We start from the raw sequence: 51,473 nt of genomic DNA on the forward strand, positions 1-51,473 counted from the left end.
TCGCGCACTTGCAGGGCCTCGCTCAGGGCAAGGCGAGTGTCTTCGATTTGATGCAGCGCGCTCATGGGGGGGCTCCTTAGGGTGTTATTGCTCGGCGGAGGCGATGGCATCCCAGCCGCTTTTGACAGTGATCATCAATTGCGCGACTTCGTCGATAATAGCCGGATCACTGTGCAAGTTGGCCTGCATCAGGCGTGTGGTCATGTAGGCATATAACTCATCCAGGCGATCCAGTTCTTCGGGGTTTTCCGCCTTTTCCCGGTCCAACCCTTCACGCAAGCCACCAATAATGTCGATAGCCTTACCCAGCAAGATACCCTTTTGAGCAACGTCTCCACGACTGATTGCACCCTTTGCCTGAGCCATGCGGTCAAGCCCGCCCTCCATCAGCATTTGCACCAAACGATGAGGGGTTGCCTCGGAAATTTGGGCATGGGAATTGACCTTCTGGTACTGGCGAAGGGCTCTCATCGGGTGCATGGGAAATCCTCAGTGAACTTGGTGCAACAGTGGCAGCATACCTAGGTAATCGGCACTGCCCCGGCTTTCTTTAGGGTGATCAATCGTCGCTATTGGACTTGTTCAGTGCGTTGAGTGTAGCCATCACGCTGTCACTACTGGCTTTGAGCTGGGCAACTAGCGTATCCATAGCATTGTACTTTTTGGTCAAGGTTTCGGTCAGCGATTCGATGCGGCGATCGAGTGCCTCCTGGGAGGACTCGAGCTCCTTAAGCTGCGCAGTCAGGCTGGTCTGCCGCGAGGCAAGGATGCCCCCCGTCTTGGCATAGCCCTCAGTCGCCGAGGTCATACGGGTCAACAAGCCTTCTTTGCCAGTGAACAGGTCACTGATATCGGCGGCATGGGTTTTTACCGCGTCGTTCCATTTAGTCTCATTCAGCTCCAGCAGCCCGGTTTTCTGGACTGTATTTATACCCAGTTGAGACAAGGTCTTCAAACCGCCCTCACCCACCGAACGTGTCAGCTCGCTGCGGATCGAGTTGACCATCGAACGCATCGTGGCATCCCCAGTCAGTGCGGCGCCGGTGGTGCTACTGCCATCAGCGCCCGCCGTTACCTTTGTTACGCTGTTGATAGACGTCATCAGCGCATTGTAGGCAGTGATGAACGACTGCACGGAGGTCTTGAGGGTATCGGTGTTATTGCTGACCGAGAGCGAAACCTTACCCTCTTTGACCAGCTCGATATTCACACCACTTACTGCATCAGTCACCGAGTTGGAGGCTGATTCAAGCTCAAGACCATCGAGCTTGTACTTGGCATTCTGTGGAACGGCAATGGTCTTGGTATCGACTGCCAAGTCAGAGCCACCACCCAATGTCAGTTCGGTACCCGCCCCCATCTTGGTCGAAGAAAACACCAGACGCGAACCACTGGCATCGGTCACGATGTTGGCAGTGACACCCTTGGACTGCAACTGGCTATTGATACTATCCCGCGTCTGCTGCAACGTTGCCCCGTCCGCAATGTTGACGCTATAGGTGGTATCGCCCTGACCGATAGTCAGGGTCTGCGCCTGGCCGCTACTGTTGATCACCGCAGATGCGCCACTGTATACCTTGGTGGAAATCTTAGAAGCGGTAGCCAACTGGGTCACTTCTAACGAGTACGTTCCTGTCGACACACCATCGGCGATGGTGATATTGGCCACCGCCTTGTCAGAAGACGTCGCGCTCAGGCCGTTGAAGCTTGTAGCGGTATTGAGCTTGGCAATCGCGGACCGATAAGTGTCGAGTGCACTTTTGACAGTGCCAATGGCCGACAAGGACGTAGTCGCCTTCTGAGTCTGGGTATTGATCTGCGCCTGCTTAGGTGCTTTTTCGGCAGCCGTGAGGGCCGCGACGATTTCATCGATCTTAAGGCCAGAACCCAGGCCGGTAATGGTTGCACTCGCCATCTTTAACTTTCCTTTTCGGTGACCGTCGAACATTCGACGAAAACGCGTCCGTGCGGCTTTACAACAAAAGCCGTGCCAACTCAGGCCTGGGTGTCGAACAACAGGCTGCCGGCATCCTTGAGGTTTTCCGCCAGTTTCAGCGCCACTTCCGAAGGCAGCTGGCGGATGACTTCGCCACTTTGACGGGCTATGACTTTGACCACCACCAGACCGGAGGCTTCATCGATCGAAAAGTCAAGTTGTCGCTCTGAAGCCTTTACGAAGTCCTGGATCGCATTTACAGCGGTTTCCAGCTCTTTTCGCGCTACAGGCTTAGATTCTTTGGCGACAGGCTCGTCAGCTGCCTGTTCGCTTGCTTGCCGCTTGCTCGTCGACGTGTCGGGCGCAGCGGAGGCGGGATAGGACAGGCCCAGTTTCACGCTCATATCCATTTCTTACACCTCTTTTCTTGGAAAGACGAAAGGGTACGTCGCCGTACCCTTCGTCAAACTACTCAGCTTTTGAAATTAGCCCAGCAGTTTCAGTACCGACGACGGCAGCTGGTTGGCCTGAGACAGGATCGCAGTGGAAGCCTGTTGCAGGGTTTGCTGCTTGGTCAGCTCGGCGGTTTCCGAAGCGAAGTCGGCGTCCTGCACACGGCTGCGGGCCGCAGTGGAGTTTTCCGAGATGCTTTGCAGGTTAGAAACGGTGCTGTTGAAACGGTTTTGCACCGCACCCAGCTGGGCGCGCTGGCTGTCTACCTGCTGAATGGCCGAGTCCAGTGCCTGTACAGCCTGCTGCGACGAGTCAGCAGTCAGGATGCTCAGGTCGGACATGGTGGTATTCTGAGCGGCTGCTGTGGTGGAGCCCGCAGTCAGACCCAGCATGGTCAGGCCGGTACCGGCGCTGCCTTCAGAGATCTTGATGTCCTTGTCAGAGAACAGGGAGATCTTGTCGGCACCGGCTGTGGTCACTTTGGAAGCAGTGACACCGGTGCTGGCGCTGTTGATCGACGAAATGATTTCGTCCATGGTGGAGCCTTGGTTGAACTTGACTTCAACGCCGTTGATGTTCAATGAGGTGTTGGCGGTCAGCTTAGTTTCGGTGGTGCCGCCCGACAGACCCAGAGCTGCGAGGGTACCTGGACCGTCAGTACCTGCCCCATCGGCCAGAGTGATAGCCTTGCCAGTAGCTTTACCAGTTCCATCAACCGAGTCCAGCTGCAGACGACCATCACTGGTCAGGCTGGCAGAAACACCGGTGTTTGCGGTTTGTGCGTTGATTTTCGAAACAACGCTCGTAGCGCCACCGAGCGGATCCTGAGCAGCCAAGGCAATCGATACACCGTTGATGCTGATTTCAGCATCGTTATTCAGCTTGGCATTTTTCGCTGCGGTAACTTCGGTACCCGAGATACCAGCAATCACGCCTGCCGCCGAAGCAGAAGCAGTGAATGCCTTCTTCGAAGTCAGTTGCAAATCGCCATTGGAGTCTTTGACTGCAGTTACGCCGGTATCCGAAGTCTTGGCATTGATTGCTGCAACAGCACCGTCGATATCAGTGCCGTTGGCCAGCGCGATATCAGTACCATTCAGAGTCAGCGTCTGATCAGCGGTAGTAGTGGTGTATGCACCACCAACTTGGTAGTTCAGCGAACCAGTAACCGAAGCCTTCATCTGGGTAGCGACACCAGCAACGTTGGCCTCGCTGTAGGTACCTTTCAGACCGGTAGCGCTCAGGTTGCTCATGCCGAACGAGATGGTTTCGTTAGCGTTGGCGCCAACCTGGAACGAAGTGCTGCCGAACGAGCCGTCCAGGAGGTTACGGCCACCAAAGGTGGTGGTGCTGGCGATACGGTTCAGTTCGCCGGTCAGGGCAGTGAATTCTTGCTGCAGGGAAGCACGGTCGTCATCGCTGTTCGAGCCGTTGGCGGATTGCAGGGCCAGTTCGCGCATACGCTGCAAGATGTTGGTGGATTCCTGCATCGCGCCTTCAGCGGTCTGGGCGATGGAGATACCGTCGTTGGCGTTTTTCACGCCGACGGCCAGGCCTTTGACCTGGCTGGTCAGACGGTTGGCGATCTGCAGGCCAGCGGCGTCGTCTTTGGCGCTGTTGATTTTCAGGCCAGAGGACAGGCGGGACATGGAGGTGCCCAGCGCGTCGGAAGCACGGTTCAGGTTCTTCTGAACGCCCAAGGAGGTGATGTTAGTGTTAACGGTCAAAGCCATGACGAATTCCTCGTTGTATGGATACTGCGGCTTCCGGCCCTGGCGACAGCCGGGTGTGGCCTAGAGAACCTTCGTAATGGTTATCGTCGGGTGTGCGGGTTGCTTGAGGGTTTTTTCAAAAAAAAAATACTGGCATGGGGCCAGCCCTGAGAAATCAAGGGGTTAAGGGCGGTTTATTGGCGTCAAAAACTGTTCAGAATGGGCTGAATGCCTCATCCCGTCTGTAGACCGGCGAAGCCGGTGCCATAGACCGAGTTGCCTTCTTCGCGGGTGAACCCGCTCCTACAATGGACTGCGTCAGGCATACATTTATTTTCGGCAGAAAAAAAGCGCCGGGCGGTGGCCGCCGGGCGCTTTTAGGGGCTGACTGGGATCAGTCGCGGTACAGGATGGCCGAGCCCCACGACAGGCCCACGCCAAAGCCACTGATCGCCACGCGCTTCCAGCTGCCATCGAGCATGTGCTTCTGCAGCAGCAGCGGAACACTGGAGGACACCGTATTGCCGGTTTCCAGCATGTCCTTGACGAACTTCTCCGGGTGTTGCTCTTCAAAGCGTCGCGCCACGGCGTCGACAATCGCCGCACTGCCCTGGTGGATGCAGAAGGCGTCGATATCCGACGACTTCAGGCCGCTGGCATCCAGCAGCTCGTGCAGGTGCGCTGGCACCTTGATCAGGGCGAAGTTGAATACCTGGCGGCCGTTCATGAAGAACTTGCCGTCGCTGACTTTCAGGTGCTCAGCCCCGGAACCGTCAGTGCCGAAACGCGCCTGGCCCAGGTTCCATACCGCGTTTTCACCCATCCAGGTGGCCGTGGCGGCGTCGCCGAACAGCATGGTGGTGTTACGGTCTTCCGGGTCGACGATCTTCGAATACGGGTCGGCGGTGATCAGCAGGCCATTCTTCAGGCCTGCCGCTTCCATGAAGCCTTTGATCGCATACAGGCCATACACATAGCCGGAGCAGCCCAGTGACACGTCGAACGCCGCCACGCGGGTAGACAGGCCAAGTTTGCTCTGGACGATGGCTGCGGTGTGCGGCAGGCCTTCTTCGTCGCCGTTCTGGGTGACCACGATCAACGCATCGATCGATTGCGGATCAAGGTCGGGGTTGCTGGCGAACAGTGCCTGGGCGGCCTCTACGCACAAGTCGGAGGTTTCTTGCTCTTCGGCCTTGCGCGGCAAGAACGACGCACCGATCTTGCCGAACATGAACTCTTCGTCCTTGCCGAACTTCGCACCCTGAACGTAGTTGTCCAGGCCAGCGGTGGGCACGTAACTCGCAATGCTTTTGATGCCAATCATTCTGGCTTCCCAATGAAAACAGCCAAAGACCACCACTCGATGAATTGAGGGCGCCAAATACCGGAGCGACCACCGCCAGGGGTTGTAGCCAGGGCTCGCCTGCGCACCGGTAACAAAATGCTGCAACAGCTGCTGCATAGAATACAGGGAAGATGAGCGTTTTGACTCATTGGTCACATTGAAATGCTACGAAAGCCGTGGCGAGGGTGTGGGGACTGGGGAATTTGCGGAATGACCGGGCGGGCACTGGACCCCGAATGATCAGCTTCGCAGCAGATATCGATGGGGCCGCTTCGCGACGCAAGGCCGCTCCCACGAATACGCAACCTTCAGGAGAAAGGACGACCTGGACTGCCCCCAAGAAGCTGGACACCAATCCAACCCTTGGGAGCAGTCCAAATACGCCGCCCTCAGGAGAGAGGAGGACCTGTGGGAGCGGCCTTGTGTCGCGATAGGGCTGCGCAGCAGCCCCAGGATCAGGCAGGCAGATTAGATCTTGTCGAACAGGCTTAGCTGAGAAATGCGCGCAAACGCCGACTGCGAAGCCTCAAGCATGGCCTGCTGCAGGGTCAGCTGAATGGTGGCCGAGGCCATGTCAGTATCGCCAATGGCACTTTGTGTGCTTTGGTTGGCCAGCCCCAGGCTTTCGTTTTCCTGCGCCTGAATATCCAGCGAGTTGCCCCGCGCACCGATCGAACCACGGGTAATGTCGATACGATCCCGGGCACTGGCCAGGTTGGAAATCGCCGAGTCGGTGGCGGTTTTCAGTGCAGCCTGCGCCTCGGGTGTGTCCAGTGGCTTTTCCAGAGCGCTGCGTAGCTGGCCCAGGGTATCCAGTACGTTCTGCGTGCGATGGGTATTGGCATTGACCGAGAACTGGTCGCCTTGCTTCGGCGCGCTGTCGAACTGGTAGGTAACGCCTGCCACCGTCACTGCGTTGCCCGCCCCTACTGTACCCGAGCCAATCGGCTTGCTTTCGGCACTGTACGGCTGCGCATACAACGAATACTCGGTGTCGCTGGTGAAGCGGATCACCGCGCCGTTGCTTGGGAAGGTGCTACGGTAAGCTTCCGGGTCGGTGACGCTGGTGCCGGTCACCTGCGCCGTCGACGGGTTACCCGCGCTACGCGTCGCCGTAAGGGTATCGGGCTTGGCTTCGAGGGTGAACACATGGCCGGCAACGACGGCGTCAGCATCGTCACCTTCCGCCAGGTTCAGGTTGATCTCGAAGTCGACACCGCGCAGCGAGATCATCTTGCCGCCTTCGGTATTGACGTCGAACTTGCCCTTGCCGGCGGTTTCATTGGTGATGTCATTGCCGGCGGCATCCCTCACGCTGTACTCGGTGGCACTGGTGAAGGTGACAGAATACGGCTGACCAGCGGCAAACTGATTGCCGTAGGTGGTGGCCGAGGTCAACAGGCCGCCAGACAGTAATACCTTACCGTCATCCGGCGACGGTGCTACCAGGCTCGACTGGGTGCGGCTGTTGTTGGTGGCCTGGTCGAAAATGCTGTAGCCGGTGTCGTTGGTCGCCAGGCGCAAGGTGTCGGACACCTGCAGGCTCAGCTGGGTCTGGTCGCCCTGGTAGCTGTAGGTGCCGTCGGCGTTGCGCACATAGGGCGGGGTCGACGACTTGGAGCCGCCAAACATGTAGTCGCCGTTGGCATCGCGCGAGTTCAGCAGACCGAACACGTTGGCTTCGATTTCCTTGATCTCGCTGGCGATCGAGGTACGGTCGGCATCGCTCAGGCCCCCGTTACCCGCCTGGATCGCCAGCTCGCTGGCACGCTGCAGGGCATCGTTGATGGTCGATAGCACGCTCTCTTCCTGCAGCAGGGCGTTCTTGACCGTGGTCATGTTTCCGCTGTACTGCTCCAACAAGGCGCTCTGTTGCTGCAGCACCAGCAAGCGCGCAGCGCCGACCGGGTCGTCACCGGCCGACTGGATGCGCGATTTGGAGGTGACCTGTTCGGTAATCTTGGCCAAGTTGGAGTAGTTCTGGGAGTAGCTAGTGGCGCTGGTCTCATAGAACTGAGCAGTTGAAATACGCACGGTCCGCTACTCCTTACAGGGCGTTGATCAGGGTGGAGAAGGTTTCTTGCGCCGCCTTGATGATCTGCGACGACGCTGTGTAGTAGTGCTGGAACTTCACCAGGCTGGCCGCTTCGTCATCGAGGTTGACGCCCGACACCGCGCTGCGGCTCTCGGTCGCAGACTTGAGCACTGCCTGGGTCGCCGTGGTGTCAATGGTGGCCTGGCTGGCCTTGGCCCCTACCCGCTCGACCAGCGAGGCGTAGGCCGAGGTGAAGCTGGTACCGGTGCCGGAATTGGTGCCCACGGTCGACTTGGTCTGCAGGTCCAGCAGCGCGTTGGCATTGCGGTTGTCCGCCTTGCCGTCGGCATTGAACGACAGGGTAAAGCTGTCATTGGCCGCAGGGCTGCCACCGATTGTGGTCTCGACGGCAAAGGTACGCGGGTTACCGCTACCATCCAGAATCGGGTCGCCGGCCGCATCCAGCATCGGCACGGCGATGGACAACTTGTTGTCCTGCCCAGGCACCACGCTGCCGGTACCAATCTGGGTACCCTTGGCGTCGAACAGCTTGTAGCCCTGGGAGCCACCGCTGGCAGCGTCGAACACCACGCGCACCGGCATCGAATCGCGAATCGACTGCTGGATCAGCGCGGTATCGGCACCGCCATAGATATCCAGCGATTCGCCCAGCGTAGGTTGGGTGATGGTGCCGGTACCGCTGTTGCCACTGCCTGCCGCAGCACTGATCGGCCCGGCGAAGGCCAGCTTGTTGGCATCGGTCAAGGTCGTGGTAATGCTCCCGGCAGCTGCACGGGTGGGGATGACCTTGAAGCTGTCGCCGGCCGCCAGGCCGCCGCCTTTCAACGCCAGGCTGAATCCATCGATCACCGGTGCCGGGTCGGTATTCAGGTCGAAGCTGCCCATGTCGGTGCCGTCCGAGCGACGCACACTGTACTGGTTGGCGCTGGTGAACTTCACCTCGTAGTCGTAGGTGGTCAACGCACCGCTGTTGGCGATGGTGACATCCAGATTGCCGGAGCCTGCACTGTTGTTCGACGAGGCCAGGCTGCGCTGGGCAATGGCGGTGGCGCTGTTGATGCTGGAGAACAGCGAGCTGCCGAACTGGCCGTTGGCATCCAGGCCCTGCCCCAGCTGGCTATTGATGCTGTCGGCGACGACCAGGGCAACGCGACCAAGCTCGTTCATCGACGGCGTCAGCACGTCCTGGCGATAACGCAACAGGCCGCCAATGGCGCCACCGGACACCACCGAGGTCACGTCTGAGCTGAACGAGTCATAGTTGATGCGCAGGGCAACCTGGCTCTTGTCGGCCACACCCGGCTCCACCGACAAGGTGTTGGCCTTGGTTCCGGTGACCAGCGATTGGCCACTGCCCAGGTACACGTCGTAGTTGCCATCACGCTCCTGCACCGTCACCCCTACCAGCTCGTTGAGCTGGCGCACGGCTTCGCTGCGCGCATCCAGCAGGCTGTTGGGGCTGTTGCCGGAGGCGCTGGCCGCGGTGATCTGCTTGTTGTACTCGGCAATGTTGGCGGTGAGCTTGTTCACCTGGCCGGCCATGGTGTCGAGCTGGGAGTTGATCGTGGCGTTCTGCTGGGTCAGCTGGGTGCTCACCGCGTTAAAACGGTTGCTCAGGGTTTGCGCCTGGGTCAGCAGCAACTGACGCGAGGCAACGTCACCCGGTTTCGCCGCTGCAGTCTGCAGCGCCGAGAAGAAGGCGGTAAGGACCGAGCTGATGCCGGTGTCACGGTCGGCCAGCAGTTTGTCGACGCTGGTGATCTGATCCTGGAACGTCACCGAGTCTGCCTGCAACGAGGTGGCCGTCTGCAACTGGTTGTCCAGGTAGGAGCTGTAGATGCGACGCACATCCGCCAGCGTGGTGCCGGTACCCAGGAACCCTGCGCCTATGTTGTGCGAAGGCCCCGCCGCCTGAACCGTCTGCTGGCGCGAGTAGCCACTGGTCGCGGCGTTGGCGATGTTGTTACTGGTTACCGACAAGGCCGCCTGGCTGGCACTCAGGCCACTCAGGCCGATGGAAATCAGGCTCGACATGATTTAGTCCTTTTATAAGTTCGTGGTTCTGCCAGCCATGGCGTATTGCGGGGTTGACTGCATTTGCTGGGCGATGCTGATGATTTTCTTCGCATAGCCCGGGTCGGTCGCATAACCTGCTTTTTGCAGCTCTCTTGCAAACTGCTCAGGGTTATCGGCCGCATCCAGCGCACCTTGATAGCGAGCATTGCTCTGCAGCAAGGTAACGAGATCGTGGAAGCTGTCCTGGTAGGAGTCGTAGCTGCGGAACGCCGCGGTTTCCTTGACGAACTGGCCATCGCGGAATTCGCTGGTGATCGCCCGCGCCTGCTCGCCTTGCCAGTTGCCGGTGGCTTTGATGCCGAACAGGTTGTGGCTGCTGCTGCCGTCGCTGTTGCGCATCACCGACTTGCCCCAACCGGTTTCCAGCGCGGCCTGGGCCACCAGGTAGCGTGGGTCGACACCAATGCGCCGGGCGGCCTGCTCGGCCATTGGCAGCATGGTGGCGACGAAGGCGTCGCTGTCGGTGAAAGCCTTGTTCGGCGCCAGCGGTGGCTGGGCCACGGCACGGCCGACAATGCGCAGGCCGTTGTCCGGCACGGCGAAGGCCTTGGCTACTGCCTGACCGTCACGGGCAGGCACGGCGGCGTTATTGGCAGTTTCCGCCGACGGCACGATACCGGCCAACAGGCGGTCGGTGAGTTTGCTTGGCAGGGCCAGGCGCCGCGCGTTGAGTGCAGCAACGTCGTTGCGCGTAGCGGACGAGGCCATGGCATGCGCTGGCTCCGCCACCTTGTTGCCCCACAATGCCGGGCCACCGCTATCGACGCGCGGGAACGGGCTGGTATTGATCGACGCACTGCGGCCCTTGGTCAGCTGGCGCACCAGCACGTCCTGCAAGCCGATGCCGCCACCTTCGCGGGACATGCTCACGGCCAACTGCTGGTCGTACATGTCGCGGTACTGCTTGACCGTTTCGGTGTTCATCGGGTTGTCGTCGGCCAGCACGTCACTGGCCTTGCGCGAGGCCTTGAGCATTTCGCTGATGAACAGCGACTCGAATTCCTGGGCCACCTTGCGCACATTGGCTTCGCTGTCGCGATCGCCGTGCTTGAGGGCACTCAGACGGTTGAGGTCGGTGTAGGCGCCGCTGTCGGCACTACCGGATACCTGGCTTTTGATATTCATCCGCGCCGTCCTCAGATCACGATCAGGTCGGCCTGCAAGGCGCCGGCCTGTTTCAAGGCTTCGAGGATCGCCATCAGGTCGCCGGGCGCTGCGCCCACCTGGTTCACCGCGCGGACGATTTCATCCAGCGTGGTGCCTGGGCCGAACTTGAACATCGGCTTGGCTTCCTGCTCGGCATTGACCCGCGAGCGTGGCACCACGGCAGTCTGGCCATTGGAGAAGGCCCCCGGCTGGCTGACGATCGGGTCTTCGGTGATGGTCACGGTCAGGCTGCCGTGGGTAACCGCCGCCGGCGACACCTTGACGTTCTGGCCGATGACGATAGTGCCGGTACGCGAGTTGATGATGACCTTGGCCACCGCCTGGCCCGGGTCGATTTCGAGGTTTTCGAGGATCGACAGATAATCCACGCGCTGGCTTGGGTCCATCGGCGCGCTGACCCTTACCGAACCACCATCAACGGCCTGGGCCACGCCAGGGCCGAGCAGGTCGTTGACCTTGTCCACGATGCGCTTGGCGGTCGTGAAGTCGGGGCGATTGAGGTTCAGGGTCAGGGTATTGCCCTGGTTGAAGCCGCTCGGTACCGCACGCTCGACACTGGCACCACCCGGGATACGGCCAGCCGACGGCACGTTGACAGTGATCTTCGAGCCGTCACGGCCCTCGGCGTCAAAGCCACCCACGACCAGGTTGCCCTGGGCAATGGCGTAAACGTTGCCGTCGATACCCTTGAGCGGGGTCATCAACAGGCTGCCGCCGCGCAGGCTCTTCGAGTTACCGATCGACGACACGGTGATGTCCACCACCTGGCCCGGCTTGGCGAACGGTGGCAGGTCGGCATGCACCGACACTGCGGCAACGTTCTTCAGCTGCACGTTGCCGGAACCGGCCGGCACCTTGATGCCGAATTGCGACAGCATGTTGTTGAAGGTTTGCAGGGTGAACGGCGTCTGGGTGGTCTGGTCACCCGTGCCATTGAGGCCTACCACCAGGCCGTAACCAATCAACTGGTTGGAACGTACGCCAGAGATGCTGGCAATGTCCTTCAGGCGCTCGGCCTGGGCAGCGAAGGCGCAGGACAAAAGCAGGGTTGTGGCAATCAGCTGCCTCACGTTGAACATGGTCATCCGTACTCAGAAAGGCCAAAGCGGGCTGATGAAGAAGCGGTCCAGCCACCCGGGCTGGCTGGCATCGGCGAACGAACCGGTACCGGAGTAGGTGATGCGCGCGTCGGCCACACGGGTGGACGGCACGGTGTTGTCGGTGGCGATATCGTCAGCGCGAACCATGCCGGCAATGCGCACCAGCTCTTCGCCGGTGTTCAGGGTCAGCCACTTCTCGCCGCGCACGGCGATGATGCCGTTGGGCAGTACCTCGGCCACGGTGACGGTGATCGAACCGGTCAGCGTGTTGCCCTGGGTGGCCTTGCTGTCGCCCTTGGTCGCGCGATCGCCGCTATAACCGGCCTCCAGCGAAAGGTCACCGCCACCGAACGGATTATTGGTGTTGGGCGTGCTACCAAACAGCGAAGTCAGGCCGATGTCGGTCTTGCTGGTCTTGGCGATCTGCGAGCCCGCGTTCTTGCTGGCGGACGTGCGCTCATTGAGCGTGATGGTGATGATGTCACCCACCCGGAACGCCTTGCGGTCGCTGTACAGGTTCTGCTCGAAACCGGCCTGGTAGATCGAACCGTTGTTGGCCGCTGCCGGCAACGGGGTGCGCGGCAACACCGGCGCATAGTACGGGTCGTTGGGCTTGGGCGTCGGTGCGACGCAACCTGCCAGCAACACCGCCCCCCCCAGGGCGAAAACGGACAACAGACGATTCATGACACTTACCTCACGGGCGCAGCTGAGTGACAGGGCTTAGAGCTGTTGAGTAACGAACGACAGCATCTGGTCGGCCGTGGAAATGACTTTGGAGTTCATCTCGTAGGCACGCTGAGTGGTGATCATGCTCACCAGCTCTTCCACGGTACTGACGTTGGAGTTCTCCAGCGTCTGCTGCAAGGTGGTGCCAAAACCGTTCAGGCCTGGGGTGCCGACCTGAGGCGCGCCACTGGCGGCGGTCTCGAGGAACAGGTTGTCGCCGATCGCCTGCAAGCCAGCCGGGTTGATGAAGTCGGCGGTCTGGATGTTGCCGATCACCTGTGCAGCCGGGTTGCCGGCGGTGGTGATCGACACGGTGCCGTCCTGGCCAACGGTGAAGGTCTGGGCGTCGTTAGGCACGACAATGGCAGGCTCCAGGGCGTAGCCGTTGTTAGTGACGATCTGGCCGTCGGAGTTCAGGTGGAAGGTACCGTCACGGGTATACGACACGGTGCCGTCCGGCTGCAGGATCTGGAAGAAACCGCGGCCGTTGACTGCCATGTCCAACGGGTTGTCGGTGGTTTGCAGGCTGCCGGCAACGAAGCTTTTCTGGGTGCCCACGATACGCACACCGGTACCGACCTGCAGGCCCGAGGGCAGCTCGCTGTCCTGGGTCGACTGGGCACCAGGCTGGCGCTTGATCTGGTAGAGCAGGTCTGCGAATTCGGCGCGATCACGCTTGAAGCCGGTGGTCGAGACGTTGGCCAGGTTGTTGGAAATGACCGTCAGGTTGGTGTCCTGAGCGGACAGGCCGGTTTTAGCGACCCAAAGAGCCGGAAGCATGTGAGTTCTCCTCGTGCGCCTGTTTTACGGCACCCGTTCAAAAGTGATTAGCCGATTTGCAAAACCCGAGCCATGGCTTCGTCGCCTTCCTTGGCCGTATTCATCATCTTGACGTGCAGTTCGAACTGGCGGGACAGCGCCAGCACCGAGGTCATTTCCTCGACAGCGTTGACATTGCTGCCTTCCAGGAAGCCAGCCACCACCCGCACGTTGACGTCGGCATCGGCCGGCTGGCCGGAAGTGGTATGGATCAGACCGTCCAGGCCCTTCGTCAGGCCTTTGGTGTCCGGGTTGACCAGTTTGATGCGGTCGACCTCGGCCATCACCCGCGGGTCTTCACCCATGGAGCGGATGCTGATGGTGCCGTCGGCACCCACTTCCACTTTCTGCTCCGGCGGGATGGCGATCGGGCCACCGTTGCCGATCACCGGCATGCCATTGCCGGCACGCAGCACACCGAGGGCATCGATGTTCAGGCTACCGGTACGCACATAGGCTTCGCTGCCGTCCGGCGCCTGCACGGCGATAAAGCCTTTGCCGGTCACCGCCACGTCAAGGTCGCGGCCAGTTTCGACCAACGGGCCTTCACTGAAGTCGGTGGCCGGGCGCTCGGTCATGGCGAATGCACGCGCCGGAAAGCTGTCACCGAACACCGGCATCGAGCGGGCCTGCTCCAGGTCGCGCTGAAAACCGTTGGTGGAAATGTTCGCCAGGTTGTTGGCGTGGGCCTTCTGCGCCAGCGCGTTCTGGCTGGCGCCGGTCATGGCCACATAAAGCAACTTGTCCACAGTTTCTCCTCTGCGCGTAGCTGCCGCGCTGTCACTGGGCAGGTTCCAAGCAATAATTGAACCAAGTCTGAAACACCCGGTTTACGGGGCTTTCAGCGCGGCAAGGGGCAATAACCGTCAGTTTGTCGGCGGATGTTTGCCGCCTGCGGCAAGGGCTTGCTCAATGGGCGCGGCAGGCGGCGTTGTTGTAGGGGCCAGAGTGGCGCACCCAGCCTTTGCCCGGGTTGTGGGCCGAACACAGGTAGCGGCCGGTGACCAGGCTTTGCCATTGATAGAACGGGGCGGGGGCAGCGGGGGCAGGCAGAACCAGCACCAGCAAGGGGAACAAGGCCAGTAACGACAGCCGCTTCATTCGCGTGAACCTTCACATTCTTGGGGCCGCTTTGCGGCCCCAATTACAAACACCAAAGCCAATACAATCATCAGGTCATCTGAATGATGGTCTGCATGATGGTGCTTTCAGTGGAAATGGTCTTGGCATTGGCCTGGTAGTTGCTCTGCGCCTTGATCAGGTTTACCAGCTCGCCGGTCAGGTCGACGTTGGAGTCCTCCAGGGCACCACCGGAAATCTGGCCGAGGGTACCGGTGTCCGGAGCGCCGATCACCGGCACGCCCGAGGCATAGGACTCTTTCCAGTTGGTACCGCCAATCGGCGTCAGGCCCTGCAGGTTGGCGAAGTTGGCAATCGCCACCTGGCCGATCACCTTGTCCTTGCCGTTGGTGAAGCTGGCAAACAGGTAGCCGTTCTGGTCGATGCTCAGCCCCGACAGCTCACCGGTGGCGAAGCCATCCTGGGTTTTGGCGATTTCTGCGGACGACGCGTTGTATTGGGTGGCACCCAGCATGTCCAGCTTCACACCGTCCGCGTTGGCGATGGCGCCATTGGCCGACCACTCTCCAGCGGCGTTTTTCTGCGCCGGGATCCAGTCGTTGAGCTGGAAGATCTTGTCTTCGCCAATGCTCAGGCCGCCCGCGACGTCACCCGCAGTCATTGCATCCTTGTCCAGCGTACCATCGGACTTGAACGGCACGGCGTTGACCAGCGGCGTGGTGGAGGCCGGATTGGCCGGGTTGCGGCCATCGATAGTGGTGTGCATGGACCAGGTATTGGTCGCGTCGTCCTTGATGAAGTACTGGTTCATCTGGTGTTCATTACCCTGGCTGTCGAACACCGGGGTATTGAACGTGAAGTTGTAGGAACTGGCATTGGTGGGATCGAAGGGCGTCACCGACGGGGAGGTCGCAGCCGAGTTCAGGTTGATCTTCTCGGTGATGAGGCTGGTCGGCTTCGGCGTCAGGTTGGAAGTATCGATCTGCAGGTCAGTCAGGATGCCCTGGATGATCTTGCCGTCCTCGCCGACCGCATAACCCTGCAGGTTGGCACCCGAAGCATTCACCACATAACCGGCCTTGTCGCTGTAGAAAGCGCCCGCACGGGTGTAGATCTTCGAGCCGTTGTCGTTCAGGGCAAAGAAGCCGTTGCCATCGATAGCCATGTCCAGCGCCTGGCCGGTGGCGTTGATATTGCCTGGCGTGAACAGCTGCGACACCGCGGCAGTCTTTACCCCGGTGCCGATCACGGTCTTGCCCGCGCTGGTGCCGCGAATGGAGTTGGAGTACTGGTCGGCGAACTCGGCACGCGACGACTTGAAGCCGGTGGTGGCAACGTTGGCAATGTTGTTGCCGGTAACGTTCAGGGCCTTGTTTGCTGCATAGAGGCCGCTAAGGCCGATATTGAAAGACATGTGTAACTCCTGTCGTTTTGCTCAGGCCCTAGATGCCGATGCTTTGGATTTTGGAAAGCGCAACACTGCCCAGCCCGGCCAGGTTGAGCGTCATCTCCGAACCGTTGCTACCCATGGTCACACTGGTAACCGAGGCCGGCAGGTTGGTGGTCATGGCCGTGGCCTTGCCATCGATCGAGGCGGTGGCCTTGAAGGTGTAGGTCCCGGCGGCCGCGACTTCACCGTCATCGTTCAGGCCATCCCAGGTAAAGTCGATGCTGCCAGACTTCTGGGTACCGAGTTCGATGGTGCGCACCAGCTTGTCGTCCTTGTCGTAGATCCCCACCGAGGTGGAGGTACTGGACGACGTCAGGTTGACCGAGCCCTTCATGTCCTTGCTGGTATCGACCACAGCCTTGTCGGTCTGGACAATGACATTGCGCCCGACCAGCGAGGAGGCCTGCAAGGCCTGGGAAGATTGCAGCCCGGCCGCGATGTAGGTCACAGCGTCGTTCAGCGACTGCATGCTTTCCAGGCTGCTGAACTGCGCCAACTGGGCCACGAACTCGCCGTTTTCCTGCGGGTCGAGCGGGTTCTGGTTCTGCATCTGGGTGACCAGCAACTGCAGGAACGCGTCCTTGCCCAGCGCGCTGCCGGCGGCGCCGGTAGAGCTGTCAGTCTTGGACGTCTGCTTCTGCAGCGAGGTCAGGTATGCGCTGCCGACGTCTGTAGTGGAATTGGTGGTGGTCATGTCGGCTTCCTATCACTGCCCCAGGGTCAGCACTTTCTGCATCATGTTCTTGGCCGTGTTCATCAGTTCAGCGTTGGTCTGAAACGCGCGGCTGGCGGAGATCATGTCAGCCATCTCCTCGACCACATTGACGTTCGGGTAGTAGACGTAGCCGTCCTTGTTCGCCGCCGGGTGGTTCGGCTCGTAGCGTGCTTCAAGGGTGCTCTGGTCTTCGACGATGCCTTTTACCTGCACGCCCTGCCCTGCCTCGCCCTGGTCTTCGAACAGCGACTGGCTGCTACCGGCCTGCGCATTCTGGAAGGTGGTGGCGAACACCGGGTGGCGGGCGCGGTACGTCTGGTCGATGCTCGAAGACACGGTCTCGGCGTTGGCGATGTTGGACGCCACGGTGTTCAGACGCGTGTTCTGTGCGCTCATGCCGCTACCGGCAATGTTGAAGACACTGGAAAGGGACATGGTCATTCTCCCCGCAGGGCGGAAACCAGCCCTTTGAATTTACTGTTGAGCAAGGTGAAGCTGGCCTGGAAGCCAATCGCGTTTTCCGTGTAGTTCGATTGCTCGATCTGCGCATCCACGGTGTTCTGGTCGATCGACGGCTGCAGCGGCGTGCGGTACTTGAGGGTTTCATCGGCCATGGCCAGGCCCTCAGCTTCGATGTGCCGGCTGTTGGTCCGGTCAAGGTTGAAGCGGCCGCCGCTCTGCTGCTTGTCGCTTTCGGCTGCGAGCACCGAGGCGAAGTCCATGTCACGGGCCTTGTAGTTGGGCGTGTCGGCGTTGGCGATGTTGTTGGCCAGCACTTCAGCGCGCTGGGCGCGGAAGCCCAGTGCCTTTTCGTGAATACCAAGCGCCTTGTCGAAGCTGATGCTCATGTCAGGGAAACCTTCAGAGGTTGACCGGAATTTCGTTGAGCAAGGTATAGCAAGGGCTGTGCCAACCACTGAAAAGCCCGTATTTATGTGGTTTTGCGGCGCGGTACTGTCAGATTGATGCCAGAAAAGCGGCAAAGGCCTTCCGCCTGAGGTGACAAAAGCGGCAATTGATGGGCGGCAAAAGCGGCAAAACAAAAAATTGACGTCAGTGTTTTCCTGGGCCGGCCTCTTCGCGGGTAAACCCGCTCCTACGGGGAGCTCGGCAGGAACAGCGGATAGGCATACAAAAAGGCCGGCATCTCTCGATACCGGCCTTCGTGCTTACTTGGCCTGGTAGATGATCCCCGGGCTGCACTGCACCATCTGGTAATGGTCCGGCAAGCCGTTCAGCGCTTCCGAGGCGCCGAGGAACAGGTAGCCACCGGGCTTGAGGGTACTGTGAATGCGCAGCAGGATGTCCTTCTTCACCTGCGCCGAGAAATAGATCAGCACATTGCGACAAAACACGATGTCGAACTTGCCCAGACTGGCATAGCTGTCGAGCAGGTTGAACGAGCGGAACTCGACACGGCTGCGAATCGCCGGCTTGACCGCCCAACGCCCCGGCCCCTTTGGATCGAAGTAGCGCTGCAGGCGTTCCTGGGACAGGCCGCGGGCAATCGCCAGGCTGTCGTATTCGCCGGTCTTGCAGTTGGTCAGCATGGTGCCGGAGAGATCGGTGGCGACGATCTGCGCCCCCATCTTCAACTGGCCGAGGTTGCTGCGCTCGAACTCGTCGATCGCCATTGAAATGGAATACGGCTCCTGCCCCGACGAACAGGCCGCCGACCACATGCGCAGGCGCTGGCCGGGGTTGTTGCGGATGAACTCGGGGATCACCTTGTTCTTCAACACCTCGAACGGGTAGGTGTCGCGAAACCACAGGGTCTCGTTGGTGGTCATGGCATCGACCACCTGCTCGCGCAAACCGCCGCGCGGCTGGGCCTGAATGCGCTGCACCAGCTCACCCAGGCTCTTGATGCCCTGTTGTTCCATCAGCTTGTTGAGACGGCTGGAAACCAGGTACTGCTTATTCTCGCCCAGCAGGATGCCACAGGCTTTCTCCAGGAAGACCCGGAACTGTTCGAAATCCAAATTACCCGTAGACACTACTGCCGCCTCTTTTCAATCACTGGTGCCGGAGGGCATGCCCCCGGCTGCTTCAATGCGCTGCCTTGATCCGGTCGACCACCCGCTGGGCCAGGTCGTCCGGCTTGAACTTGGCCAGGAAGTCATCGGCACCGACCTTCTTGACCATTGCCTGGTTGAACACCCCGGAAAGCGAAGTATGCAGGCAGATGTGCAATTTTTGCATGCGCGGATCGCTGCGAATCTCTGCGGTTAGCGTATAACCGTCCATTTCCGGCATTTCAATGTCCGAGATCATCATCAGGAACTCTTCTTCCGGCTTTTTGCCCTCATCCACCAGCTGACGCAGGTAGTTCAGCGCCTGACGGCCATCATTAAGCGCCACTACCTCGACCCCTACGGTCTGCAGGCAACGGCTGACCTGCTTGCGCGCAACCGACGAATCGTCGACGGTCAGGACCCGCATCAACACCGCCTTGTCCTGCACTTCGGCATCTATCACACCGGCCGATACCGACTCGGACGACGGCGACACTTCGGCCAGCACCTTCTCCACGTCGATGATCTCGACCATGCGGTTGTCCACCCGGGTGACAGCGGTCAGGTAGTGATCACGGCCGGTACCCTTGGGTGGCGGATGGATCTCTTCCCAGTTCATGTTGACGATGCGCTCCACCGAATGCACCAGGAAGCCTTGGGTCTTGGTGTTGTACTCGGTGATGATCACGAAGCTGTTGCGTGTGTCTTCCTGCAACGGCCGCAACCCGGTGGCCATCGACAAGTCGAGGATCGGGATGGTCGCCCCGCGAATATTGGCAACGCCACGCACCACAGGGTGCGCCTTGGGCAGCAGGGTCAGCGCAGGGCATTGCAGTACTTCCCTGACCTTGAACACATTGATGCCGTAAAGCTGTTCGCCATTGAGGCGGAACAGCAGCAATTCCAGGCGATTCTGCCCCACCAGCTGCGTGCGCTGGTTGACCGAATCCATAACACCCGCCATGCCAGACTCCTTAACGTTTCAGCCTTTCGTTGCAACTCAGGTAGCGAGTCGGCACGGGCTTTGCTTTTTTGAGTGTCATGCACACGAAAACGACATTTTCCCGACGATTGACACGCCTGCTGACTGGCCCGCTGGCCACGCTGTGCCTGCTGATGCCCGGCGTTCGCACGGTGGCGAACGCGTTCACCTTGCCTGAACAGCTTATCGGTGTCACCCAAGGGTTTCTTGAATTCACCGTTGAAGATTATCTGTCCACCACCCAGACTGCCGGCCGCTATGAAATCCAGGTCAACCCGCTGGACCCACGCCTGCGCATGCCGTTGTGCAGCCAGCAGCTGGACGCCTCACTGGAAAGCCCGGCCCAGCCGCTGGGCCGTGTGACGGTACGGATACGCTGCAACGGCGCAGCACCGTGGACGGTATTCGTGCCGGCCACCGTGCGACTTTTCCGCGACGTGGTGGTGGTGACCCGCCCGCTCAAGCGCGACAACACGGTCGGCGAAGGTGACGTGGCCCTGCGCGAGCGCGATGTCGGTACCCTGGGCCAGGGCTTTCTGACCGAGCTGGACCAGGCGGTGGGCATGAAGATGCTGCGCCCCACGGTGATCGACCAGGTGCTCACCCCGCAACATCTGGAACAGGCCGAGGTGGTGCGCAAGGGTGACCAGGTGGTGATCATTGCCCGCAGTGGCAGCCTGAGTGTGCGCATGCCGGGCGAAGCCCTGAGCAAGGGCGGCCTGAGCGAGCAGATTCGGGTACGCAACCTCAATTCCAAACGCGTGGTCAAGGCCAGGGTGACCGGCCCGGGCCAGGTCGAGGTCAGTATGTAGGCTAGCCACCAGATTGCGCTGGCAGTGAGGAACCGCTTTTCCTAAACTGTGTCAGAAACGGGTTCGCGGGCTTGCCGACAGGCGGCAATGCATTTGTGCCTAAAGTTTATATCGGGTTGGCCGAAAACAAGGCAAGCGTCCAAATACCCAGAGGTTTCTGATCATGGTCATCGACTTCAGTCGTTTGAATAACTCTCCGTCCGTCACGGGCGGCGTGCGCGGCAACACCGCGTCCGGCAGCGCCGAAAAACCGGCAGCCAGCCAGGAAGCGGTGAAAGACACCAGCGCCAGCGGAGAGGCGGTACACCTCAGCCAAGAGGCACAGCAGTTGCAGAAGATCAGCGACAAGCTGCGCGACGAGCCCGTGGTCAACAGCGCCCGTGTGGCCCAGTTGAAGCAGGCGATCGCCGACGGCAGCTACCAGGTCGATGCCGGCCGGGTCGCCAGCAAACTGCTTGATTTCGAAGCCCAGCGCTGACCGTACGGCGCGCTGACTTCACGGACGCCAGAAAAGCCAAGAGTTAGCCATGCACGACACCACCTTGCTGCAACTGATCGAAGATGACATTGCCCCGATGCAGGAATTGCTCGACCTTCTGCACAAGGAAGCAATCGCCCTGCATGGCCGCGACATGCCGCTGCTGGAGCAAATCCTGGCGCGCAAGCAGTCGTTGATCATCTTGCTCGAGCAGCATGGCCAGCGCCGCAGCCAATTGCTCGGCAGCCTGGGCCTGAGTGCCGACCGCACCGGTGTGCAGGCTGTAGCTGCGCAGTCACCCCATGGTGATGTGATGCTGCAGCGGCTCGACATGTTGTCGCAACTGATGGACGACTGCCAGCAGGTCAACCAGACCAATGGCCGGATCATCCAGGTGCAGCAACACGTCACCAACAACCAGATCCGCATCCTTCAGGGCGGCGATTCGCCTTCGCTCTACGATAGCCGTGGCAGCACCTCGCCGCTGGCCAAGCCGCGCGCGCTCAGCCAAGTGTGATTTTTCTATCAAGGCACAGAACATAGTGGCAAAATGCCGTTACTTGCGTGTGTCGCTTTTGCCTGGAGAACAATAAGCTGTGTTCAATGAATCCGATGCCCCGCAACCACCCAAGGTGTTGAGCACCCCCTTGGAGATTGCGGCCAACTTGCGGCAGCTGCAGGAAAGCCACGACCCCCTGATCATCACCTTCCACGACCGCAGCCATCGCTTCCAGAGCTATGTGGTGCACGTGGACCGCGAAAGCAACACCCTGGCACTGGATGAGATGATCCCCCGTGACGGCGAGAAATTCATCGAGAACGGCGAGCACTTCCGTGTCGAAGGCTTCCACGATGGTGTACGCATCGCCTGGGAATGCGATCACGCGCTGAAAATCAGCGAAGTCGACGGCCACCGCTGCTACAGCGGCCCCCTGCCGCAAGAGGTGACCTACCACCAGCGCCGCAACGCCTTCCGCGCCGCGCTGAAGCTATCGCAGCTGGTCGACATCATCCTTGACGGTGCTCACCTCAAGGGCAACGGCGCCATGCGAGGCAAGCTGCTGGATATCTCGGCCACCGGCTGCAAACTGCGCTTCGAAGGCAATGTCGAAGACCGCTTGCAACTGGGCCAGGTGTATGAGCGTTTCAAGGCGGGCAACCCACTGGGCCTGGTGGACACCATGGTCGAGCTGCGTCATCTGCACTATGAAGAGCGCATCAACACCACCTTTGCCGGCGTGCGTTTCCACAACCTGAGCGGGCAGGCGCAGCGCAAGATCGAGAGTTTCGTGTACCAGCTGCAGCGTGAGGCGCGGCGGTTCGACAAGGACGATTATTGATCGTCGGTCGGTAAAACAGAAAACGCCACCTGCTGAGGTGGCGTTTTCATTTGTGTTTCTGCTGGGCTGGCCGCTTCGCGGGTAAACCCGCTCCTACACCGACTTGCTGACCTCTTCAGGCGCCTGTTGCTGCGCGCCCTTCTCTTCATCCTCGGTGTCTTCAGCCGCCACCGGCGCCTGCATCACGTCCTGCACCGTCTGCTCATCCACTCGCGGGTCCAGCGCCGCCGACAATGGCGAACCGGCCGCCGGCATCGCCACGTGGCCCAGCGGTGCGTCCTGCACCTGATGCAGGCCGGTAACCGCTTTCGGCCGAATACGCCAGACCAGCACCAGGGCAAAGAATACGAAGAAGGCATACAGCATCTGCGCGCCCAGCACTTTCATCAGAACGCCTGCCGCCAGCGGGCCGACGCATGCACCCACACCGTAGGTCACCAACAGCATCGCCGTCAGCGATACCCGGCGCTCGCTTTCCACGTGGTCATTGGAAAAGGCAACCGCCAGCGGGTACAGGCAGAACTGCAGCAGCGAGATCAGGAAGCCGATACCGAACAGCAACTCCAGCGGCACACTGGGCAGTATTGCCAATGGCGCAGCCGCCAGCGCCAGCCCCACTGCCACACTCCGAATCAGCACCGCCCGATCATAACGGTCAGACAACCAGCCCAGCGGCCACTGCACCAGCAGGCCGGCAAAAATGCAGCTACCCATGAACAGACCGATCTGCTCGGTACTCATCCCCTGGCTTGACGCATACAAAGGCGCCAGACCGTAGAACGAGCCGACAATCAGCCCCGAGCCCAAAACCGTACTGAGCGACTGCGGCACGCGCTTGATGAAGAACTTCGGCTCCATCGGTGCCGGGCGCAAGGGCGCCGGGTGAATACGCCGGGTCATCGCCACGGGCACCAGGCACAGGGCAAAGCACATCGCCACCAGCATCAGCAACTCAGGGCCGAGCTGCGGGTGCACCACCAGAATCAACTGGCCAAGCACCAGCCCCAGGTACGAGGCAATCATGTAGCCGCTGAACACCGCGCCCCGGTGCTTCACATCGGCCTGCTCATTGAGCCAGCTCTCGATGACCATGTATTGGCACATCATCCCCAGGCCGACGATCACGCGCAGCCCGACCCAGGCCGGTAGCCAGCTGGTCAGGCCATGGCCGAGCACCGCAGCGCCGACGATACCGGCACAGGTGGCATAGGCGCGTATGTGCCCTACCCGTCCGATCAGCCGGTGGCCAACCTTGCCGCCAACCGCCAGACCAAAGTAGTTGGCCGCCATCAACGCCCCCACCCACAGGCTGTCGACATGGTCGGCAGCCAGGCGCAGGGCCAGGTAGGTGCTGAGCAGGCCCGAGCCGATCAACATCATCAGCGCGGCGAAATACAACGACTGAAACGGCTTCCATACATTTCGCATACGTCCCGTGGAGCTCCCTGGTCAGGTGGCAGTTTTGGGTGCTAGCAGCATAAAGGCAAAAACCGCCTGGCGCAGGCCCCCGACAGCTAATTGGCACTGCGGGGGCGTGCCCGGTGCAGGTTGTGTCGCGCTCAGGCCTGTGCCGCCAGGACCCGACGCTCCCACGGTGTGATCTCGTCGAAGAAATCGCTCAGCTCAAGGGTCTTGCTGGCAATGTAGCCTTCGATGAACTCGCTGCCGATCAGTTCCCGCGCCAGCGTGCTGCGCTTGAGCCTTTCAAGGGCCGCATGCAGCGTGCACGGCGGGCTCAGGTGCTCGGGCACTTCGAATTCGCCCTGGATGGCCGGCGATGGCTGCAAGCGCTGCTCGATGCCATGCAGCCCGGCGGCCAGGCTGGCTGCAATGGCCAGGTAGGGGTTGGCATCGGCGCCAGGCAGGCGGTTTTCCACCCGTCGCGCGACCGGCGCACTGGCCGGAATGCGCAAGCCAGCGGCGCGATTGTCCTCGGACCAGCACGCATTGTTCGGCGAGGCATAGGGGTGGCACAGGCGCTGGTAGGAGTTGACGTTGGGTGCGAACAGGGCGGTGAAGTCGGCCATGCACGCCTGCAACCCGCCGATGAAATGGTGGAAGGTTTCTGTCGGCAGGCCTTGCTCGTCACTGAATACGTTACGGCCGCTGCCGGCCTCGACCAGGCTCTGGTGAATGTGCATGGAACTGCCGGGCGTACGCGCCAGCGGCTTGGCCATGCAGACCACGGTCAGCCCGTGCTTGAGCGCCACTTCCTTGAGCAGGTGCTTGAACAGGAAGGTCTGGTCGGCCAACAGCAGCGGGTCGCCGTGCAGCAGGTTGATCTCGAACTGGCTGACACCCATTTCGTGCATGAAGGTGTCACGTGGCAGGCCGAGCGCGGCCATGCAGTGGTACACCTCCTTGAAGAACGGGCGCAGGCCGTTGTTGGAACTGACACTGAACGCCGAATGGCCCAGCTCGCGGCGGCCATCGCTGCCTAGGGGCGGCAGGAACGGTTGCTGCGGGTCGGTGTTGGGGGCAAAGACGAAGAACTCCAGCTCGGTTGCCACTACCGGCGCCAGGCCCAGTGCCGCATAGCGGGCTATCACGGCCTTCAACTGGCCCCGGGTGGACAGTGCCGAGGGCCGGCCATCCAGCTCGTTGGCATCACAGATGGCCAAGGCGCGGCCGTCATCGCTCCAGGGCAGGCGGTGGACCTGACTGGGTTCGGCCACCAGTGCCAGGTCGCCGTCATCACTGCCGTAGAATTTCGCCGCTGGGTAGCCACCCATGATGCACTGCAGCAGCACACCCCGGGCCATCTGCAGGCGACGGCCTTCGAGGAAGCCTTCGGCGGTCATCACCTTGCCGCGCGGGACGCCGTTGAGGTCGGGGGTGACGCATTCGATTTCATCGATGCCCTGGAGCTGAGCGGTGCTCATGACGCTTGTCCTTGTTGTTGTAGGCTGACAACAACATAGGCTGCGGGTGTTTAAAATATCAAGCAGCCTATTGGGTGGCTGTGCCGGCCTCTTCGCGGGTGAACCCGCGCCTACAGGTGGATGCGATCCTTGTGCCGGCGCCGCCCCCCCTACTCCCGCAAGGTCATGCCATTGGCCGGCAACGGCAACGCCGTCTTGTAGCGCACCTGCTTCAGGGCAAAACTCGAGCGAATATTGGCTACCCCTGGCAAGCGCGTCAGGTAATCGAGAAACCGCTCCAGCGCCTGGATGCTCGGCAGCAGCACCCGCAGCAGGTAATCCGGATCGCCGGTCATCAGGTAGCACTCCATCACCTCAGGCCGCTCGGCGATCTCTTCTTCAAAGCGATGCAACGACTGCTCCACCTGTTTTTCCAGGCTGACATGGATAAACACATTCACATCCAGCCCCAGCACCTCAGGCGACAGCAAGGTCACCTGCTGGCGGATCACCCCCAGCTCTTCCATGGCCCGCACCCGGTTGAAACAAGGCGTGGGCGACAGGTTCACCGAGCGTGCCAGCTCGGCATTGGTGATGCGGGCGTTCTCTTGCAGGCTGTTGAGAATGCCGATATCAGTACGATCGAGTTTGCGCATAAGACAAAATCACCGGTTTTTTGTGTTTATGCGGAATGTTTATCTGTCCCGCTCAGCAAAGGCAATCAACTTGAGAGAAAAATTCTCCTGCCGGGCCACTAAGATGTAGGTGACGCTGACTTACCAGTCACAAGCCGGTACTCAGCGGCGGCCGCTTCAGAGCTCACAAAAACAAATACCCGAGCGAGCGTAAAAAGCATGAACGAGTACGCCCCCCTGCGTTTGCATGTGCCCGAGCCCACCGGCCGGCCAGGCTGCCAGACCGATTTTTCCTACCTGCGCCTCAACGATGCAGGTCAAGCCCGTAAACCCGCTATCGATGTCGATGCTGCCGACACTGCCGACCTGTCCTACAGCCTGGTCCGCGTGCTCGACGAGCAAGGCGATGCGCAAGGCCCCTGGGCCGAAGACATCGACCCGCAGATCCTTCGTCAAGGCATGCGCGCCATGCTCAAGACGCGGATCTTCGACAGCCGCATGGTGGTTGCCCAGCGCCAGAAGAAGATGTCCTTCTACATGCAAAGCCTGGGCGAAGAAGCCATCGGCAGCGGCCAGGCGCTGGCGCTGAACCGCACCGACATGTGCTTCCCGACCTACCGCCAGCAAAGCATCCTGATGGCCCGCGACGTGTCGCTGGTCGAGATGATCTGCCAACTGCTGTCCAACGAGCGCGACCCCCTCAAGGGCCGCCAGTTGCCGATCATGTACTCGGTGCGCGAAGCCGGCTTCTTCACCATCAGCGGCAACCTGGCGACCCAGTTCGTACAGGCGGTCGGCTGGGCCATGGCATCGGCGATCAAGGGCGATACCAAGATCGCCTCGGCATGGATTGGTGACGGCGCTACTGCCGAGTCGGACTTCCACACCGCCCTCACCTTTGCCCACGTATACCGCGCCCCGGTCATCCTCAACGTGGTCAACAACCAGTGGGCCATTTCCACCTTCCAGGCCATCGCCGGTGGCGAGTCGACCACCTTTGCCGGCCGTGGCGTGGGTTGCGGTATTGCTTCGCTGCGGGTTGACGGCAACGACTTCGTCGCCGTGTACGCTGCCTCGCGCTGGGCGGCCGAGCGCGCCCGCCGCGGCCTGGGCCCAAGCCTGATCGAGTGGGTCACCTACCGTGCCGGCCCGCACTCGACGTCGGACGACCCCTCCAAGTACCGCCCTGCCGACGACTGGAGCCACTTCCCGCTGGGTGACCCGATCGCCCGCCTGAAGCAGCACCTGATCAAGATCGGCCACTGGTCCGAGGAAGAACACCAGGCCGTCACGGCCGAGCTCGAAGCTGCGGTGATTGCCGCACAGAAAGAAGCCGAGCAGTACGGCACCCTGGCCAACGGGCACATCCCGAGCGCCGCCTCGATGTTCGAGGATGTGTACAAGGAAATGCCCGAACACCTGCGCCGTCAACGCCAGGAACTGGGGGTTTGAGATGAACGACCACAACAACAGCATCAACCCGGAAACCGCCATGGCCACCACTACCATGACCATGATCCAGGCCCTGCGCTCGGCCATGGATGTCATGCTTGAGCGCGACGACAATGTGGTGGTGTACGGCCAGGACGTCGGTTACTTCGGCGGCGTGTTCCGCTGCACCGAAGGCCTGCAGAACAAGTACGGCAAATCGCGCGTGTTCGACGCGCCCATCTCCGAGAGCGGCATCGTCGGTACCGCCGTGGGCATGGGTGCCTATGGCCTGCGCCCGGTGGTGGAGATCCAGTTCGCCGACTACTTCTACCCGGCCTCCGACCAGATCGTCTCCGAGCTGGCCCGCCTGCGTTACCGTTCGGCCGGCGAGTTCATTGCCCCGCTGACCCTGCGCATGCCTTGCGGCGGCGGCATCTATGGCGGCCAGACTCACAGCCAGAGCCCGGAAGCGATGTTCACCCAGGTCTGCGGCCTGCGCACCGTGATGCCGTCCAACCCTTATGACGCCAAAGGCCTGCTGATTGCCTCGATCGAATGCGACGACCCGGTAATCTTCCTGGAGCCCAAACGCCTGTACAACGGCCCGTTCGATGGCCACCACGACCGCCCGGTAACACCGTGGTCGAAGCACCCGCACAGCGCCGTGCCCGACGGTTATTACACCGTACCGCTGGACAAGGCCGCCATTACCCGCCCTGGCAATGACGTGACCGTGCTGACCTACGGCACCACGGTGTACGTGGCCCAGGTGGCCGCCGAAGAAAGCGGCGTCGATGCCGAAGTGATCGACCTGCGCAGCCTGTGGCCGCTGGACCTGGACACTATCGTCGAGTCGGTGAAAAAGACCGGCCGTTGCGTGGTGGTGCACGAGGCCACCCGCACCTGCGGCTTCGGTGCCGAGCTGGTGTCGCTGGTGCAGGAGCACTGCTTCCACCACCTGGAGGCGCCGATCGAACGCGTCACCGGCTGGGACACCCCCTACCCTCACGCACAGGAATGGGCTTACTTCCCAGGCCCTTCGCGGGTAGGTGCGGCACTGAAAAAGGTCATGGAGGTCTGAATGGGCACGCACGTCATCAAGATGCCGGACATTGGCGAAGGCATCGCGCAGGTCGAGTTGGTGGAATGGTTCGTCAAGGTCGGCGACATCATCGCCGAGGACCAGGTGGTGGCCGACGTCATGACCGACAAGGCCACCGTGGAAATCCCCTCGCCGGTCAGCGGCAAGGTGTTGGCCCTGGGTGGCCAGCCCGGGGAAGTGATGGCGGTCGGTAGCGAACTGATCCGCATTGAAGTGGAAGGCAGCGGCAACCATGTGGATGTGCCTCAGCCAAAACCGGTAGAGGCCCCGGCTGCCCCCGTTGCAGCCAAGCCGGAACCGCAGAAAGACGTAAAACCCGCCGTGTACCAGGCGCCCGCCAACCACGAAGCTGCGCCCATCGTGCCGCGCCAGCCGGGCGACAAGCCGCTGGCCTCGCCTGCCGTGCGCAAACGCGCCCTGGACGCCGGTATCGAACTGCGTTATGTGCATGGTAGCGGCCCGGCCGGGCGTATTCTGCACGAAGACCTCGATGCCTTCATGAGCAAGCCGCAAAGCAATGCCGGGCAAGCACCTGATGGTTATGCCAAGCGCACCGACAGCGAGCAGGTGCCAGTGATCGGCCTGCGCCGCAAGATCGCCCAGCGCATGCAGGACGCCAAACGCCGGGTCGCGCACTTCAGTTATGTCGAGGAAATCGACGTCACCGCCCTGGAGGCCCTGCGCCAGCAACTCAACAGCAAGCACGGCGACAGCCGTGGCAAGCTGACCTTGCTGCCATTCCTGGTACGCGCCCTGGTCGTGGCGCTGCGTGACTTCCCGCAGATCAACGCGACCTACGATGACGAAGCGCAGATCATCACCCGCCATGGCGCGGTGCATGTGGGCATTGCCACCCAAGGTGACAACGGCCTGATGGTGCCCGTGCTGCGCCACGCCGAAGCGGGCAGCCTGTGGGCCAATGCCGGCGAGATTTCGCGCCTGGCCAACGCTGCACGTAACAACAAGGCCAGCCGTGAGGAGCTGTCCGGCTCGACCATCACCCTGACCAGCCTTGGCGCCCTGGGTGGCATTGTCAGCACGCCGGTGGTCAACACCCCGGAAGTGGCAATCGTCGGGGTCAACCGCATGGTCGAACGGCCAGTGGTGATCGACGGCCAGATCGTCGTGCGCAAGATGATGAACCTGTCCAGCTCGTTCGACCACCGCGTGGTCGATGGCATGGATGCCGCCCTGTTCATCCAGGCCGTACGTGGCCTGCTCGAACAACCCGCCTGCCTGTTCGTGGAGTGAGCATGCAACAGATTATCCAGACTACCCTGTTGATCATCGGCGGCGGCCCTGGCGGCTATGTAGCAGCCATCCGCGCCGGGCAACTGGGCATTCCTACCGTACTGGTGGAAGGCCAGGCACTGGGCGGCACCTGCCTGAACATCGGCTGCATCCCGTCCAAGGCGCTGATCCACGTGGCCGAGCAGTTTCACCAGGCCTCGCGCTTTACCGAACCCTCGCCGCTGGGCATCAGCGTGGCTTCGCCGCGCCTGGACATCGGCCAGAGCGTCACCTGGAAGGACGGCATTGTCGACCGCCTGACCACAGGTGTTGCCGCTCTGCTGAAAAAGCACGGGGTGAAAGTGGTGCATGGTTGGGCCAAGGTACTGGACGGCAAGCAGGTCGAGGTCGATGGCCAGCGTATCCAGTGCGAGCATCTGTTGCTGGCGACCGGTTCCAGCAGTGTCGAACTGCCTATGCTGCCGCTGGGTGGCCCGGTGATTTCCTCGACCGAAGCCCTGGCGCCGAAAGCCCTGCCGCAACACCTGGTAGTGGTCGGCGGTGGCTATATCGGCCTGGAGCTGGGCATTGCCTATCGCAAGCTGGGTGCACAGGTGAGTGTGGTGGAAGCGCGTGAGCGCATCCTGCCGACCTACGACAGCGAATTGACCGCCCCGGTGGCCGAGTCGCTGAAGAAACTGGGCATAGCGTTGCACCTGGGCCACAGCGTCGAGGGCTACGAAAATGGCTGCCTGCTGGCCAGCGACGGCAAGGGTGGGCAACTGCGCCTGGAGGCCGACCAGGTACTGGTGGCCGTGGGACGCCGGCCACGCACCAAGGGCTTCAACCTGGAATGCCTGGACCTGAAGATGAACGGCGCCGCCATTGCCATCGACGAGCGCTGTCACACCAGCATGCACAACGTCTGGGCCATCGGCGACGTCGCTGGCGAACCGATGCTGGCGCACCGGGCCATGGCCCAGGGCGAGATGGTCGCCGAAATCATCGCCGGCAAGGCCCGACGCTTCGAGCCGGCAGCGATTGCCGCCGTGTGCTTTACCGACCCGGAAGTGGTGGTGGTCGGCAAGACCCCGGAACAAGCCAGCCAGCAGGGCCTGGACTGCATCGTCGCGCAGTTCCCGTTTGCCGCCAATGGCCGGGCCATGAGCCTGGAATCGAAAAGCGGTTTCGTGCGGGTGGTGGCGCGCCGTGACAACCACCTGATCGTGGGTTGGCAGGCGGTTGGCGTGGCGGTCTCCGAGCTATCCACCGCGTTTGCCCAATCGCTGGAGATGGGCGCGTGCCTGGAAGATGTGGCCGGTACCATTCATGCCCACCCAACGCTCGGTGAAGCGGTACAGGAAGCCGCACTGCGCGCCCTGGGCCACGCCTTGCATATCTGACACTGAAGCGGCCGAGGCCGATTTGGCCCGCTGCGCCGAGAGGCGCTGCGGGTCTTTTTTCATTCAGGCCATCTAAGCCTCCAGAGAACCCTAAGCCTCCAGAGAACCGCACACTCTTTGAGGGGCTAGCTACTCGGCAATTGCGTTCTTGCCTGTCCCCTTGGCCCTGTAGAGCGCCTTGTCGGCACGCGCCAGCAGCGCGTGCTGGTCCTCCCCTTCCCGCCATTGCACCACGCCATAGCTCATGGTCAGCCGGCAGTCACCCACCGGCTCCACCTGCTCCAGCACCTGACGCAAGCGCGCTGCCACATCCAGCGCCTCCCCCAGCGCGGTCTGCGGCAGCACGATGACGAACTCGTCACCGCCCCAGCGCGCCAGCAGGTCCAGTTCGCGCAAGCAGGTGCGCAGGCTTTCGGCCACCCGGACCAGCGCCGCATCGCCACGGGCGTGACCGTAGCGGTCGTTGATCGGCTTGAAATCATCCATGTCCATGGCAATCAGCGACAACGGCTGGCGGAAGCGCTGGGCGCGCTGGCACTCCAGCTGCAACGCGCTCTCCAGCCGGTAACGGTTGGCGACACGGGTCAACGCATCGCGTTCGGCCAATTCACGGTTCTCGTCCAGTTGCCGCTGCAACTGCTGGTTCACCCAGGACAACTCACGGGTGCGTTCGGCCACCTGAAACTCCAGCGACTGGTTCTTCTGTTCCAGTTGAGACACCAAACGCTTGCCAGCGTCGATATTGCGATGCGCACCCAGCATGCGTGCCACGGAACCGTCCTCGTTATGCGCGATGATGTAGCCGCTGTCTTCGATCCAGATGTAGCTGCCGTCCTGACAACGGCAACGGTATTCAATGCGGTAGCGCTCGTTGCGATGATTGATGTAGGCCTCGAAATGGGCCATTACCCGTGGATAGTCTTCGGGATGGATCACGCTTTCCCAGGTAAATACCGAGTTGGCCATGGAGTGGCTGGCATAACCCAGCATGCTGTACCAGCCCGGGTTGCGATAGACGTAACCCGTATTGGCATTCCAGTCCCAGATGCCATCGCTGATCAAATCGAACAAGGTGTGCAATTGCTGTTCACTGAAGCCGGCAGGTACCGGCCTGGTGTCTTGACTCATGGACGCTCTCCCTGATGCCCAGCAACTGCGCTCCGATCAAGGGGCTGCCGACAGTGGTGTTGATTGCCGCGAGCGGCAAGATGATGCCTATCACGGGCAAGCATATGCCCACCCGCGTGCAACCGAAATAGCGCCAACGCCCTGATTTCGACCGGCACAGCGCTGGCATGGCTTTTGCGCTTGGTAGCTGCCAACGAGATTTCCAAGGAGGAAACATGATAATCGCCCCTAACGGCGTCAGCTGGCAGCCCACGCTCCACCAGCCTCGGTACACCAGCGATGAGCAGACAGTGGCCCAGATTGCACCGCTGCGCACGCCCATAACCACCGCCAACACGGCGAGCCAACAACAGAGCGGGGGCAGTACAGCTCAGCAAAACGCTGAGGATGCTCGTGCAGAAGCCTTTGCCAAATTCAAGGTGATGCTGCAAAACCTGGGTTCTGCGACCACCGAGACGATCATCGGAGAACCCCTGCCGCCCAAGACTGCCCGGCAGGAATTTCACGACTTCATGTCCAAGTCGCCCGGCGAGATGATCAAGGAAAAACTGCTGCGTGAAATCGGCTTGACCGAAGAAGAGTACGACGCCCTGCCGCCCGAAATGAAAGCAAAGGTCGACGAGTTGATCGCCCAGCGCATGAAAGAAGACATCGAGCGCAAGATCGAGGAGAAAGCGCAAGAGCAGGTCGCCAAGGTGGACGGCGGCCTGGATGAAGAGCAACAAGCAGCACGCCCGGTATGAGGGTGTGGCAGCGGCCGGTAAGAATAGCGCCGCGGTTCGTCCAAGGCGTCCCAGCCTGATCGTTGTCCGGTGGCGTCGACGTTCAGGTGGTGCATGGCTTCGTCAACTGCAACGCTACCGGCGCCATCACCGGTCTCAGGAAAAATCGGCAGGATGTTGTGCAGAGAATTCGTTTGAGGTCCTTGGCCTTATTGTCCAGGGTGGCAGGCTGGTAGCTATTTGCCACGCGTGGACGCAGGCGCATGACGATGCCTGCGTAGGGGAACGATGTCGGATCCCCCCTAAAATAAGAGAGGACAAGGAAATGCAATCACACGGTTTGAAGCAAAGCCTCAAGCAGCGGCATATCACCATGATCGCGCTGGGTGGGGTGATCGGTGCAGGGCTGTTCATGGGCTCGGGCTCACTGATCGCATCGGCAGGGCCCGCGGCCATACTGTCGTATTTCATTGGTGGCCTGGTGGTCACCCTGGTCATGTTCATGCTGGGCGAAATGGCCTGCCGCAACCCGGATGCAGGGTCGTTCTCGACCTACGCCAACACCTACCTCGGCGACTGGGCTGGGTTTGCGGTCGGCTGGCTGTACTGGTTCAAGTCGATGATGACCATCACCCTGGAAGCGGTACTGCTGGGCGCCATCCTGCATGACTTCCTGCCCTGGCTACCGATCTGGGCAGGCGCCTTCCTGATGCTGGTGACACTCATGGCCAGCAACGCCTACTCGGTGCGTTCGTTTGCCGAAGTAGAGTATTGGCTGGCCGCGATGAAGGTCGCCACCATCCTTATCTTCATGCTGCTGGGCGTCTCGATCCTGCTCGGCCTGCACAGTGATATTCCCGCCCCAGGCCTGATCAACCTCACCGCCCATGACGGCTTCATGCCCAACGGCCTGTCACCGGTGATGGCCGGCGTTATCGTGGTGATTTTCTCCCTGGGCGGCAGCGAAATTGCCGCTGTGGCCGCGGGTGAATCAGAGAACCCCCGACAGAACGTGATCCGCGCGATCAAGAGCGTGATCCTGCGGGTGATGCTGTTCTATGTAGGTTCCGTGTCGATCCTGATCCTTTGCCTGCCCTGGACCGACAAGGCCAACCTGGCCTCGCCCTATGTTTCACTGTTCAGCCTGGCCGGGTTCGGTGGTGCGGCAGTGGCCATGAAACTGGTGCTGTTCGTCTCGTTCATGTCGGTGATGAACTCGTTCATGTTCTCCAACTCACGCATGCTGTTCTCGCTGAGCCAGCGCGGTCACGCGCCCAAGCTCTTCTCGCGCACCAGTGCCAAGGGCGTACCGATCAATGCACTGCTGCTGAGCCTGTCGATCTGCACGATGATCCTGACCGTGCACTTTGTCAGTGGCGGCGACCTGTTCATGACCTTGGCCAAGAGTACCGGCAGCCTGGTCATGGTCGTATGGATCTTCATCATCATCGCCCACGTGGCCATGCGCATCAAAACCCGCCACGAAGCGGTCGCCCCAAACGCCTTCCGTGCCTGGCTGTTCCCCTACACCAATATCATTGCGCTGTTCGCCTTGCTGGCAGTCATCGGCACCCAGGCGTTCGACCCGGCATCGCGTTTCCAATTCTGGTTCACGGTGCTGACGGTACTGCTGGTGGTGGCGGGGTACTTCCTGATGCGCCAGCGGCTGGCGTCAAGCGCGGTGTTAGCCCACGAACGTGATGCATGACAGCGCTGGCCACGCGCAGGTGCTGTCAACAGCAGCATGGCGGCAACGAAGACGACGGAGACAAGATGGGAATGACGAGAATGGCGTCCCAGGCAGGAATTGAACCTGCAACCTTCCCCTTAGGAGGGGGATGCTCTATCCAATTGAGCTACTGAGACGCTACGACCGGCAGCGAGCGCTGCACAGCGGGATGGCCAGCATGTTAACCAGCATGCTGGCGTTTGTCATGCCTGAACTGGGCTTTTTCGCGTAATCCTTTTCTGCGCTGCTATCCCCGCGGTAGTACGCCCTGATCGCGAAGCAGCGAAACGAATGCGGCGACCGCCGCCTCCAGTGTGGAAGAATTATCCAGCACATGCACCGACGGGTCGGCTGCAGCTTGCAAGCGTGCGCTGCGCGCCAGGCGCTGTTCCACTTCTTCTGCGCTTTCCCGCCCCCGGGCCAGCAAGCGCTGGCGCAGCACCTCAGGCTTGACCTCGACCAACACGGCCAACAAATCCGGATAGCGCTGACGGGCCTCTGGCAGATAAGCCCGCGAGCCATTCACCAGCACTGCCCTCCCCGCCGCCAACCACTGGTCCACCTGCCGGGGTATGCCATAGTCCAGGCCATTGGCCCGCCAGTGCATGGCAAACGCACCCTGCGCACGCAAGGTATCAAAATGCTCAGGCGTGACCCCTTGGGCAGCTTCGCCCTTGGCTTCGGCCGAACGGGTGATGACCCGGCGGGCAATTTCTACCCCGGCGGCGGCCAGTTGCTCACGCGACGCGTCGATCAGGGAATCTTTCCCGGAACCCGACGGCCCAACCAGAAATATCAACCGGCCCGTCCCTGATCGGCGGTCGCTTGCGTCATGTTGCATAGCCACTATGCTCTATGGAGGGAACCGGCGCATTCTAGGGCTTTTCTGGGCATTTTTCTGCGTTTTACCGATTGTTGACGGCAAAAGACTGACGGCCAGGCTAGCCAGAGCATGTAAAACTTTTCAAACCAGTGCTCATTTCTGATAATTGGTACTGGCATAAAGCCTTTATCCGGATCACTATTTGTCACATAATTGACGCCAAGCAAACGGCGACCATGAGGCAAGATGAGCATCCATTTTTCACTGGCGGTTGAACATTTTGTCGTCGCCACGGTCGTACTTCCATCCCGTGCGGCCAATTTGAGAACCGCTTCCCCTGAACCAAACTCTGGTCAATTTATATGCGCCCAATGAAACAGGCTATTTATTCGAGCCGCACTGCTGACAAGTTCGTCGTCCGCCTGCCTGACGGAATGCGTGAGCGCATTGCCGAGGTAGCACGCAACCACCACCGCAGCATGAACTCCGAGATCATTGCACGCCTGGAACAGAGCCTTATCCAGGAAGGTGCGCTGGGTGACGAACTGAGCATGCGCCTGGACAGCCCTGAACTGTCCCTGCATGAGCGCGAGTTGCTGCAGCGTTTCCGCCAACTGTCCCACCGCCAGCAGAACGCCTTGGTCGCCCTCATCGCTCACGATGTGGAAATGGCCGCAGACGCCTCCTGAGGGCTGCAGCGAACACGAAAAAGCCAGCGTAAGCTGGCTTTTTTGTGGGCGTCTGACTGGCAGCAAGGCCATTTCCCTGCGGGATTGTTCCCACAGGGAGGATTGGCTTACAACAGGAACAGCGTGGCCAGCCCAAGGAAGATGAAGAAACCACCGCTGTCGGTCACAGCAGTGATCATCACACTCGCCCCCATCGCAGGGTCGCGCCCCAAGCGGGCCAAGGTCATCGGGATCAGCACGCCCATCAGCGCCGCCAATAACAAGTTCAAGGTCATCGCTGCGGTCATCACCACCCCCAGCGACCAGCTGCCATACAGCCAGAAAGCCACTGCACCAATGACTCCGCCCCAAACCAGGCCGTTGATCAGCGACACCGCCAACTCCTTGCGCATCAAGCGGCTGGTATTGCCTGGCGACACTTGGTCCAGGGCCATGGCGCGGACGATCATGGTGATGGTCTGGTTACCAGAGTTGCCACCAATACCCGCAACGATCGGCATCAACGCAGCCAACGCCACCAGCTTTTCAATCGAACCTTCGAACAACCCGATCACTCGCGAAGCAACAAAGGCGGTAATCAGGTTGATTGCCAGCCACGCCCAACGGTTGCGGAACGAACGCCAGACCGAGGCGAAAATATCTTCCTCTTCACGCAGACCCGCCATGTTGAGGACTTCGCTCTCGCTTTCCTCACGGATCAGGTCAACCATTTCGTCGATGGTCAGACGGCCGATCAGGCGTTCGCTCTTGTCCACCACCGGGGCGGATACCAGGTCATAACGCTCGAAAGCCTGCGCTGCATCGTAGGCATCTTCCTCGGGCTGGAAGGAGACAGGGTCGGTCGCCATGACCTCCGCCACCTTCTTCTCCGGGTCGTTGACCAGCAGGCGCTTGATCGGCAATACCCCCTTGAGGATGCCGTCGTAATCGACCACGAACAATTTGTCGGTGTGGTTCGGCAGTTCTTTCAGGCGGCGCAGGTAGCGCAGCACCACTTCCAGGCTGACGTCTTCGCGGATGGTGACCATCTCGAAGTCCATCAGCGCACCAACCTGCTCCTCGTCGTAGCTCAGCGCCGAACGCACCCGCTCGCGTTGCTGGGCATCGAGGGTTTCCATCAGCTCGTGAACAACGTCACGCGGCAGCTCTGGGGCGAGGTCGGCCAGTTCGTCGGCGTCCATCTCCTTGGCGGCAGCCAGCAGCTCGTGATCGTCCATGTCGGCGATCAGCGATTGGCGAACCGAATCGGAAACTTCCAGCAGGATGTCGCCATCGCGCTCCGAGCGCACCAGCTGCCAGACCGTCAGGCGATCTTCCAGGGGCAAGGCTTCGAGGATGTAGGCGATGTCGGCGGGGTGCAGGTCATCGAGCTTGCGCTGCAGCTCGACGAGGTTCTGGCGGTGGACCAGGTTTTCGACCAGGTCGTTGTGCGCGCCTTCCTGGCGATGGGTCAGGTCTTCGACCATGCGCTGACGCTGCAGCAGTTCGACCACCTGGGCCAGGCGATCCTGCAGGCTTTCTTGCGCTTTTTTAACTTCTACTTCGGTCATAGGCGAACTCCACTCCCAGCAGCGGAGCACGCCGAGGGAATCAATCGGTCAGATCTTTCTGTATGAATCGTGTTAGCGAGTAACTACTGGGTAAGTCCATGGTGGTTTTCCACAAGCCCCGGCGGGGCTGACGGGCGCAATCATACACTGCTAAAGCTGTCAGATCGCTTAAATTTTTGGCCAGAACAATCGTTTGCGCGATAAAGCTGGGACAACGCGTGAAGCTATCAGTGCGACGATTGTTGTGGATGGGAAAGCACATTTGATTTTTGAGGCCGCTCAGCGGCTCAAGACTACACCGCAATCATTACAGAAGAGCGTAGATCGACAGGCTCAAGAATTCATTGGCGCACAAACAAAAAGCCCGCTCTATTGAGCGGGCTTTTTGATGGGGTATGGCGGACTCAGCAGGATTCGAACCTGCGACCGCTCGGTTCGTAGCCGAGTACTCTATCCAGCTGAGCTATGAGTCCGTGATGGTAGTTTTAGACCAGGTTACCACTGGCTTACTGAAATGGCTTTTCAAGCAGAACCACTTCAAGAAAGTGGCGGACTCAGCAGGATTCGAACCTGCGACCGCTCGGTTCGTAGCCGAGTACTCTATCCAGCTGAGCTATGAGTCCGCGATTGGCAGTTTTAAACCAGATTACCGCTGGTTGACTGAAATGGCTTTGCAAGCAGAACCACTTCAAGAAAGTGGCGGACTCAGCAGGATTCGAACCTGCGACCGCTCGGTTCGTAGCCGAGTACTCTATCCAGCTGAGCTATGAGTCCGCAATTGGCAGTTTTAGACCAGATACCGCTGGTTGATTGAAGCAGCCTTGCAAACAAAGCCACTTCAAAAGTGGCGGACTCAGCAGGATTCGAACCTGCGACCGCTCGGTTCGTAGCCGAGTACTCTATCCAGCTGAGCTATGAGTCCGTGTCTTGCCGCGCATTATAGGTCGCTGAAACATTTTTGCAAGAAGCTTTTCGTTATAAAACAACTACTTAGCGTTCCTACCGTTTACAGCGCCCTACGCAAATAATGGCGGTGAAGGGGGGATTCGAACCCCCGATACCCTTATGAGGTATACTCCCTTAGCAGGGGAGCGCCTTCGGCCACTCGGCCACCTCACCGCAACACGAGGCGAATATTAAAGAACCTCTTTCACCTTTGCAACCCTTTTTTTGAAAAAAACTTCAAAAAAATTAAAGGCTTGGCTCTTCATCCTTCTCCTTCTTGATCCGCAGGTAGATTTCCTCGCGGTGAACTGCCACTTCTTTCGGGGCGCTCACGCCAATACGCACCTGGTTGCCTTTGACGCCAAGCACCGTCACGGTGATCTCGCCGTCTCCAATGATCAGGCTCTCGGCGCACCGACGAGTCAGAATCAACATAGCTTTCTCCTTACGCAAAACATTCAGGGGTAACAGTCTTGGATATCGGGCCCGGGTCGCGGACGACGACCATGGCCCCGGTTACTCGCCGCACAAGGCAGGACAGGACCTGCGCGGCGAGCAGAAACGCGAAGGGCGCGGCAAGCCGCGCCCTTCCAGGCAGCGCCTTACTCGCCCTGTCGGGCAGGAGCATCCAGATCGAACGCGGTATGCAGCGCGCGTACGGCCAGCTCCAGGTACTTCTCTTCGAGCACCACCGAAACCTTGATCTCGGAAGTGGAGATCATCTGGATGTTGATGCTCTCCTTGGCCAGGGCTTCGAACATGCAGCTGGCAACACCGGCGTGCGAACGCATGCCGACGCCAACGATCGAGACCTTGGCGATCTTGGTGTCGCCGATCACTTCACGGGCACCGATTTCGCGCGCAGTGTTTTCCAGCACGCTCTGCGCCTTCTCGTACTCGTTGCGGTGCACGGTGAAGGTGAAGTCGGTGGTGTTATCGTGAGCAACGTTCTGCACGATCATGTCGACTTCGATGTTCGAAGCGCTGATCGGGCCGAGGATCTTGAAAGCCACGCCCGGGGTATCCGGCACGCCGCGAATGGTCAGCTTTGCTTCATCACGGTTGAAGGCGATACCGGAAATGATCGGCTGTTCCATGGATTCCTCTTCATCAATGGTAATGAGGGTACCCGGACCCTCCTTGAAGCTGTGCAGCACGCGCAGCGGAACGTTGTACTTGCCGGCGAACTCCACCGAACGGATCTGCAGCACCTTGGAACCGAGGCTGGCCATTTCCAGCATCTCTTCGAAGGTGATCTTCTCCAGGCGACGAGCCTGTGGCACGACGCGCGGGTCGGTGGTGTAGACGCCATCAACATCAGTGTAGATCTGGCACTCATCAGCCTTCAGCGCCGCCGCCAGGGCCACGCCGGTGGTATCAGAGCCACCACGACCCAGGGTAGTGATGCTGCCGTGCTCGTCGACGCCCTGGAAGCCTGCAACCACGACCACGCGGCCTTCCTTGAGGTCGGCACGAATCTTCTGGTCGTCGATTTGCAGAATGCGCGCCTTGTTGTGCGAGCTGTCGGTGAGAATACGCACCTGGTTGCCGGTGTAGGACACCGCTGGCACACCACGCTTGATCAAGGCCATGGTCAGCAGGGCAATGGTGACCTGCTCACCCGTCGACACGATCACGTCCAGTTCACGAGGAACCGGCTGATCGGTGATCTGCTTGGCCAGGTCGATCAGGCGATTGGTTTCACCGCTCATGGCCGACAGCACAACCACCAGGTCGTCGCCCGCTTCACGGTGTTTCTTGACCTTTTCGGCTACCTGCTCGATCCGCTCGATGGAACCGACAGAGGTGCCGCCAAATTTCTGTACGATCAACGCCATTTCAATGGTGCCTCAGCCCATACAGGGCCCCAAAAAACAATCCAACATGAAGGGGTGGACGGGAGTGGCCTGCGTGACCACTGGACCATCCACCCCTTCATCTCAAAGTCCCTGCTCTGCGAATGGCACGGCCAGCGCCAGGGCCTGGTCCAGCGCAGCGACGTCGACGCCACCACCCTGGGCCATGTCCGGACGGCCGCCGCCCTTGCCACCCACCGCCGCAGCGGCTTGTTTCATCAGATCGCCAGCCTTGAGTTGGCTGGAGAGGTCCTTGGTCACGCCGGCCACCAGCACAACCTTGCCCTCATGCTCGCTGCCCAGCAGGATCACTGCGTGGCCGAGCTTGTTTTTCAGCTGATCGACCAGGGCCAGCAGGGCCTTGCCATCCTGCCCATCCAGGCGGGCGGCGAGGACCTTGGCACCCTTGACCTCAACAGCCGCGTTGGAGAGATCGTCCCCGGCGGCGCTGGCGGCCTTGGCCTGCAGCTGTTCCAGCTGCTTCTCCAGCTGGCGGTTGCGCTCAAGCACAGCCGACAGCTTGTCGATCAGGTTGTCGCGGTTACCCTTGACCAGTTGCGCGGCTTCCTTGACCTGCTCTTCGGCAGCGTTCAGGTAGGCCAGCGCAGCGGCACCGGTTACGGCTTCGATACGGCGCACGCCAGAGGCTACGCCGCCTTCGCTGATGATCTTGAACAGGCTGATGTCACCGGTGCGCTTGGCGTGGATACCGCCGCACAATTCCACCGAAAAATCACCGCCCATGCTCAGCACACGCACGGTGTCGCCGTATTTCTCGCCGAACAGCGCCATTGCGCCTTTGGCCTTGGCAGTTTCGATGTCGGTCAGTTCGGTTTCAACCGGGGTATTCTTGCGAATCTCGCGGTTGACGATGTCTTCCAGCTGCTTGATCTGCTCCGGCTTCACCGCTTCGAAGTGGCTGAAGTCGAAACGCAGGCGCTGGCTGTCGACCAGCGAGCCCTTCTGCTGTACATGCTCGCCCAGTACCTGGCGCAATGCTTCGTGCAGCAGGTGGGTAGCGGAGTGATTCAACGAGGTGGCGTGCTGTACGTCGGCATCGACCTTGGCCTCGACGGGCGAACCGATCACCAGCGCACCGCTGGCCACCACGCCGTGGTGCAGGAAGGCACCGCCGGTCTTGGTGGTGTCGCGCACGTCAAAGCGTGCAGCGCCAGCCTGCAAGAAGCCGGTATCACCCACCTGACCACCGGACTCGGCGTAGAACGGCGTGCGGTCGAGCACCACAACGCCCTCCTCGCCTTCACCCAGCTGGTCAACGGATTGGCCGTCCTTGTACAGGGCGATGATCTTGCCCTGGCCCTCGGTGGCGTCGTAACCGAGGAACTCGGTGGCGCTGTCGACCTTGACCAGGCTGTTGTAATCCATGCCGAAGGCGCTGGCGGAGCGGGCGCGCTCACGCTGGGCGTCCATTTCACGCTCGAAGCCGGCTTCGTCGATGGTCAGCTCACGCTCACGAGCGATGTCGGCAGTCAGGTCCATCGGGAAGCCATAGGTGTCGTACAGCTTGAACACCACGTCGCCCGGTACCACGTCGCCTTTCAGCTGGGCCAGGTCTTGCTCGAGGATGCGCAGGCCCTGCTCCAGGGTCTTGGCGAACTGCTCTTCTTCGGCCTTGAGCACGCGCTCGATGTGCGCTTGCTGGCTCTTCAGCTCCGGGAAGGCTTCGCCCATTTCAGCGGCCAGTGCGGCAACGATCTGGTAGAAGAAGCTGCCCTTGGCGCCCAGCTTGTTGCCGTGACGGCAAGCGCGGCGAATGATGCGGCGCAGCACGTAGCCACGGCCTTCGTTGGACGGCAGCACGCCGTCGGCAATCAGGAAGCCGCACGAACGGATGTGGTCGGCGACCACTTTCAGCGAAGCCTGGCCGTCATTGCTGCAACCGATGGCCTTGGCTGCGGCAGCCAGCAGGTTCTGGAACAGGTCGATCTCGTAGTTCGAATGCACGTGCTGCAGCACGGCGCTGACACGCTCCAGGCCCATGCCGGTGTCCACCGACGGCGCTGGCAGCGGGTGCAACACACCGTCGGCAGTGCGGTTGAACTGCATGAAGACGTTGTTCCAGATCTCGATGTAGCGGTCACCGTCTTCTTCTGGCGAGCCGGGTGGACCACCCCAGATATCCGGGCCGTGATCGTAGAAAATCTCGGTGCACGGGCCGCACGGGCCGGTATCGCCCATGGTCCAGAAGTTGTCGGAGGCGTACGGGGCGCCCTTGTTATCGCCGATGCGCACCATGCGCTCGGCCGGCACGCCGACTTCCTTGGTCCAGATGTCGTAGGCTTCGTCGTCGGTGGCGTAGACGGTGACCCAGAGCTTTTCCTTGGGCAGGTTCAGCCACTGCTCAGACGTCAGGAAGGTCCAGGCAAAGGTAATGGCGTCGCGCTTGAAATAGTCGCCGAAGCTGAAGTTGCCCAGCATTTCGAAGAAGGTGTGGTGACGCGCGGTGTAACCGACGTTTTCCAGGTCGTTGTGCTTGCCACCGGCACGCACGCACTTCTGGCTGCTGACAGCACGCGTGTAGGCGCGCTTCTCCGCACCGAGGAAGCAGTCCTTGAACTGGTTCATGCCTGCGTTGGTGAACAGCAGGGTCGGGTCGTTGTTCGGGATCAGCGAACTGGAGGCGACTCGGGTATGTCCCTGCTCTTCGAAGAAGCGAAGGAAGGCTTCACGGATTTCTGCGCTTTTCATAGGTTCTTCCACGGAAACGGCGGCCCTGTTGGGCAAACGCGTCGACGAAACGACGGCAAAGGGCCGCATTATATCGGTCCTGCAGTCTCGATGCAGTGTGTTTATACGATAGAAGCCATCGTTTGGACGGTTTTTCGGGCTATGCAAACGAAAACGACATGACCGGATGCTAAATCCTGTGTTTCGCCACTGGCAAGCCAATTACCGCTCACGGGAGGGGAAAATGGAACAGGCGGTGAATTAAAGGGTTTTCATCAAGGATAGGATCCGAAACTGTGTCGCCTGCTTCGCGGGTAAACCCGCTCCTACGGGCACGGCGCCACATTGAGACCTTGCACATATCTCGTAGGAGCGAAACAGGCGACACCGCTCTCACCCCAGGCGCTGCCCCGAATCCGGCACGATCAGAATGCCGGCGCGCAAGCCGTTCTTGACCTTGGGGTTGGGGAAGATGATGCGCGCACCCTCCTCCTCGACCACCCAGCGCATCTCGGCCAGGTCTTCAGCCAGCAGGTAACCCTTGCTCAGCTCGGAGAAGTTTTCGATGTCCGCCGGCAGGTGCAGGTGGAAGCTGTCGCTGTGCTTGATGATTTCGCGGGAAACACTGAACAGCTGCAGGCCATCCAGCGAACTTTCGTCCTCTGGCTCGGTAGCCTCGATGATGCGGATCAGCCGCTCTTCGAGCTTGTCGAGGTTGACCTGCTCGTTCTGGCCGAACGGACGGGCCTTGCCCAACTCCAGGGTGAAGGCTTCAGCCTCAAGTTGCTCGTAGGTGAAAGCGCTGAAGGTGATGGACGACTTGCTTTGCAGCAACACCGCTTCCATACCTGCCGCCGCCAGGCGCGCCAGTTCGCGACGGGAGTGCTTGCGTCCCTCTTTATAAGGGTACAAGGCGAATTGCTCGATCTTCGAACCGCGGATGGCAGTATGCAGGTCGTAATGCAGGCGGTTGCGCCCTGGCTTGCTGAAGAACACCCGGGCGAACTGTTCCAGCTCGGCAGCACGCAATGCTTCGAAACCGCTGGACAGCTCATGGCGGCCATTGAACAGACGGTTGATGTCCTGTTCGATAAAACGCTCGCCCTTGCGGATCGCCGCCGGGTTGCCGAACAGGAACAGCACCCGCGCCCTGGGCCTGATCTTGCCGTTGGCCACGCCGTGCAGCAGCCGCTCGAGCAATTCGATCGGCGCTGTTTCATTGCCATGAATGCCGGCGGACAACAGCAAGTCCAGCCCGCAATCGTCGCTTTCGGCCGGGCGCACTTCGAGCGCGCCCTCCCCCAGCCATCGCAAACGCGCGCCCTTGGGTGTCACTTGGGTCTTCTCGGCCGGTTCGTGATCGGTGAGGGTCAGCTCAAGCAATTTGCCAAGGGCGAGCATAGGTGCTTCCTTAGTGGTGGTGACCGCAGTCAGGGCCATGAACGTGATCGTCGTCTTCGCCAAGTTCTGCCGGTTCCATTTCCAGCTGCAGGCTGACCAGATTGGTGGCCATCGGGCGCAGCAGCAAGTTGGCATACTCGGTGTCGTCTTCCTCGACATCCACGCCGATCAGCAACTGGCCACGGCCATCCTGCTGAATCCACACTTCCTTGCCTTGCCAGACCACAGCAAAGCGGGTGCAGGAAGTTTCCAGCTGGGTGCCGTCTTCATCTTCAAGGATCAGGCGCAAGGCGTCGGTCATTACTGAGTCTCTCTTCAAGGTTGGCGTTGGAACGGATACACCGAGCCCAACTTCAGGATCTGGGTCAATTCGTCCAGTGCCGTACGGCATTCCACCAGCAGTTGCGGGTCAGCCAGGTCTGCTTCGCCAAGGCGATCGCGGTAGTGCCTGTCGACCCACTGCAGCAGCGTGTCATACAGCGGGGCCGTCATGATAACGCCTTGGTTGACCGCCGCCAGCTCCGCTTCCTTCAAAGCCACGCGCAAACGCAGGCACGCCGGGCCGCCGCCGTTTTGCATGCTTTGCTTGAGGTCGAATACCTTGACCTCCTTCACCGGGCCTCCCTGGCTGGTCAGCTGGCCCAGATAGGCCCAGACCCGCTCGTTGTTGCGGCACTCTTCCGGCACGACCAACAGCATGGAACCATCGTCGCGGCTGAGCAGCTGGCTGTTGAACAGGTAGGAACGCACCGCGTCCTCCACCGCCACCGCTGCCCTGGGCACGCAGATGGCCTGGAAGTTGCCACCCTTGCTGGCCAGTTTAGCTCGCAGCTGCCCAAGTACCGCGTCAGTCTCGAGAAACGCGTCCTCGTGGTAGAACAGCACCTCGCCGTTACCCACCGAAATCACATCATTGTGGAACACACCCTGGTCGATCACCGCCGGGTTCTGTTGAGCGTAGACCACACCGTCATCGCTCAGGCCGTGCAGCCGGGCCACAGCTTGCGAGGCCTCCAGGGTTTGTCGGGCCGGGTACTTCTGTGGCGCCGGGTAACGGCTGTCAAAGGCACTGCGGCCGTAGACAAAGAACTCCACGCCAGCCTCGCCATAGGCGCGGCAGAAGCGCGTGTGGTTGGCCGCGCCCTCGTCACCGAACTGTGCCACGGCAGGCAGCGCGGCGTGGTGGGCAAAGTATTTCTCGTCATTGAACATGGCGCCCAGCACGCGGCTGGTGGTCGGGTGCTCGATGCTGCGGTGATATTTGCAGTTGAGGTTGGCGGCGGTGAAGTGCACGCGACCGTCAGCAGTGTCGGCACTCGGGCTGACTGTTGCGGCGTTGGCCACCCACATGCTCGAGGCCGAGCAACTGGCCACCAGCAACGGCATGGCCTCGCGGGCGGCGCGCTGGATAACTTCGGCATCGCTGCCACTGAACCCCAGGCGGCGCAGCGCCGCCACGTCCGGGCGCTCTTGTGGCGCCAGAACACCCTGCTTGAAGCCCATGTCGGCCAGCGCTTTCATCTTCGCCAGGCCCTGGCGCGCGGCCTCACGCGGGTTGGACGCCTGCTGGCTATTGCTCTGCGAAGCCACGTTACCGTAAGACAGGCCGCCATAGTTGTGGGTAGGCCCCACCAGGCCATCAAAATTCACTTCATAGGATTTCATCGGCTAGGCTCCGTGACCTGTTGTTATAGGGTGACGCCCGGCGTCAGGGTCGCCGGCAAGGCAAGGCTGGCGGTCTCCAGCGAAGCCACGGGGTAAGCGCAGTAGTCGGCTGCGTAATAGGCACTGGCGCGATGGTTGCCACTGGCTCCCACGCCACCGAACGGCGCGCTGCTGGCAGCCCCTGTCAGCTGTTTGTTCCAGTTGACGATGCCTGCGCGACTGCGCAGCCAGAAGTACTGGTAGCGGGCTCGCGAATCAGACAATAAGCCGGCGGCCAGGCCATACTGGGTGTTATTGGCTTCATCGATGGCGGCATCGAAGTCGGCGTAGCGGATCACCTGCAACAGCGGGCCGAAAAACTCTTCGTCCGGGCGGTCAGCCACGGCAGTGACATCGACAATGCCCGGGGTCAGCAGTGCAGCATCGGCCTGCGGCTGAGTCATTTCCAGCAGTTTCACGCCACCTTTGGCGGCCAGTTCAACCTGGGCGGCTAGCAGCGCCCGAGCCGCCTGCAGCGAAATCACCGAGCCCATGAAAGGCGCCGGCTGTTCATCGAACGCCCCCACCGTGATGGTTTTGCACACCTCGACCAGGCGCGCGATCAGTGCATCGCCCCAGGCGCCTTGCGGCACCAGCAGGCGCCGCGCGCAAGTGCAGCGTTGGCCGGCGGAAATGAACGCCGACTGGATAATGGTATACACCGCCGCGTCGAGGTCCTTGACCTCGTCCACCATGAGCGGGTTGTTACCCCCCATTTCCAGGGCCAGAATCTTGTCTGGGCGGCCTGCGAACTGTTGATGCAACAGGTTGCCGGTGCGGCTGGAGCCGGTGAAGAACAGGCCATCGATACCTGGGTTGGCGGCCAGCGCCACACCGGTTTCGCGTGCGCCCTGCACCAGGTTCAGCACACCCGCCGGCAGGCCGGCAGCAATCCAGCAGTTGACGGTAAGCTCAGCGACCTTGGGGGTCAGCTCGCTGGGCTTGAACACCACGCAGTTGCCTGCCAGCAGCGCCGGCACGATATGGCCATTGGGCAGGTGCCCGGGGAAGTTGTAAGGGCCGAACACCGCCACGACGCCGTGAGGCTTGTGCCGCAGAACAGCCGTGGCATCGGCCAGAGGACCACTCTTTTCGCCGGTGCGCTCGCGGTAGCTCTGTACCGAAATCGCCACCTTGTTGATCATGCTGGTGACTTCAGTCGCAGATTCCCACAGCGGCTTCCCGGTTTCCTCGCCAATGCACTGGGCCATGGCCTCGGCATGCACTTTCAGCTGCGCGGCAAACTTCTCCAGCACATCGATACGTGCCTCCAGGCTCAATTGCGCCCAGGCCGGAAAGGCCTGCCGCGCGGCCTGCACGGCGGCGTCGACCTGGCTGGCGTCAGCGCCCTGCCCTTGCCAGATCACGGCCTGGGTCACCGGGTTGAGCGACTGCAGGGTTTCGCCCTGGCCGGCCTGCCAATTGCCTGCGATGTAATGCGTGGTCATTTAATGGGCCTCCCGGCTGGCCGACAGCGGCACCGCGCGGACATTGTCGCCAACGCCCATGCGCAGGCGTTTGGCGGTCAACGGGTCGACCACCAGGGTGCCGGCGGCCAACCGTGCAGGTGCGGCAGTGATGCGACAGTCGTCGCGCTTGCGGTTGTGGATGATGAAAGGGGTCGCGTCATCGCCTGGCGTACCTACCGCCAGCACCAGGGTCTGGCTCTCGCGCACGGCGCGGATCTTGGCAGTGTCACACTCGATGGCCGGGCCGGCATCGAAGATGTCGACGTAGCCCTGGTAGTTGAAGCCTTCCTGCTTGAGCATGGCCAGCGCCGGCTCGGTGTCTTTGTGCACACGACCGATCACACTGCGCGCCGCTTCGGACAGGAAGCAGGTGTACAGCGGGAACTTGGGCATCAGTTCGGCGATGAACGACTTGTTGCCCACGCCGGTGAGGTAATCGGCCTGGCTGAACTCCATCTTGAAAAAATGCCGGCCCAGGCTTTCCCAGAACGGCGAACGGCCCTGCTCGTCAGACATGCCGCGCATTTCGGCAATGATCTTCTTGCCGAACAGCTCGGGGAACTCGGCAATGAACAGCATGCGCGCACGCGACAGCAGGCGGCCATTGAGGCCCGAGCGGTAGTCGCTACGCAGGAACAGCGAGCACAGCTCGGAGTTGCCGGTCAGGTCGTTGGCCAGGAACAGCGTCGGGATTTCGCGGTAGATCTTCAGCTCCTGCGAGGCGCTGACAGTCAGGCCGACCCGGTAGTTGTACCAAGGCTCACGCAGGCCGACGGCGCCGGCGATGGCACTGATACCCACCACCAGACCTTCGTCGTTTTCCAGCACGAACAGGTAATCGGTGTCGCCACGCTCGGCTTCGCCACGAAAGCTTTTTTCCGCCCAACCAACGCGATGCCCCAGGCGCTCTTCGTTGGCCGGCAGCGTGGTCAGCCCGGTGGTGCCGGTGCTGCGTGCCAATTCGATCAACGCAGGCAAATCGCTGCTGCGTACAGGACGAACGATCATGCTATCTCCTTGTGCGGCGGCATCGGCCGGCGCGAAACTCTGCTAACGCATCAAGCCCGAAACGTCTGTTGCCAGACCTCAAACCGCGACCAGGCGCACGCTGGCGCCCTCGCCCACGCCCAGCGCGTCGGCTGCTGCCACGCTCAGGCTGACCGGCTTGCCAGGCACCCAGTCCAGGTCCAGCAACACCGCGCGGTAGTCCTGCAACAGGCCGTTGCACACCAGGTACGGGCGACCGCCTTTGGCCGGGGCGTCTTCGATCTTCACCGGCACCACCCGGCTCTGGGCGATCGAGCGGATGCTAGAGGTGCGCGCATGCAAGGTCGGGCCGCCGTCGAAGATGTCGATGTAGTGCTCGGTCTCGAAGCCTTCGCGCATGAGTATGTCGAAGGTGATCTGCGCCCGCGGATGTACCTGGCCCATGGCTTCCTGCGCCAGGTCTGGCAACAACGGCACGTAGATCGGGTAGTGGGGCATCAGCTCGGCGAGAAAGGTACGGCTCTTCAGGCCGCACAGGCGCTCGGCGTCGGCATAGTTGAGGTCGAAGAAGTTGCGGCCGATGGCATCCCAGAACGGCGATTCACCCTGCTCGTCGCTGAAGCCGACGATTTCGGTCACCACCGAATCGGCAAAGCGCTCCGGGTGCGCAGCCATGAACAGCAGTCGGCCGCGCGAGTTGAGCTCGGCCCAGCCACTGTTCACCAACTCCGGCGCCACATAGAAACTGGTCAGCAGGCTGTTGCCGGTCAGATCGTGGCACAGCGACAGCACATGGATCTTGTTGTGTATCTTCAGCTCGCGTGAGGCGTGCACGAATGTTTCGTTACGAAAACTGTAGAACGGCTCGGAGTAGCCGGCCGAAGCGACAATGGCCGAGCAGCCGGCCAACTTGCCTGTTTCACTGTCTTCGAGCACGAAAAAGTAACTCTCTTCACCGTTGAAGCTGACCTCGGCGGCGAAGGATGTCTCAGAGGCGGCAATCTTGTCGCCCAGACGAGCAGTGTCGTCCGGCAGCGAGGTGACACCAATGGGGCTGTCTGCAGCCATGCGCTGCACGTCGTTCAGATCAGCCATTTGCGCGGGGCGCATCACCAGCATGGTGTCACTCCTTTGGAATACGGGCCATTCACGTCGGCACGGAAAAACGGCAGGCACCCAGGCACCTGCACTGGAATCGGGTATCGCCGACCCGGCTCAGCCTCGGGCTGAGGCTGCGCCGGGGCCGGCGAAAGGACCGCTGGCGGATCAGCCTTTGGTCAGTGTGGCCACAGCGCGTTCGAAGCGGTCCAGGCCTTCGTCGATGTCAGCGTCTTCAACCACCAGGCTTGGCGCGAAGCGGACCACGTCCGGGCCGGCCTGCAGCACCATCACGCCTTCTTTCTCGGCAGCATTGAGCACGTCCTTGGCCTTGCCTTGCCAGGCCTCGGTCAAGACACAGCCCAGCAGCAAGCCGACGCCACGCACCTGGCTGAACAGGTTGTACTTCTGGCCGATCTGCTCCAGGCGGGTTTTGAAGCGCTCGTGCTTAGCCCTGATACCGGCCAGGGTTTCCGGGGTATTGACCACATCCAGCACCGCGCAGGCAACGGCGCAGCCCAGCGGGTTGCCGCCATAGGTGGTGCCGTGGGTGCCAACGGCCAGGTGCTTGGCCAGCTCGGTGGTGGTCAGCATGGCGCCAATCGGGAAGCCGCCGCCCAGGCTCTTGGCACTGGTCAGAATGTCCGGGGTCACGCCGTAGTGCTGGTAGGCATACAGCGAGCCGGTACGGCCCACGCCAGTCTGCACTTCGTCGAAGATCAGCAGCGCATTGTGCTCGTCACACAGCTTGCGCGCGCCTTCCAGGTAGGCCTTGTCGGCCGGCACCACGCCGCTCTCGCCCTGGATCGGCTCGATCACCACGGCACAGGTCTTGTCGGAAATCTGTGCCTTCAACGCTTCCAGGTCGTTGTACGGCACATGGCTGATACCGGTGATCTTCGGGCCAAAGCCATCGGAGTACTTCGGCTGGCCACCCACGCTGACGGTAAACAGGGTGCGACCGTGGAAGCTGTTCACGGTGGCGATGATTTCGTGCTTTTGCGGACCGAAGCGGTCATGCGCCACACGACGGGCCAGCTTGAAAGCGGCCTCGTTGGACTCGGCGCCGGAGTTGCAGAAAAACGCGCGGTCGGCAAAGGTGGCGTCCACCAGCTTGTGGGCCAGGCGCAGGGCCGGCTCGTTGGTGAACACGTTGGAGACGTGCCAGAGGGTGTTGGCCTGTTCAGTCAGGGCCTTGACCAGTGCCGGGTGGCAGTGGCCCAGGGCATTGACCGCGATGCCGCCGGCAAAGTCGATCAACTCGCGACCCGACTGGTCCCAGACACGGGAACCCTCGCCTCGCACAGGAATGAAGGCCGCCGGAGAATAGTTGGGGACCATCACCTGGTCGAAATCGGCACGTTGCACCGGGGCTTGCTCAACGGACATCTGAGTCTCCTGAAGAGGAACGCTGGCCTGGAAGTGGCGAGCGATGGGGGGATTGTAAGGACTGATCCGCGCCTGTCCTTGCGGCCAAGCGACAACTTGTTACAGCGCAAAACCCAGTTTTGACAAGGCTTTCGGCAATGCGACAAACACTGTCGCAATCGCGCAGTGTACGGGAGAGAGGGGGCTGGGTGAACGGGTGTTCACACAGGATTGTGAGGGGGCGGGATGTACGGCGATGTTGATGTGTTGACGGGGAGATCGAGCGCCGCCCGCGCGGCGCATCGCGAGCGAAGCTCGCTCCTACATTTGTTGCAACGTGGCCAGGCCTGTGAGGCCATGGTTGTCAGCCTTGTTTGTAAGGCTCAAGC

47 protein-coding genes and 6 tRNA genes (1 of these 53 cut by a window edge) are annotated in these 51,473 nt (G+C 61.0%); 11 read left to right on the forward strand and 42 right to left on the reverse strand.

The window, feature by feature from the left end:
* From ACF8FB_RS15850 to ACF8FB_RS15945, 20 genes are all read right to left on the reverse strand, one after another.
* Positions 1-65: the beginning of a flagellar protein FliT gene (locus tag ACF8FB_RS15850; protein WP_100774184.1), read on the reverse strand. Its footprint begins 229 nt before the window's first position; the window shows 65 of its 294 coding nt (coding positions 1-65); it begins with the start codon at positions 63-65; the stop codon falls past the left edge of the window.
* Between the two features lie 19 nt (positions 66-84).
* On the reverse strand, positions 85-480 hold the full coding sequence (gene fliS / locus ACF8FB_RS15855; RefSeq protein WP_104886521.1) for a flagellar export chaperone FliS: 396 nt from the start codon (positions 478-480) through the stop codon (positions 85-87).
* A gap of 79 nt (positions 481-559) precedes the next feature.
* The gene (fliD, locus tag ACF8FB_RS15860) at positions 560-1,915 is read right to left on the reverse strand and encodes a flagellar filament capping protein FliD (protein WP_392511546.1); all 1,356 of its coding nucleotides are present in this window, start codon (positions 1,913-1,915) and stop codon (positions 560-562) included.
* Positions 1,916-1,995: 80 nt separating this feature from the next.
* The gene (locus ACF8FB_RS15865) at positions 1,996-2,346 is read right to left on the reverse strand and encodes a flagellar protein FlaG (RefSeq protein ID WP_104886523.1); all 351 of its coding nucleotides are present in this window, start codon (positions 2,344-2,346) and stop codon (positions 1,996-1,998) included.
* Positions 2,347-2,421: 75 nt separating this feature from the next.
* The gene (locus ACF8FB_RS15870) at positions 2,422-4,122 is read right to left on the reverse strand and encodes a flagellin (RefSeq protein ID WP_392511547.1); all 1,701 of its coding nucleotides are present in this window, start codon (positions 4,120-4,122) and stop codon (positions 2,422-2,424) included.
* Positions 4,123-4,495: 373 nt separating this feature from the next.
* Entirely contained in the window at positions 4,496-5,425 is a 930-nt protein-coding gene (locus tag ACF8FB_RS15875) for a ketoacyl-ACP synthase III (RefSeq protein WP_003254453.1), read from the reverse strand.
* A gap of 489 nt (positions 5,426-5,914) precedes the next feature.
* Complete coding sequence (locus tag ACF8FB_RS15880; protein ID WP_392511548.1) at positions 5,915-7,480, reverse strand: flagellar hook-associated protein 3; 1,566 nt, start codon at positions 7,478-7,480, stop codon at positions 5,915-5,917.
* Positions 7,481-7,493: 13 nt separating this feature from the next.
* A complete protein-coding gene (flgK, locus tag ACF8FB_RS15885) occupies positions 7,494-9,536 on the reverse strand; it encodes a flagellar hook-associated protein FlgK (RefSeq protein ID WP_392509985.1) in 2,043 nt (680 codons plus the stop codon).
* Positions 9,537-9,548: 12 nt separating this feature from the next.
* Positions 9,549-10,703: a flagellar assembly peptidoglycan hydrolase FlgJ gene (gene flgJ / locus ACF8FB_RS15890; protein ID WP_010955099.1), complete on the reverse strand. Its 1,155-nt coding sequence runs from the start codon at positions 10,701-10,703 to the stop codon at positions 9,549-9,551.
* 11 nt (positions 10,704-10,714) lie between these two features.
* Positions 10,715-11,824, reverse strand: coding sequence for a flagellar basal body P-ring protein FlgI (locus ACF8FB_RS15895; RefSeq protein WP_004575771.1), 1,110 nt, complete (start codon positions 11,822-11,824; stop codon positions 10,715-10,717).
* A gap of 12 nt (positions 11,825-11,836) precedes the next feature.
* Positions 11,837-12,532 (reverse strand): flagellar basal body L-ring protein FlgH, encoded by a 696-nt coding sequence (flgH, locus tag ACF8FB_RS15900; RefSeq protein ID WP_003254461.1) that lies wholly within the window; start codon positions 12,530-12,532, stop codon positions 11,837-11,839.
* 36 nt (positions 12,533-12,568) lie between these two features.
* On the reverse strand, positions 12,569-13,354 hold the full coding sequence (flgG, locus tag ACF8FB_RS15905) for a flagellar basal-body rod protein FlgG (RefSeq protein ID WP_392511549.1): 786 nt from the start codon (positions 13,352-13,354) through the stop codon (positions 12,569-12,571).
* Positions 13,355-13,401: 47 nt separating this feature from the next.
* Complete coding sequence (flgF, locus tag ACF8FB_RS15910; protein ID WP_010955101.1) at positions 13,402-14,142, reverse strand: flagellar basal-body rod protein FlgF; 741 nt, start codon at positions 14,140-14,142, stop codon at positions 13,402-13,404.
* Positions 14,143-14,302: 160 nt separating this feature from the next.
* On the reverse strand, positions 14,303-14,494 hold the full coding sequence (locus ACF8FB_RS15915; protein WP_003254464.1) for a hypothetical protein: 192 nt from the start codon (positions 14,492-14,494) through the stop codon (positions 14,303-14,305).
* A 70-nt stretch (positions 14,495-14,564) separates the two neighbouring features.
* Complete coding sequence (gene flgE / locus ACF8FB_RS15920) at positions 14,565-15,887, reverse strand: flagellar hook protein FlgE (RefSeq protein ID WP_010955102.1); 1,323 nt, start codon at positions 15,885-15,887, stop codon at positions 14,565-14,567.
* Positions 15,888-15,915: 28 nt separating this feature from the next.
* Positions 15,916-16,617: a flagellar hook assembly protein FlgD gene (gene flgD, locus ACF8FB_RS15925; protein ID WP_003254468.1), complete on the reverse strand. Its 702-nt coding sequence runs from the start codon at positions 16,615-16,617 to the stop codon at positions 15,916-15,918.
* A 12-nt stretch (positions 16,618-16,629) separates the two neighbouring features.
* Positions 16,630-17,073 (reverse strand): flagellar basal body rod protein FlgC, encoded by a 444-nt coding sequence (gene flgC, locus ACF8FB_RS15930; protein WP_003254469.1) that lies wholly within the window; start codon positions 17,071-17,073, stop codon positions 16,630-16,632.
* A gap of 2 nt (positions 17,074-17,075) precedes the next feature.
* Positions 17,076-17,486: a flagellar basal body rod protein FlgB gene (gene flgB, locus ACF8FB_RS15935; RefSeq protein WP_010955103.1), complete on the reverse strand. Its 411-nt coding sequence runs from the start codon at positions 17,484-17,486 to the stop codon at positions 17,076-17,078.
* Between the two features lie 321 nt (positions 17,487-17,807).
* Complete coding sequence (cheR, locus tag ACF8FB_RS15940) at positions 17,808-18,635, reverse strand: protein-glutamate O-methyltransferase CheR (RefSeq protein ID WP_004575768.1); 828 nt, start codon at positions 18,633-18,635, stop codon at positions 17,808-17,810.
* Positions 18,636-18,687: 52 nt separating this feature from the next.
* The gene (locus ACF8FB_RS15945; protein WP_010955104.1) at positions 18,688-19,617 is read right to left on the reverse strand and encodes a chemotaxis protein CheV; all 930 of its coding nucleotides are present in this window, start codon (positions 19,615-19,617) and stop codon (positions 18,688-18,690) included.
* 77 nt (positions 19,618-19,694) lie between these two features.
* On the opposite strand from ACF8FB_RS15945, the gene flgA reads away from it, so the two are divergent.
* From flgA to ACF8FB_RS15965, 4 genes are all read left to right on the forward strand, one after another.
* A complete protein-coding gene (gene flgA, locus ACF8FB_RS15950; protein WP_012051593.1) occupies positions 19,695-20,447 on the forward strand; it encodes a flagellar basal body P-ring formation chaperone FlgA in 753 nt (250 codons plus the stop codon).
* A 163-nt stretch (positions 20,448-20,610) separates the two neighbouring features.
* Positions 20,611-20,925, forward strand: coding sequence for a flagellar biosynthesis anti-sigma factor FlgM (flgM, locus tag ACF8FB_RS15955; RefSeq protein ID WP_003254479.1), 315 nt, complete (start codon positions 20,611-20,613; stop codon positions 20,923-20,925).
* A 49-nt stretch (positions 20,926-20,974) separates the two neighbouring features.
* On the forward strand, positions 20,975-21,442 hold the full coding sequence (locus ACF8FB_RS15960; protein WP_010955106.1) for a flagella synthesis protein FlgN: 468 nt from the start codon (positions 20,975-20,977) through the stop codon (positions 21,440-21,442).
* 79 nt (positions 21,443-21,521) lie between these two features.
* Positions 21,522-22,265 (forward strand): flagellar brake protein, encoded by a 744-nt coding sequence (locus ACF8FB_RS15965; RefSeq protein WP_010955107.1) that lies wholly within the window; start codon positions 21,522-21,524, stop codon positions 22,263-22,265.
* A 93-nt stretch (positions 22,266-22,358) separates the two neighbouring features.
* Here the strand turns inward: ACF8FB_RS15965 and ACF8FB_RS15970 are convergent, their stop codons facing one another.
* From ACF8FB_RS15970 to bkdR, 3 genes are all read right to left on the reverse strand, one after another.
* Entirely contained in the window at positions 22,359-23,693 is a 1,335-nt protein-coding gene (locus tag ACF8FB_RS15970; protein WP_010955108.1) for an MFS transporter, read from the reverse strand.
* A 131-nt stretch (positions 23,694-23,824) separates the two neighbouring features.
* Positions 23,825-25,066: a glutamine synthetase family protein gene (locus tag ACF8FB_RS15975; RefSeq protein ID WP_392511555.1), complete on the reverse strand. Its 1,242-nt coding sequence runs from the start codon at positions 25,064-25,066 to the stop codon at positions 23,825-23,827.
* Positions 25,067-25,296: 230 nt separating this feature from the next.
* Positions 25,297-25,782 carry a Bkd operon transcriptional regulator BkdR gene (gene bkdR / locus ACF8FB_RS15980; protein WP_003254485.1) on the reverse strand — a complete coding sequence of 162 codons (486 nt, stop codon included), beginning with the start codon at positions 25,780-25,782 and terminating at the stop codon, positions 25,297-25,299.
* Positions 25,783-25,980: 198 nt separating this feature from the next.
* Here bkdR and ACF8FB_RS15985 point away from each other — a divergent pair, with 198 nt between their 5' ends.
* Genes ACF8FB_RS15985 through lpdA form a run of 4 tightly spaced genes read left to right on the forward strand, consistent with a single transcriptional unit; the run spans position 25,981 to position 30,927 of the window.
* Complete coding sequence (locus tag ACF8FB_RS15985) at positions 25,981-27,213, forward strand: 3-methyl-2-oxobutanoate dehydrogenase (2-methylpropanoyl-transferring) subunit alpha (RefSeq protein WP_003254486.1); 1,233 nt, start codon at positions 25,981-25,983, stop codon at positions 27,211-27,213.
* A gap of 1 nt (position 27,214) precedes the next feature.
* Positions 27,215-28,273 (forward strand): alpha-ketoacid dehydrogenase subunit beta, encoded by a 1,059-nt coding sequence (locus tag ACF8FB_RS15990; protein WP_012051588.1) that lies wholly within the window; start codon positions 27,215-27,217, stop codon positions 28,271-28,273.
* Complete coding sequence (locus ACF8FB_RS15995) at positions 28,274-29,545, forward strand: dihydrolipoamide acetyltransferase family protein (RefSeq protein WP_392511550.1); 1,272 nt, start codon at positions 28,274-28,276, stop codon at positions 29,543-29,545.
* 2 nt (positions 29,546-29,547) lie between these two features.
* Positions 29,548-30,927, forward strand: a complete 1,380-nt coding sequence (lpdA, locus tag ACF8FB_RS16000) for a dihydrolipoyl dehydrogenase (protein WP_047604201.1) — start codon at positions 29,548-29,550, stop codon at positions 30,925-30,927.
* A gap of 129 nt (positions 30,928-31,056) precedes the next feature.
* Here lpdA and ACF8FB_RS16005 read toward each other — a convergent pair whose 3' ends face one another.
* Positions 31,057-32,055: a diguanylate cyclase gene (locus tag ACF8FB_RS16005; RefSeq protein ID WP_010955114.1), complete on the reverse strand. Its 999-nt coding sequence runs from the start codon at positions 32,053-32,055 to the stop codon at positions 31,057-31,059.
* Between the two features lie 215 nt (positions 32,056-32,270).
* Between ACF8FB_RS16005 and ACF8FB_RS16010 the strand changes: the two genes are divergently transcribed.
* Positions 32,271-32,798, forward strand: a complete 528-nt coding sequence (locus ACF8FB_RS16010; protein ID WP_392511551.1) for a hypothetical protein — start codon at positions 32,271-32,273, stop codon at positions 32,796-32,798.
* Between the two features lie 304 nt (positions 32,799-33,102).
* Positions 33,103-34,485: an amino acid permease gene (locus tag ACF8FB_RS16015; protein WP_010955116.1), complete on the forward strand. Its 1,383-nt coding sequence runs from the start codon at positions 33,103-33,105 to the stop codon at positions 34,483-34,485.
* Positions 34,486-34,566: 81 nt separating this feature from the next.
* Here ACF8FB_RS16015 and ACF8FB_RS16020 read toward each other — a convergent pair.
* Together ACF8FB_RS16020 and phnN are read right to left on the reverse strand one after the other, a co-directional pair.
* Positions 34,567-34,643: transfer RNA gene (locus ACF8FB_RS16020), tRNA-Arg, on the reverse strand.
* A 110-nt stretch (positions 34,644-34,753) separates the two neighbouring features.
* Positions 34,754-35,347, reverse strand: coding sequence for a phosphonate metabolism protein/1,5-bisphosphokinase (PRPP-forming) PhnN (gene phnN, locus ACF8FB_RS16025; RefSeq protein WP_049587030.1), 594 nt, complete (start codon positions 35,345-35,347; stop codon positions 34,754-34,756).
* A gap of 344 nt (positions 35,348-35,691) precedes the next feature.
* On the opposite strand from phnN, the gene ACF8FB_RS16030 reads away from it, so the two are divergent.
* The gene (locus ACF8FB_RS16030; protein WP_003254499.1) at positions 35,692-36,018 is read left to right on the forward strand and encodes an Arc family DNA-binding protein; all 327 of its coding nucleotides are present in this window, start codon (positions 35,692-35,694) and stop codon (positions 36,016-36,018) included.
* A 107-nt stretch (positions 36,019-36,125) separates the two neighbouring features.
* On the opposite strand, the gene mgtE is transcribed toward ACF8FB_RS16030, so the two are convergent.
* The 16 genes from mgtE to ACF8FB_RS16110 form a co-directional block, all read right to left on the reverse strand.
* Positions 36,126-37,568 carry a magnesium transporter gene (mgtE, locus tag ACF8FB_RS16035; RefSeq protein WP_003254500.1) on the reverse strand — a complete coding sequence of 481 codons (1,443 nt, stop codon included), beginning with the start codon at positions 37,566-37,568 and terminating at the stop codon, positions 36,126-36,128.
* A 396-nt stretch (positions 37,569-37,964) separates the two neighbouring features.
* A tRNA-Arg gene (locus ACF8FB_RS16040) sits at positions 37,965-38,041 on the reverse strand.
* A gap of 73 nt (positions 38,042-38,114) precedes the next feature.
* Positions 38,115-38,191 (reverse strand) — tRNA-Arg (locus ACF8FB_RS16045).
* A gap of 74 nt (positions 38,192-38,265) precedes the next feature.
* A tRNA-Arg gene (locus ACF8FB_RS16050) sits at positions 38,266-38,342 on the reverse strand.
* A 71-nt stretch (positions 38,343-38,413) separates the two neighbouring features.
* Positions 38,414-38,490, reverse strand: a tRNA-Arg gene (locus ACF8FB_RS16055).
* A 106-nt stretch (positions 38,491-38,596) separates the two neighbouring features.
* Positions 38,597-38,687: transfer RNA gene (locus ACF8FB_RS16060), tRNA-Ser, on the reverse strand.
* Positions 38,688-38,759: 72 nt separating this feature from the next.
* Positions 38,760-38,948 carry a carbon storage regulator CsrA gene (gene csrA / locus ACF8FB_RS16065; protein WP_003254503.1) on the reverse strand — a complete coding sequence of 63 codons (189 nt, stop codon included), beginning with the start codon at positions 38,946-38,948 and terminating at the stop codon, positions 38,760-38,762.
* Between the two features lie 167 nt (positions 38,949-39,115).
* Entirely contained in the window at positions 39,116-40,351 is a 1,236-nt protein-coding gene (locus tag ACF8FB_RS16070) for an aspartate kinase (protein WP_003254504.1), read from the reverse strand.
* 102 nt (positions 40,352-40,453) lie between these two features.
* On the reverse strand, positions 40,454-43,078 hold the full coding sequence (gene alaS / locus ACF8FB_RS16075) for an alanine--tRNA ligase (protein WP_392511552.1): 2,625 nt from the start codon (positions 43,076-43,078) through the stop codon (positions 40,454-40,456).
* Between the two features lie 372 nt (positions 43,079-43,450).
* Complete coding sequence (gene astE / locus ACF8FB_RS16080; protein WP_010955173.1) at positions 43,451-44,458, reverse strand: succinylglutamate desuccinylase; 1,008 nt, start codon at positions 44,456-44,458, stop codon at positions 43,451-43,453.
* A 10-nt stretch (positions 44,459-44,468) separates the two neighbouring features.
* The gene (locus ACF8FB_RS16085) at positions 44,469-44,759 is read right to left on the reverse strand and encodes a topoisomerase II (RefSeq protein WP_003254508.1); all 291 of its coding nucleotides are present in this window, start codon (positions 44,757-44,759) and stop codon (positions 44,469-44,471) included.
* A gap of 14 nt (positions 44,760-44,773) precedes the next feature.
* Positions 44,774-46,123, reverse strand: coding sequence for an N-succinylarginine dihydrolase (gene astB, locus ACF8FB_RS16090; RefSeq protein ID WP_350298158.1), 1,350 nt, complete (start codon positions 46,121-46,123; stop codon positions 44,774-44,776).
* A 23-nt stretch (positions 46,124-46,146) separates the two neighbouring features.
* Positions 46,147-47,610 carry a succinylglutamate-semialdehyde dehydrogenase gene (gene astD / locus ACF8FB_RS16095; RefSeq protein ID WP_392511553.1) on the reverse strand — a complete coding sequence of 488 codons (1,464 nt, stop codon included), beginning with the start codon at positions 47,608-47,610 and terminating at the stop codon, positions 46,147-46,149.
* Positions 47,611-48,639, reverse strand: a complete 1,029-nt coding sequence (astA, locus tag ACF8FB_RS16100) for an arginine N-succinyltransferase (protein ID WP_010955176.1) — start codon at positions 48,637-48,639, stop codon at positions 47,611-47,613.
* 78 nt (positions 48,640-48,717) lie between these two features.
* A complete protein-coding gene (aruF, locus tag ACF8FB_RS16105; RefSeq protein WP_392511554.1) occupies positions 48,718-49,737 on the reverse strand; it encodes an arginine/ornithine succinyltransferase subunit alpha in 1,020 nt (339 codons plus the stop codon).
* A 147-nt stretch (positions 49,738-49,884) separates the two neighbouring features.
* The gene (locus ACF8FB_RS16110) at positions 49,885-51,105 is read right to left on the reverse strand and encodes an aspartate aminotransferase family protein (RefSeq protein WP_392510735.1); all 1,221 of its coding nucleotides are present in this window, start codon (positions 51,103-51,105) and stop codon (positions 49,885-49,887) included.
* Positions 51,106-51,473: the final 368 nt, after the last annotated feature.

Origin of the sequence: Pseudomonas sp. yb_2 (assembly GCF_043103905.1) — a bacterium.
Classification (GTDB): domain Bacteria; phylum Pseudomonadota; class Gammaproteobacteria; order Pseudomonadales; family Pseudomonadaceae; genus Aquipseudomonas; species Aquipseudomonas alloputida.

What these genes read in the sequence shown, in the direction of transcription:
- fliS (WP_104886521.1), bottom strand. Translation starts at nt 480, where the DNA reads ATGCACCCGATGAGAGCCCTTCGCCAGTACCAGAAGGTCAATTCCCAT.
- fliD (WP_392511546.1), bottom strand. Translation starts at nt 1,915, where the DNA reads ATGGCGAGTGCAACCATTACCGGCCTGGGTTCTGGCCTTAAGATCGAT.
- ACF8FB_RS15865 (WP_104886523.1), bottom strand. Translation starts at nt 2,346, where the DNA reads ATGGATATGAGCGTGAAACTGGGCCTGTCCTATCCCGCCTCCGCTGCG.
- ACF8FB_RS15870 (WP_392511547.1), bottom strand. Translation starts at nt 4,122, where the DNA reads ATGGCTTTGACCGTTAACACTAACATCACCTCCTTGGGCGTTCAGAAG.
- ACF8FB_RS15875 (WP_003254453.1), bottom strand. Translation starts at nt 5,425, where the DNA reads ATGATTGGCATCAAAAGCATTGCGAGTTACGTGCCCACCGCTGGCCTG.
- flgK (WP_392509985.1), bottom strand. Translation starts at nt 9,536, where the DNA reads ATGTCGAGCCTGATTTCCATCGGCCTGAGTGGCCTGAGTGCCAGCCAG.
- flgJ (WP_010955099.1), bottom strand. Translation starts at nt 10,703, where the DNA reads ATGAATATCAAAAGCCAGGTATCCGGTAGTGCCGACAGCGGCGCCTAC.
- ACF8FB_RS15895 (WP_004575771.1), bottom strand. Translation starts at nt 11,824, where the DNA reads ATGTTCAACGTGAGGCAGCTGATTGCCACAACCCTGCTTTTGTCCTGC.
- flgH (WP_003254461.1), bottom strand. Translation starts at nt 12,532, where the DNA reads ATGAATCGTCTGTTGTCCGTTTTCGCCCTGGGGGGGGCGGTGTTGCTG.
- flgG (WP_392511549.1), bottom strand. Translation starts at nt 13,354, where the DNA reads ATGCTTCCGGCTCTTTGGGTCGCTAAAACCGGCCTGTCCGCTCAGGAC.
- ACF8FB_RS15915 (WP_003254464.1), bottom strand. Translation starts at nt 14,494, where the DNA reads ATGAAGCGGCTGTCGTTACTGGCCTTGTTCCCCTTGCTGGTGCTGGTT.
- flgE (WP_010955102.1), bottom strand. Translation starts at nt 15,887, where the DNA reads ATGTCTTTCAATATCGGCCTTAGCGGCCTCTATGCAGCAAACAAGGCC.
- flgD (WP_003254468.1), bottom strand. Translation starts at nt 16,617, where the DNA reads ATGACCACCACCAATTCCACTACAGACGTCGGCAGCGCATACCTGACC.
- flgC (WP_003254469.1), bottom strand. Translation starts at nt 17,073, where the DNA reads ATGTCCCTTTCCAGTGTCTTCAACATTGCCGGTAGCGGCATGAGCGCA.
- flgB (WP_010955103.1), bottom strand. Translation starts at nt 17,486, where the DNA reads ATGAGCATCAGCTTCGACAAGGCGCTTGGTATTCACGAAAAGGCACTG.
- ACF8FB_RS15945 (WP_010955104.1), bottom strand. Translation starts at nt 19,617, where the DNA reads ATGGCGGGTGTTATGGATTCGGTCAACCAGCGCACGCAGCTGGTGGGG.
- flgA (WP_012051593.1), top strand. Translation starts at nt 19,695, where the DNA reads ATGCACACGAAAACGACATTTTCCCGACGATTGACACGCCTGCTGACT.
- flgM (WP_003254479.1), top strand. Translation starts at nt 20,611, where the DNA reads ATGGTCATCGACTTCAGTCGTTTGAATAACTCTCCGTCCGTCACGGGC.
- ACF8FB_RS15960 (WP_010955106.1), top strand. Translation starts at nt 20,975, where the DNA reads ATGCACGACACCACCTTGCTGCAACTGATCGAAGATGACATTGCCCCG.
- ACF8FB_RS15970 (WP_010955108.1), bottom strand. Translation starts at nt 23,693, where the DNA reads ATGCGAAATGTATGGAAGCCGTTTCAGTCGTTGTATTTCGCCGCGCTG.
- ACF8FB_RS15975 (WP_392511555.1), bottom strand. Translation starts at nt 25,066, where the DNA reads ATGACCGCCGAAGGCTTCCTCGAAGGCCGTCGCCTGCAGATGGCCCGG.
- bkdR (WP_003254485.1), bottom strand. Translation starts at nt 25,782, where the DNA reads ATGCGCAAACTCGATCGTACTGATATCGGCATTCTCAACAGCCTGCAA.
- ACF8FB_RS15985 (WP_003254486.1), top strand. Translation starts at nt 25,981, where the DNA reads ATGAACGAGTACGCCCCCCTGCGTTTGCATGTGCCCGAGCCCACCGGC.
- ACF8FB_RS15990 (WP_012051588.1), top strand. Translation starts at nt 27,215, where the DNA reads ATGAACGACCACAACAACAGCATCAACCCGGAAACCGCCATGGCCACC.
- ACF8FB_RS15995 (WP_392511550.1), top strand. Translation starts at nt 28,274, where the DNA reads ATGGGCACGCACGTCATCAAGATGCCGGACATTGGCGAAGGCATCGCG.
- lpdA (WP_047604201.1), top strand. Translation starts at nt 29,548, where the DNA reads ATGCAACAGATTATCCAGACTACCCTGTTGATCATCGGCGGCGGCCCT.
- ACF8FB_RS16005 (WP_010955114.1), bottom strand. Translation starts at nt 32,055, where the DNA reads ATGAGTCAAGACACCAGGCCGGTACCTGCCGGCTTCAGTGAACAGCAA.
- ACF8FB_RS16010 (WP_392511551.1), top strand. Translation starts at nt 32,271, where the DNA reads ATGATAATCGCCCCTAACGGCGTCAGCTGGCAGCCCACGCTCCACCAG.
- ACF8FB_RS16015 (WP_010955116.1), top strand. Translation starts at nt 33,103, where the DNA reads ATGCAATCACACGGTTTGAAGCAAAGCCTCAAGCAGCGGCATATCACC.
- phnN (WP_049587030.1), bottom strand. Translation starts at nt 35,347, where the DNA reads ATGCAACATGACGCAAGCGACCGCCGATCAGGGACGGGCCGGTTGATA.
- ACF8FB_RS16030 (WP_003254499.1), top strand. Translation starts at nt 35,692, where the DNA reads ATGCGCCCAATGAAACAGGCTATTTATTCGAGCCGCACTGCTGACAAG.
- mgtE (WP_003254500.1), bottom strand. Translation starts at nt 37,568, where the DNA reads ATGACCGAAGTAGAAGTTAAAAAAGCGCAAGAAAGCCTGCAGGATCGC.
- csrA (WP_003254503.1), bottom strand. Translation starts at nt 38,948, where the DNA reads ATGTTGATTCTGACTCGTCGGTGCGCCGAGAGCCTGATCATTGGAGAC.
- ACF8FB_RS16070 (WP_003254504.1), bottom strand. Translation starts at nt 40,351, where the DNA reads ATGGCGTTGATCGTACAGAAATTTGGCGGCACCTCTGTCGGTTCCATC.
- alaS (WP_392511552.1), bottom strand. Translation starts at nt 43,078, where the DNA reads ATGAAAAGCGCAGAAATCCGTGAAGCCTTCCTTCGCTTCTTCGAAGAG.
- astE (WP_010955173.1), bottom strand. Translation starts at nt 44,458, where the DNA reads ATGCTCGCCCTTGGCAAATTGCTTGAGCTGACCCTCACCGATCACGAA.
- ACF8FB_RS16085 (WP_003254508.1), bottom strand. Translation starts at nt 44,759, where the DNA reads ATGACCGACGCCTTGCGCCTGATCCTTGAAGATGAAGACGGCACCCAG.
- astB (WP_350298158.1), bottom strand. Translation starts at nt 46,123, where the DNA reads ATGAAATCCTATGAAGTGAATTTTGATGGCCTGGTGGGGCCTACCCAC.
- astD (WP_392511553.1), bottom strand. Translation starts at nt 47,610, where the DNA reads ATGACCACGCATTACATCGCAGGCAATTGGCAGGCCGGCCAGGGCGAA.
- astA (WP_010955176.1), bottom strand. Translation starts at nt 48,639, where the DNA reads ATGATCGTTCGTCCTGTACGCAGCAGCGATTTGCCTGCGTTGATCGAA.
- aruF (WP_392511554.1), bottom strand. Translation starts at nt 49,737, where the DNA reads ATGCTGGTGATGCGCCCCGCGCAAATGGCTGATCTGAACGACGTGCAG.
- ACF8FB_RS16110 (WP_392510735.1), bottom strand. Translation starts at nt 51,105, where the DNA reads ATGTCCGTTGAGCAAGCCCCGGTGCAACGTGCCGATTTCGACCAGGTG.